Below are 57,671 nucleotides of genomic sequence, written 5' to 3'. Positions count from 1 at the left end.
CCCCGATTTCTCCGCGATGATCGGCAATGTGAACGGATCCCATTCAAAGAGCTTGTCGCCGCGCAGGATATCCTGCCCGTCTTTGACAAAGACTTTGGAACCATAGCCAACCTTGTGGTTCGCCAACTCGTTACCGTCAGAGCCTTCGATAGCGATGGTCATGTTCCGGCCCATCACGATCATCTCACCCGATGCGTTCTCCAAAAGGTTCGCATTGCTAAAGCTGATCTTGCCAGGCTGTGACGCTTCAAGGAACGACTGCTGACCACCCTGTGCAACACCGCCGATGTGGAACGTCCGCATCGTCAGCTGTGTACCGGGTTCACCGATGGATTGTGCAGCGATGATGCCCACAGCCTCACCAATGTTCACACGCGTACCACGTGCAAGATCACGGCCATAGCACATGGCACAGACGCCATCCTCGGACTCACAGGTCAGCGGCGAGCGGATGCGCATCTTGGCCAGGCCGGATGCGTCGATCATGTCCGCCTTGCGTTCATCGATCAGCTCACCCTTCTCGACGATCACCTCGTCAGTGCCAGGTTTCAGCACGTCCTCGGCAGCGACACGGCCCAGCACACGCTCGGCCAGTGACGCAACAACTTCACCGTCATTCACAGCCGCCTCAGCAGTGATCGCAGCCTCAGTCCCGCAATCAAGCTCACGCACGATGCAGTCCTGAGCCACATCAACCAGACGACGTGTCAGGTAACCGGAGTTCGCGGTCTTGAGTGCGGTATCCGACAGACCTTTCCGCGCGCCGTGGGTCGAGTTGAAGTATTCAAGAACGGTCAGACCCTCCTTGAAGTTCGAGATGATGGGCGTTTCGATGATTTCGCCATTCGGCTTGGCCATCAGGCCGCGCATGCCGCCCAGCTGCTTCATCTGCGTGACCGAGCCACGGGCACCGGAATGGGCCATCATGTAAACCGAGTTCGGCTCACCCTGCGATCCATCCGCCAGCGTTGGCGTGGTCCCGATTGTGTCCATCATCGCGTCGGTGACTTTGTCGTTGGCTTTTGACCAGGCATCGACGACCTTGTTGTACTTCTCACCCTGGGTGATCAGACCGTCCATATATTGCTGTTCAAAGTCCTTCACCTGATCGCGCGTCTCAGCCACCAGATCCCACTTGGTATCGGGCACAACCATGTCGTCCTTACCGAAGGAAATCCCGGCCTTGAACGCCTCCTGGAAGCCCATGGTCATGATCTGGTCGCAGAAGATGACCGACTCCTTCTGACCGCAATAGCGATAGACGGTGTCGATGACCTGCTGCACCTCTTTCTTGCGCAAGAGGCGGTTGACCAGCGCGAACGGCGCCTTGGCGTTCAGCGGCAAGAGCGCGCCCAGGCGCAGACGGCCCGGCGTGGTTTCAAACCGCGTCATGACCTCATTGCCTTCTTCGTCAATCTGCGGAATGCGCGCGGTGATCTTGGCGTGCAGATGCACTTCACCCGCCGTCAGTGCGTGTTCCACTTCCTCGATATCCGCAAAGGCGAGGCCTTCCCCCTTCATGCCTTCACGCATGATGGTGGTGTAGTAAAGGCCCAGGATCATGTCCTGCGACGGCACGATGATCGGCGCACCGTTCGATGGCGACAGCACGTTGTTTGTCGACATCATCAAGACACGCGCTTCGAGCTGCGCCTCAAGGCTCAAGGGCACGTGCACCGCCATCTGGTCGCCGTCGAAGTCGGCGTTAAAGGCCGAACAGACGAGCGGGTGCAGCTGAATGGCCTTGCCTTCGATCAGGACAGGTTCAAACGCCTGAATGCCGAGACGGTGCAGCGTTGGTGCCCGGTTCAGCATCACAGGGTGTTCGCGGATGACCTCATCAAGGATGTCCCAAACTTCGGGACGTTCTTTCTCCACCAGCTTCTTGGCCTGTTTGACCGTGCTGGACAGCCCTTTCGCCTCAAGCCGCGAGTAGATGAACGGCTTGAAGAGCTCCAGCGCCATCTTCTTGGGCAGACCACATTGATGCAGCTTAAGTTCCGGACCGGTCACAATGACCGAACGGCCCGAGAAGTCGACCCGCTTACCCAGAAGGTTCTGACGGAAACGACCCTGCTTACCTTTCAGCATATCGCTGAGCGATTTCAGCGGACGCTTGTTCGCACCGGTGATCACACGGCCACGACGGCCGTTGTCAAAGAGCGCATCCACAGATTCCTGCAGCATCCGCTTTTCGTTGCGAACGATGATGTCCGGCGCGCGCAGCTCAATCAGGCGCTTCAGGCGGTTGTTCCGGTTGATCACACGACGATAGAGGTCGTTCAGGTCCGACGTCGCAAAGCGGCCACCATCCAGCGGCACCAGCGGGCGCAGTTCCGGCGGGATCACGGGGATCACGGTCAGCACCATCCACTCAGGGCGGTTGCCGCTTTCGATGAAGTTCTCGACGATCTTCAGACGCTTGATGATCTTCTTGGGCTTCAGTTCCCCTGTCGCCTCTTTCAGATCGGCGCGCAACTGTTCCGCCTCAGATTCCAGATCGATCTGGCTCAACATCTCGCGGATCGCCTCAGCCCCGATATTGGCCTGGAACGCGTCCATGCCATAAAGGTCCTGTGCGTCGTTATACTCTTCCTCGGTCATCAACTGTCCATAGGTGAGGTCGGTCAGACCGGGTTCGATGACGACGTAGTTTTCGAAATAGAGGATCCGCTCCAGATCGCGCAGTGTCATGTCCAGCATCAAACCGATGCGGGAAGGCAGCGATTTCAGGAACCAGATATGCGCGACAGGTGCAGCCAGTTCGATATGGCCCATGCGTTCACGACGGACCTTTTGCAGCGTGACTTCCACACCGCATTTCTCGCAGACAACACCGCGATATTTCATACGCTTATATTTACCGCAAAGGCATTCGTAATCTTTGATCGGGCCAAAGATACGCGCGCAAAAGAGACCATCACGTTCGGGCTTGAACGTGCGGTAGTTGATCGTTTCCGGTTTCTTGATCTCGCCGAAAGACCACGACAGGATCCGTTCGGGCGAGGCCAGCGAGACCTTGATTTCGTCAAACGTTTTTGCCGGGGTGAGCGGGTTAAACGGGTTGTTTGTCAGTTCCTGGTTCATCTTCAATTCCTTGAATTGGGGTGCGTCGGGTGGGGTGGGAAAAGTCCTCGTGACGAGGACTTTTCAGTCCGTAAGAGTTTTCGTCACGAAAACTCTTACTCCTCATCCTCCGCATCCAGGAGTTCCATGTTGAGGCCGAGGCCCCGGACTTCTTTCACGAGCACGTTGAACGATTCCGGCACGCCAGCTTCGAAATTGTCTTCGCCCTTCACGATGGACTCGTACACTTTCGTCCGGCCCGCCACATCGTCCGATTTCACCGTCAGCATTTCCTGCAGGGTGTAGGCGGCACCGTAGGCTTCCAGTGCCCAGACCTCCATTTCCCCGAAACGCTGGCCGCCGAACTGGGCCTTACCACCGAGAGGCTGCTGCGTGACAAGGCTGTAGGGCCCGGTTGAGCGTGCGTGGATCTTGTCATCAACGAGGTGATGTAGCTTCAAGAGGTACTTCACACCAACGGTCACAGGACGGCTGAACTGCTCACCCGTGCGGCCATCGTAAAGCACCGACTGACCAGAGGTTGAGAACCCGGCGCGCACCAGCGCGTCGTTCACGTCAGCCTCTTTCGCACCGTCGAACACAGGCGTCGCAATCGGCACGCCGTGCGTGACGTTCCCCGCAGCCTCGATCAGCTGATCCTCGTCCATGCCCGCGATGCCTTCGTCATAGACGTTGTCGCCATAGACGATCTTCATCGCATCACGCACGGGCGTCAGATCACCGGAGCGGCGGTATTCATCCAGCGCCTCATCGATCTGCAAGCCAAGACCACGTGCGGCCCAACCCATATGCGTCTCAAGGATCTGACCAACGTTCATCCGCGACGGCACACCCAGCGGGTTCAGACAGAAGTCAACCGGCGTCCCATCAGCAAGGAACGGCATGTCTTCCATCGGCACAACCTTGGAAATCACACCCTTGTTCCCGTGACGACCGGCCATCTTGTCGCCCGGCTGTAGCTTGCGCTTCACCGCCACGAAGACCTTGACCATCTTCATCACGCCCGGGGGCAAGTCGTCACCGCGACGGACCTTTTCGACCTTATCCTCAAACCGTGCATCCATGGCGCGCTTCTGGATTTCGTACTGTTCGTTCAGCGCCTCGACGATCTTGGCATCATCTTCGTCTTCCATGGCAAGCTGCCACCACTGACCGCGGCTAAGCTCTGCAACGCTGTCCTCAGACACGATGGAACCGGATTTGAAGCCTTTCGGCCCCTTCGCGGCCTTCTTGCCGTTGATGATGTCCCACAGACGCGCATAGATGTTGCGATCCAGGATCGCGAGCTCGTCATCGCGGTCACGGGCGAGGCGTTCGACCTCTTCACGCTCGATCTGCAGGGCACGTTCGTCTTTTTCCACACCATGGCGGTTGAAAACGCGGACCTCGACGACCGTCCCGAAATCACCGGGCGGCAAGCGCAGGGACGTATCCCGCACGTCAGACGCTTTCTCACCAAAGATCGCGCGCAAAAGCTTCTCTTCCGGCGTCATCGGGCTTTCGCCCTTCGGTGTGATCTTACCAACGAGGATGTCCGCAGGCCCAACTTCAGCCCCGATATAGACGATGCCCGCCTCATCAAGGTTGCGCAGCGCCTCTTCGCCCACGTTTGGAATATCACGGGTGATTTCCTCGGGCCCCAGCTTCGTGTCACGGGCGGCAACTTCGAATTCCTCGATATGGATCGAGGTGAAGACGTCATCGCGCACGATCCGCTCCGAAATCAGGATCGAGTCCTCGTAGTTGTAACCGTTCCACGGCATAAACGCGACGACCACGTTCTTGCCCAGTGCCAACTCGCCAATATCCGTCGACGGACCATCGGCAATCACCTGACCCTTCTGCACCAGATCGCCCACCTTGATCAGCGGACGCTGGTTGATGCAGGTGTTCTGGTTCGAGCGCTGGAATTTGCGCATGCGGTAGATGTCAACGCCCGCATCGCCCAGCTCCAGATCCTCGGTCGCACGGATCACGATCCGCTGCGCATCCACCTGGTCGATGATCCCGGCACGTTTCGCCATGATCGCCGCACCTGAATCGCGCGCAACCACTTCTTCGATGCCCGTACCAACGAGCGGCGCCTCAGCCTGCAACAACGGCACGGCCTGACGTTGCATGTTCGAGCCCATAAGCGCGCGGTTCGCGTCGTCATTCTCAAGGAACGGGATCAGCGAGGCCGCAACTGACACCAGCTGCTTTGGAGAGACGTCGATCAGGTCCACGTTTTCGCGGGGGCTGAGCGTGTAGTCACCGTTCTTGCGGGTTGAGACCAGTTCGTTGTTGAACTCGCCTTGCGCGTTCATGTTCGCGTTGGCCTGTGCCACGGTGTGACGCATCTCTTCGGTCGCAGACATGTAGCTGACCTCATCAGTTACTTTGCCGCCAACGACCTTGCGGTATGGGGTCTCGATGAAACCGTATTTGTTCACGCGGGCGAACGTCGCCAACGAGTTGATCAGACCGATATTCGGCCCTTCCGGTGTTTCAATCGGGCACATCCGGCCATAGTGCGTCGGGTGCACGTCGCGCACCTCAAAGCCAGCACGCTCACGTGTCAGACCGCCGGGCCCAAGTGCAGACAGACGCCGCTTATGCGTCACTTCCGACAGCGGGTTGGTCTGGTCCATAAACTGCGACAGCTGCGAGGAGCCGAAGAATTCGCGCACCGCAGCAGCGGCAGGTTTCGCATTGATCAGGTCCTGCGGCATGACCGTATCGATCTCGACCGACGACATGCGCTCCTTGATCGCACGCTCCATCCGCAGAAGACCCACGCGATACTGGTTCTCCATCAACTCACCGACGGACCGCACACGACGGTTGCCGAGGTGGTCGATGTCGTCCACATCGCCATTGCCATCACGCAATTCGACAAGCGCCTTGATACAGGCAACGATGTCTTCCTTGCGCAAGGTGCGCATCGTGTCTTCGGCGTCGAGGTCGAGCCGCATGTTCATCTTCACGCGACCCACAGCGGACAGGTCGTAGCGCTCCGCATCAAAGAACAGCGTGTCGAACAAGGCCGACGCAGAATCAACGGTGGGTGGCTCACCCGGGCGCATGACGCGGTAGATATCCATGAGCGCGGTTTCACGGTTCATGTTCTTGTCCTGCGCCATCGTGTTGCGCATGTAGGCGCCAACGGTGACGTTATCGATGTCGAGCACGGGGATCGTCGTGATGCCCGCATCCAGCAGGTCTTTCAAGGTCCCGCCGATCACTTCACCATCTTTGTCCGTCTCAATTGTCAGCTCATCACCGGCTTCGACATAGATCGCGCCGTTTTCTTCGTTGATGATGTCCTGTGCGACAAACTTTCCGATGATGTTTTCGTAAGGCACCAAAAGATCGGTCACCTCACCAGCGTCGATCAGCTTCTTGACCGAGCGCGGCGTGACTTTCTCGCCCGCCTTCGCGATAACCTCACCGGTTTTCGCATCAACCAGGTCAAAAGCGGGGCGGGTGCCGCGCACACGTTCTGGGAAGAACTTGGTCGTCCAGGCTTTGCCTTTGCCATCGAGATGATAGTCAACCGTGTTGTAATAGGCATTCATGATGCCTTCCTGATCCATGCCCAGCGCATAAAGCAGTGTGGTCACGGGCAGCTTGCGGCGGCGGTCGATCCGGCAATAAACGAGATCCTTGGCGTCGAATTCGAAATCGAGCCAGGAGCCGCGGTAAGGAATGATCCGGCAGGCAAAGAGCAGTTTGCCCGACGAATGCGTCTTGCCCTTGTCGTGGTCAAAGAACACGCCGGGCGAACGGTGCATCTGGCTGACGATCACACGCTCGGTGCCGTTCACGACAAACGTGCCATTCGGTGTCATCAGGGGCATATCGCCCATGAACACGTCCTGTTCCTTGATATCCTTGACGGATTTCGCGCCGGTATCCTCGTCCACATCAAACACGATCAGGCGCAGAGTCACCTTCAGCGGCGCGCTGTAGGTCATGTCGCGCTGCTGACATTCCTCAACATCGTATTTCGGCTTTTCCAGCTCATACTTGACGAATTCAAGCACAGCTGTTTCGTTGAAATCCTTGATCGGGAACACCGACTGGAAAACGCCTTTGATGCCCTCACCATCAAGTGGCGTGTCGCTGTCGCCAGAGCGCAGGAACAGATCGTAAGAGGATTTCTGAACCTCGATGAGGTTCGGCATTTCAAGGACTTCGCGGATTTTACCGTAATATTTGCGTAGACGTTTCTGACCAAGGAACGTAGATGCCATAACAGCCGGGTCTCCAATAATGTCGTAAACGCACGCTCTGGTCGGGCCACCAGAACGCACGCCCGATGAAGGCAGGACCGTCTCAATGCCCGAGGTGCAACCCAAACACCTCTCCCGAAACGATCAACTTACCTGTCAAAACGCATGCCTAAGCGCTTTGAAAGATAAGTTTCAAAAGAACCTGTTTGTCGATTTTCCGATTGTTGAGCGGGTCTGAGTGGCACCAACTAAGAGAGATTCGGTCAAAGTTCAAGGGCGATGGGGAAAATCAATAGCTTTTTATGAATAGGCAGATCGGCGCTTCAGAACCCACCCCTGAGTGCCCCAAAGGCGCGTGGATGGCTCGACGGCACGTCTTGCGCACGGCAATTGATACGCCATGATGCACGGTGACGGAAGATGACACCGAGAAAGCGGTGCACATAGGACAGGACATATGCCATGCCGTTCAAACTGATCTCTTGCGATGGTGGCGGCATTCGGGGCTATCTGACCTGTCGTATGCTGCAGGCACTGCATCACGAAACGGGTTGTCTGGATAAGGCGGACGGCTTTGCAGGCACGTCAACAGGTGGTCTGATTGCCGTGGCTCTGGCCGATGGGCGGACCCGTGGGCAGGATATGGGCCGTCTGATGGATGAGCTGACCCATCACTATCGGTGTGACGCGGCGGTCTTTTTTCGCGAGAACGAAGAAGGGTTTCTGGACAAATCGATTGATCATCTTCTGGCAAAACTGAACCTTGCCGGTGGTCCCGGCATCCTGTCGGCGCAATATGATCCATCGGGTTTAACCGAGATCGGGCGTGGGCTTGTGGGCGACCGGACGCTTGCATCCATCTCTCCAGATCTGGTTTTGGCGGTCAATACGGTGTGCCTGCACCGCGACGACAAGGTGGGTTGGGCGCCCTTCACGCTCACCAATCAGGATCTCAGCGCCGTCGGATGGCTCGACACAACTGATGTGCGCCTGCTGGATGTGGCGCTGGCGAGTGCTGCAGCTCCATCCTATTTCCCACCGCACCAGATCGTCGCCGGCGATGTGGACTACGGGTACTTCGTGGACGGGGGGATGTTTGCAAACAACCCGGTCCTGAATGGCATCAATGTCGCCATGGCCGGGGGCCATGCCTATGATCTTGATCAGATCGAGGCGCTGTCGATTGGTACGGGCAAACAACCGACCGATATCTCGGAAAACATGATCAAGAACCCCGATGATTGGGGTCTTCTGAAATGGTTCGGGGTGACCTCACACGCACCGAAAGGCGCGTTGATCGAACTGATGCTGACCACCTCTGCTGAAAACCAGTACTGGATGGCGCGGCTAATGCTGCAGGACCGGCTGGTGCGGCTGAACCCACCGCTGCCGAAGATGGTTGGGCTGTCGACACATACTCCAGAAGCCTACATGCTGATGGATCATGCCATCGAGACGGGGAAGAAAAGCAAGGCATGGACCCATGCATTGGCGTTGTTGGAGGCATGGTAAACCCTTGCGGGCTTGTCATTAACCACGATCCATCTAAGGTGGCTCCGTCGGCATTCACAGTTGATTGGGTTTGAACAGATTTTATGAGCGATCAAGACCTTGCCGAAAAACTGGTTAGTGTTCTTCAGCGCCCTGATGGGAACACCAACCTGCGCCCCGTCCATTCCATTGGCATCAGCGCAACCGGCTTTTTCGAACCATCCCTGATCGCCCGGAATTTCTGTACAGCGGATCATTTCTGCAACGACAGATCAGATGTGATCGTCAGGTTTTCGAATGGGTCAGGTGCCGCGAGTGTACACGACGGGTGGTCCGACGTGCGCGGCCTTGCTGTGCGCTTTCATCTCTCGGATGGGACGGATACCGACCTGATCGCGATGACGCTGCCTGAATTCTTCGCACCAACGCCTGAAGGCTTTCTGGAATTTGCCGAGATGGCCGCGCCAAAGCCCTATCACGGGCAAACGCCATGGCAAAAGATCGCGGGGCTCTTGCAACTGATCCTGCCCAAGCGCGACCCCTATCCGGGCGAGACGATCAGCCCCGATGACGGGGCGATTGAATTTGCCGACCAGAACGCCTTTGCCCAATTGGGCGTGATGCAGGCCGCGCAAATCGGCGCGCCGGTCAGCTATGTGCGCGAGGCGTATCACGCCGTGCACACCTTTATAGTGACCGGCGAGGATGGCACCAAACGCTGGGTGCGGTTTTACTGGCAGCCTATTGCGGGTGTGCTGAAGACCAACCCTGCGGCCACGCCGGTGGATGACTACCTGCGTCAGGAACTCAAAGACAGGCTGGCCGATGAACCGGCGCGGTTCTCGCTGATGATGATGATTGGTGAGGTTGGCGACGATTTTAACGATTCCGCCCGCCCCTGGCCGCCGCATCGCAAGCGGATCATGATGGGCACGCTCACGCTGAATGCCGTGCCCAAAGATCAGGTCGCGCAATGCGAAAAGTTGAGCTTCAATCCCGGCCTACTAACGGACGGGATAGCGCTCTCAGACGATCCGGTCCTGCAGATCCGGATCAAGGCCTACGAAGTTTCAAGCGAATGGCGCGGCGCCACGCCCTGCCCTTTCTCCAAAGGCTAGGCGCATGCAGGACAATTGGTTCAACGCATATGTCAATTCCTTGCCGGATCGCGGCTGGTTCAAATTTCTGTCGCGCTATGTCGTTGTGCCCTACTGGATCTGGCGCGACCCGAAACCGAAACTGCCAGGTGGCCCCCGCCCCTCACCACAGCCCAGCGAAAACGTGCAGCGCATGATGAACCTGATCATGCCGCTCAAGGACCCGTCGCCCGCGGGCCGCGCCAAGGCCGCCATGGCCATCGCGCAGAATGTGGACGAGATTTTTGCGGGCCTCGACAATGTCGGTACCGTGCATTTCGCGCGGTTTCTCTTGATCGACAGGAATATCTGCATGATCTCGGTCTATGACGGCGATTTCAGCAATTACATCCGCGACTTCATCACCACGATCGGCAGCGTGTTTAACGAGGTGATTTCGCTCGTGGACGATGCAGAACATCTGATCCCGACCGAGCATAATGTCGAAGCGTTCATCGACTGGGTGCAGGAGCATGATCTGTTCCAGGCTCCTGATTTTGCCACGGACATGTTCGGGCTGCAGGATGTCGCCAAAGGTCTGCCGCCAAACCAACCGCCCCATGCGCTGGAGACATTGCCGCGTGAATTCATTCTGCAATTGCACGCCAATCGCAACATCTCGCTCGGTGGCGGTTATCGCGCCTATCCCGGCGTCTCAGCCGCGCAAGTGCGCCAGAAATTCGGACAGGGCTGGTGAAGGATACGTTCAATCTCGCCGATATTCAGGGGAACATCCTGCGCGGTTATCGCCGGGATTTCGTGCGCCATCTGATCCTTGAAGTGACTGACCGTGCGGCAGCACGGGCTTTTCTGGGCGCTGCCGTAGCCGGTGGCCGCGATGACGTGCCGGAGATAACACGCGACGTCACATGGACCGTCAGGCCAAGTTATTGCTTCAACATTGGTGTGACATATGAAGGTTTGCGCGCGCTTGGCACACCTTCAAAGCATCTTGCGACCTTCCCGACCGAATTCGTTGAAGGCATGACCAAGCGCGCGATGAAGGTCGGTGACTTTGGCGACAGCGCGCCTGCGCATTGGCCCGCACCGTTCGATCAACCGGATCGCGTGCATATCATCGCCTCCATTCACGCGGACGACGCGGCGCATCTGGATCAGGTCGCCGCCCGGGTTGGCAAGGCCTTCAACGTGCTCGGCGTGCGCAACGGGCGCAACCTGGCCGAAGGCCGCGTTTTCTTTGGCTATGTCGATGGCATCTCCCAGCCCCGTTTCAAACATGTGATCGATCCTGATCAGGTGGGCGTAGATGAACCGATGGACCCGCTGGGCACGATCCTTTTGGGCTATCCAACCCGGCAAGAAGGCGTGACTTACCGCGTGCCCAGCCCGCAGGAGCTTGGCTTTAACGGCACCTTCAACGCCTTTCGCGTGCTCGCACAGGATGTGATGGAGTTCGAGAAATACCTCGATGACGCTGCCGCCCTGCTCATGGACCACCCCAAACGCGATCTTCTGGCCGACCCCGCCCATCTGGACCGGATCGGGCCGGGCCTCGATATGCATGGGGCCCTGCGCGAAGTCGTGGCGGCCCAGTTCTGCGGACGCTGGCGTAATGGCGTGCCTTACGAATTGTCACCCGACGCGCAGTTTCCTGAAGAAGAGGTCTCGCTGACCAATTTTGACTACACGCACCGCTCGCGCTGCCCTGCTGGCGCGCATCTGCGGCGCGGCAATCCGCGCGGCGGCCCTATCGTGCAGCGCATCGCGAATTACAGCCGCAGGCTGGTGCGGCGCGGCATGTCCTACGGCCCCGATTTCGACCCGGCGAACCCCGATGATCAGGAACGCGGCCTCTTAGGCAGCTTCATCGGCGCCAATCTGGGCGCACAGTTTGAGGCGGTGATGTGCGACTGGATCAACCTTGGCCTGCAGGACCCCAATATCACCGGTGCAAATGACCCGCTTTTGGGCGCGAATACGCCAGAGACAAGCTGGTTTGACATGACCTTGCCGGATGGGGACAGCATACGGCTGCGTGGCATACCGCGCCTTATTCAGACGCGCGGCGGGGCCTATACTTTCCTGCCCAGCATCGCGGCTCTGACCTATCTCTCTGAATTGTGGGGCTGAGCGCGCTCAGGCAAGTTCCGCCAAGGCGTCATTGATCCGCGTCAGCATCGGCGAAGCACCCGATGTCTCAACAATCACCTGCGCCCTGGTGAGATGATCGCGCGCCAGATCGGGCTTTTTCTTGGCCTTGTAAAGCAGCCCCAAAATCATGTCGCAGCGTGCGACATAATGACCGGTATCGTCAAATTGCGGGTTTTGCCGGATTTGAGCGATCATGCGGATCAAGCGCTTTTCGCCAAACAGCCTGACCGCGATGATCGCGCGCAGGTTCCGAAAAAGAACCGAGAGTGACCCGTCCCCTTCGCCGGTCAGGATCGCAAGATAAAGCTCGCACAAGAAGAGCCGCGCCCAATCGGCGGCCACTTGCGTGCCTTCTTTACTGCGCTTTGAAATCGCCGCCTCGATCTGTTGCAGCCCGGCGGTGATCTCTCCTTTCAAGGCGAAAGCCACACCTAGCATCGTGGCGGGCCCCATGGTGAAAAGAGTCCAGCCTTTCGCCTCGCAAGCCGCGATATGTGCCTGAACCAATTCTGGCGCTTCAGGTTTTTGCAGCGGCACCAACGCAGCGACACGCGCGGCTTCGGCAATGGCCAGTTCAAACTCGACCTTTGAGGCATTGCGAGCCTTTTCGGCCATCTCAAGCGCCAGCGCGTGATTGTCCGTCACCATCGCCGTCAGTGCCTTCATCGCGGTGCCGTAGCCGAGCGAGCGGGGATCGTTGTTGGCGGTGCTTGCAACAATCATCCGCTCAGCCGCAGCATGGGCGCGCGCGACGCGTCCGCGGGTCAGTTCATTCCACCCCAAAGTGGCAAGAAAGAAGTTCTGGATATAGGCGTCATCGATGCGTTTGAGGTTTGCCTCGATCTCCTGCGTTTTCGCGGTAAAATCCGCGTTATCCATGGGCGCAAAATAGATCGACACCGATAGCTCACTAACCATTGCGTATGCCAGCGATGTCGGGTCGCCAAGTCGCTTGGCCATACCGGTCAGTTCTTGCTGAATCTGATGGGCCTTGTAGTACTTTCCGTTGCAGACAAGGCAGGCAATGTAGTGGTGCAGAAACAGCGCGTGATCAGGATTGTCTCCAATCCGTGCAAGGATCGGGCGCACCTCGCCCGCAAGGGCGATCATCTGGTGCACACGCAACGAGATATTGGCGCACAAAGCGAAACGGCTCAGGAAGGACGCAAACTCCGCATCCGTCGCACAGGTCGGATCGCTTTGATAAAGCGCAAGTGCTGCCGTGAAGTAGGCGTTCGCCTCATCAAGCGAATAGACGCCGAGGCTCTTTTCAGCAGCCATCGCGCTATAGCGAAACGCCTCATCATTGCGCGATGTCTGCGCGTAATGAAAGGCGAGCGTCTCTGCCGCCTCTTGCAGGCGGTTCGCGCTGCGGGCGGCCAGCGCGTCGGCAACTGCCAGATGCAATTGGCTACGGCGCGTCGCCACAAGGCTTTGATACACGCAATCGCGCAGCAAGGCGTGCTTGAAAATGTAGTCGGGCGAATGCGCCTCGCGATACAGCACATCCTGCGCCTGTAAACGGTCGAGCGCCACGTCGATGTCGTCAGGCCCATCAACCAGACCGGACAATACACCTGAACTGAACCTGCGCCCAATAACAGAGGCAGCTTGCAGCAATTCCTGATCCTTGGGCTGCAATTGCGCAACCCGCGCAGTCAAAAGGCTGCGCATTGTCAGCGGAAGGTCGCTTTCACCCTCAGCGGCGTCAAAATATGCCGCGCCGCCATCTATCCTCAACGCGCCCTGCTCCAGAAAGAAGCTCAGGATCTCTTCGCCAAACAGCGGGTTGCCGCCAGCCCGCTCACTCAATTGCCGGGCTAGCCCATCAGGAAGCGCATCAACACCAAGGCGGTGCTGGGCCAGATGCGCGATATCGTCCGGGCCCAGGGGCCGCAACGCGAGCGTTGTGACCACCTCTGCATCTAGCCAAGGTGGTGTGTATTCCGGGCGGCGGGTCTGGATGATCAGGAAGTTCCGCAGATCGGGCGCGTCAACGAGATCACGCAGCAACGCCTCGGAAGCGGTGTCGATCCAATGGCAATCCTCAATCAGCAGAACAACCTTTTCGCGCGCGCATCGCGCCCGTAGCAATTCCGGAAGCAAAGCCCGCGTCCGCAGCCCGATCAGAACACCGTCCAAACCATCCAGCACGCCCGCCGGTGGCTTCAGTCCCAACAGGTTCAACAAGAGCGCGTGGTTTTCGTGACTATAACAGTCCCACGCCTTCAGTCCCGCCGCGAGCTTCTCCGCGATGCGTTCGGGCTCGTCGGTGTCGCGGATCAGAAATCCGCTGCGGATGATTTCAAGAAGCGGCAGGAATGGCGTGTTCTGCCCATCCGCAAAACAATAGCCACGCAGCACGACCGCCTCTTCGGTGCCAATCCGGCGCAGGAACTCAAAAACAAGGCGGGTTTTTCCCAGGCCCGGCTCGGCTACCAGATCAATCACCTGTTTGGTGTCTTGCACTTGAGTGAGCGCGTGGGCCATCGCGTTCAACTCATCTTCTCGCCCGACATAATTGCTGAGCCCCTGCGCGATTGAGGCGTCAAACCGCGTCGCCCGGGCATGCACGGCGTCCAGCACCCAGATCTTCTGCGGATCGGTCAGACCTTTGATCTGTTCCTCCCCGAAGTAGGTCAGATCGGTGACCCAACTGACCAAGGCCTGGGTGGTGTCGCAGATCATGGTCCCGGCCGGGGAGGCCATCTGTTCAATGCGTGAGGCAAGGTTCACCGTGCTGCCTACCGCCGTTGCAGGGCCATCCGCGCTTCGTACGGAGGCCATGACCACGTCGCCGGAACTGATCCCAACACGCATCACGGGATGCACCCCAAACTGCGCCTCAAGATCGTCGGCAGCATCGGCAAAGGCGGCATGGATCGCCACCGCTGCGCGACACGCTCGCAATGCCGGATCCTCAAGCGCATCGGGGATCCCAAAAAGCGCCATGATACTGTCGCCCGCAAAGTCGCGGACGGTCCCGCCATGTTCGACAACGACACGGGTGAGCATGTCATAGACAATGCGCACGAAGGCCACGCTTTGCTCTTCGCCCAGCTTCGCGACGGTGGCGGTGTAACCCACCATATCGGCAAACAGCACCGATACTTGGCGCCGCTCGCCCAGATCGGTTGGTTGTTTGTCGAAATGGGTATTCATGTCCCTCATACCGGCCGGTCGTCTATATGACGTTATCCCGCGCTGCCATATCCATCTTGCGCTAAGTGGTGTAGGCCAGCTTCAGACCCGGGCGTGGCCATCTTGTTTTGTAAATCTTGCCGGTGCTTGATGCGGTGATCCAAAGATCCTGCATGTCAGCGCCGCCAAAGCACATATTGGTGGTGAAAAGATCGGGAATGGCCACATGTTCGGTGCTGCCATCGAGGCTGAACACGGTGATACCGCCGTTGAAGATCGTTCCCACACAAACCCGCCCATCCGCCTCGACCTTCAGGCTGTCGAGCCATTGGTATCCCGGCAAGGTTTGCACCACATTGCCTGGCATACCCGGTAGCGGCCCAGGCTTCACTTGACCCGGCCCCGTAATCTCAAGCGCCCAAAGGCGGCCAAAAACCGTGTCAGACACGTAAACGGTACCACCATCGGGTGACAGGCCCACCCCATTTGGCATCGGGATCGTTGCGGCCTTCACGAGCGTCTTGCCGTCAATCGTCGCGTAATAGAGGCCGCCGTAGCGAGTGCTTTCCGCGTCTTCGATACCGGTATCCGTGAACCAGAACCCGCCGGATGTGTCAAAAACGATGTCATCAGGCGCAATCAGGCGCTTGCCTTCATACGAGTCAAAGAGCTGCGTGACCGCGCCGCTTTGCAGATCAACGCGATGTACTGACCCGCCCTCGTAATTAGGGCGGATCGGGGCGGGCACCGTGATCTGAACGCCTTCATGCTCATAGGGCACAAAGCTGTAGACGCCGCCATTGTTGCAGACATACGCTGCGCCATCGGGGCCAATCGCCACACCATTCGGGCCGCCGGGTATTTTGGTGATGGTTGTTGTTTTGCCATCCGGCGTCAGCCGGACCAGCGTCTCTTGCTTGATGTCGACAAACAGCACCGCGCCGTCGTCCATCGCAACGGGTCCCTCTGGAAAGCCCAGACCGCTGCACACCTCTTCCAATGCGATTGTCATTTCTTCCCCACTTCCAACCCTTCATATGGTTATCAGGGCCTAAAAGGGAATGGCGACATTTTTTTGGCGTGGGGACATGACACACAGCTGAGCGGCGCCACGTCCCTTCCGTCGGGTCAGTTTTGGCCCTCGCAGACTCTTTGACAACCTGCTTCGCCACGCAAGTTGCCCCTAAAGCGGGCGAAATATAGTGCTCATTTTCAATAGGTTATGCGGACCGCAGCGCAACACAAGCGATACAGTGATGATCGAATCGGCAAATTGTGATATTTTTGTCAACAATTAGACGCTGATTTTCTCATACCGTTCGTTTTTTCTGAACGCCATTTTTAGCTTGGATTGACCAAGATGGATTTAGATAGATTTGCCGCTTTGCGGCAGCGATTAACCGTCGATATTACCCCCGACAATGCCCGCACCGCCCAGACGTTGCATCAGGTTGATGCCGCCCTCTCCGTCCTGTCGGACGCCAATGAGATTGTGGTCGACGCCGCACAGGACCTGCTGTTCGATCTGCCGGGTGTGGCACCCATCGAGACCCCTGATATCCCCGATGACGAACTGATCAAATCAGCGCTGGAAAGCCTGGGCGAGGATGTGGATGCGCTTTTGCGTCAGGACGGCGTGACGCTGATCCGCAGGCCGACGGGGACACGGATGTTCCTTGATACAGTCGATCAGAACGTGCTGCAGAATGTGGCACCGACATTCCTGTTTGAACCGCTCCGAGACAGGTTTGGCCGTGAGTTTGACATCGGCATCCTGACACCTGCCGTCCGGCTTGCGGTGCTGCCGTCGCCAGGTGCTGCACCGGTGATGCTCTTTACCTCGGCGCGCAAACCGCGCAGTGGCGCCCAGCGCATCACCATCACCGGCGGCACCATCTGGGTCGCGGCGTCTCTGCTGGATCCGAGCGCGGGCGCTGATGGTTATGTCGGTCTGCGAGTCACGGGTGGGAGACTGACGCTTCAAGACGGGGTAAGCGTCAGCGGCGATGACGTGATCCTTGGTGGGCCACTGGCCGGCGCGCTGACGTTTCAACCCGATCCGTCGCCCATTGCCACCGCGCGCGTGAACACGGCCGCGCCCGAAGACTTTCGCATCGTCTTTGCGTCCGGCAGTGCGACTGCGGCAGAGTTCTCGAACGGCGCGGCCAAGGCAGATGGTGTATCGCTCGAATTCCGGGCCATTGGCGATATGCGCCATGATGACGTCCACGATCAGATCATCTTTGACTGCGAGGTCGGCCCGGAACCCATCGACACCGCCGACTTTGCCTTTGAAACGGCCAAGATGACCGGCCAGACGGGACTTGGCAAAGGTGGTTTCGCCATACCTGTCACCCGTACCGCTGCGCCGCGCAGTTTGCCGGAAGCCGCAGGACAATATGCATGGGTCAGCCTCTTCACCGACAGCGTGAAGGTCACCTGGCGTGGTGGACCGGCATCAGAGGCGCGGCTTGATGATGCGCGGCTCGCGATTGGGCCTGACTGTTTCACGATTTCAACGGCAGAGGCACATCCCGGCGTTGCGGGCGATGCGCATGACTTCCGCCTGTGGCGTCTGCCGGGCAGTGCGCATCACGCCAAGATCAGCATTGGCCTGACGACCCCCTTCCCCGCCACCTTCGGATGCGGCGCAGATGGCGGTGATCTGATCCGGTTTACGGGGCTTTTTGACGATGTCTTTGACCGCCCCGTCGATGCCAGAGGCGGGCCGATCCCCATGGTTTCTGAGCCAGTGATTGTCCAGATCACTGGACCTGCTGACTATCAGAATGTCGGCATCACCCTTGCCGATCCGGCGCGTGATATCCCGCCACGGCGGAACATGATGACGATTGAAAACGCCTATCTTTCCGTCAACACAAACCGCCTTGCGCTGCTCTTGGGCAAGCTCGCCCAAGGCACAGATGTCTTTGACGCGGCGGTTGCGACCCTGGTGCCGGTCATGGGGTGGATCCCCACATTACCGGACCCTTATGTCGATAACCTCTCGGTTGGCGAGAACGACCTTTTACGCCGAGAAACTTTGACGACCTTGCTGGGCGTTTTCCGGTGGGAAACCGGCGCGGCGGAATTCGGGTTTCTGGGGCAATTGTCACGCGCCACAAGCGGCAAGGCACCTCCCAGCCGGGGCCGCCCAAGGCCTGCGCCGCAAAACGACCTGAACCCACCTTACCGCGGTCAGACCGAACAAGGTGCCGTGATCCCGCAACGTGGCCGCTTCGACTTTCCGCTGGCCTCGGCCGCGCTGCCGCCACAAACGCCAACCGGTGATCCAGCGGATGCCACGCAAGAGGCTATCGGCAACTTCAGCGCCGATCTCAAGCGGCTTGGCATCGACCGGGGCGGGTGCATGCTCCTGGACGTCTCGACCGCGCGCGACCAAATCGGCGTCCAGATCGAAGAGCGGCAAAGCAGTATCGCGGGTGGGGGCATGTTCGTCCTTGGCCTGCGTATGGGCGCGCCATTGGCCGCCCTGCGGGTCTTTGCGCTGCCCCAGATCCAGTGGGAGCCCGTGCGCACATTGCCCAAGGATCAGGACCCGATCACTTTGGGCATCTTCCCCACGCCCCTTGCTTCGGCCGATGATGGCGGCGCCACCGTACTTGCCAGCAATGCCGCCGTGCTTGCAGCCGCGATCCCCGAGATCACGCTTGATCATCAAATCGCCGAACTCAGCACCGGTGATCCGCTCAATGTCGTCTCCACCCTGCCGTTTGGCATGCGCATGCTGGTCAAACTGCGCCCGCCGGGGCCACTTGAGGATGCGGTGGAGATCATCAGGCCCGTCTTCCCGACCGAAAGACCGCTTGAGGGCGGCATTCAGGTCAGCATGCGGTCAGAGGTCAATGTCTCGCGCAATGTGGACAGTCAAAGTGCCGCCTTTGAGGGGCGCACGGTGCAATTCCCGAATGGCGTTGCACTCGATACGGGCGCACCGCTTAACATCAGTGTGCTGGGTGCGACCGTTGGCAATGAAGGATCGGTTGAGACCCTGTTCAACCAGGAATTCGGCGGCGCGAATGCGCGCGTGCCGCTCACCCGCTACGATATCAGCGGCTACGGCGCGTCCACCTTCAGCGACTGGAAGAACCCCAAAGGCAGCTTTGCCGAGACGACGCGGGCCAATTTCCAGGTCGTGGTGGGGCGCACGCTGCTTGAGATCGTGAAAGTAGCGAGCGTGCTCTACCCATGGGGTATCCGCGTCACCCGCTCTGTCACCATTGAGCGGCGTGGGGGCGGCGGTGTCGTTCGCCGCGACAGTGGCTGGCAGGCGCAATCCCCTGGCCTGTTCGATTTCACGACCGACACTGTCCCCGCGCAACCCTACGAAATTCATCCCGGCCTGATCCGGGGCATCCACGACATCGACCGCATCCGGCCCGCGGGTGAGGAACTGACGCTGCCCGGCACCGGGCGGGTGCTGCCCATGGCCTTTGACGCCAATGTCACAATCGACGGCGCGCCAGAGCGGACACGGGCCGAAGGGCTGATCGGCTTTCTGCACCTCGCGCATCAGACACCGCTGCCGCCTGGTCCGGGCCAGCCTTTGTCGCCGGCGGACCTTGCCGCCCTTGTGCTTTATCAAGGCGGCATCGGCGGGCCCGTTGATACTGAAATCAACGTCGGCGGATCGGGTTTTCGCGCCCGCGCTACGCGGATTGAGGTGGCTCTGGCCGAACGCGCGGGCCAACCGGTCTTCGTGGGCGCTGTCCGCACAATGCCGATCTTTGGCACCGCCGGTTCGTGGTCGGTCGTCTCCGGCCCCGGTCCATCGGTGGGTGGCGGAGGCGACATTGCGGCGGCCACCGATGGCGCGCCGATCCTGCGCGAGGGTATCGCACAGCCCGCATCAGGCAACACGGTCAACGCGCCAGGTGTCGGACGCTACCGCATCCGCGACGCGGCTGACCTGTTCCGCGGCGGCAATCCGGAGGTGGAATATGGCCTCCTGCAGGCCGATACCACGCACCGGTTCCTGTTCCAGCGACCCGAGATCGCGCCCGGGCAACCGCGCATCGTGTCGGACCTGCCACCCGCCTTCGTTGATTTCTACGCCGCTTCATCGTCAAAGGCGCTGTTTCCAACACTGGGCAACGCGATTGCGCTGATCGATGAAAACTACTGGCTGAACGTCGAAAGCGAGACCGGCTATCTGTCCCTTTCTCGTGACGTCGAGTTCCAGGCCCCACGCGGTGATCTGCTGTTGTCAGAGACGTCAGCCGATAGTCTGCGCATCAGCTACGATAACTCTGAACTAAGGTTTCAGCTTGGCACGGATAGCTGGAACATGGAGTTTCCGGGTCTCGAGCTTTGGACTGACACCGAAGACTTGCCAAATCTGAGCGGCAGCCGGGTTACTGTGCGCGGCGGAACCGGTCAGAGCGCAGAGCTCGATGAGATCGAGACGCTCATGAGTCCCATTGTTGAAAACCTTCTGTCGGCAATGCCCTTGCTCGATCAAAGGGAGAAGGTCGGACCAATCGACCTTGGGGTCAGCAATCTGAAGGTCACGCCAAAGATCTCTTATGGATTTGATACCTTCTTCCCCAAAGGTGCTCCGGTTGCGATCCGCCTCTTTGCGCTTGGCGAAATCGGCATCGAGAATGAGCTGGGCGTCTCGGACGAGGCGCTTTTCATCGGGTCCAAGGCTGGTTTTGAGGCGCGTATCAGTATCCCGCTGGGCGGTTTTCCCGTCGCCGTTCTGTTCGGGTTCGGCCTGTCGCTGGGGGGCAAAGCCCTTTTGACCGGGCCTGATGCCGGCAAAGCCAAAGGCATTATCGAAGCGCGGCTCTACATCGGACTGGCATTCGGCAAGAAACTGGCTGCCTTCGAGGCGGTGGTCGCATCTGGCATCGGTCTCCTGTTCCTGCGCGGTAGCGAAACGGGCATGGGCGGTTTCGTATTCCTCGAAATCAAAATCGATATCAAACCCATCGTTCAGGTGAAAGTATCAGGCGAGTTTGCCTGCCTCCAGGTTGAAAAATCCGGGGGCAAGAAAGTCCAACGCTGGACCGGAACTGTCGGGATCAACGTTTCGATCTTTATGCTGATTTCCATCAAATTCACCGCCGATGTCAGCGATGAAAAAGAGGTTGAATAGATAACGCCATGATTAATCCGCCACGCCTGACATTTTGCACATATCTCTCATCCTGGTCGCCCGAAGATACGCGGCTTGAGGCGAATGTCCTGATCATCCCCATCGGCGATCCCTCTGATCCGCTTACCAATGGTCTGGCCGTTCCAAATGGCCCGCCTTTTGCGGGGACAACCATCGAGGTCCAAGCACATATCGGCGACGATCCGACCATTCTGCCAACGCTGGCTGATGTGCCTGCCAGCACATCATCCCTCCTCAACCCGCCGCCCGAACAGGCCGCCATCTTTGATGAGTTCCGCGACACGCTCGATCTCAGCCTTCCGCCGGAACCTGCAATCCGCGCAGGCTCATCAAACCTCAAAAAGTACCTGCCGCTGTCGTACCGCAAAAGCTTCGGCTTTACGGCACCAAGTACACCGCTTGCCGTGATCGATGGCAGCTATCATTGCGCCAAACGATGCCCTCCATCGAAAATTCCTGAACCCACACCAAATGATGAGCGGCTCAGCTGGGGCGAGCTGTTTGCAATGCTGCTGCGCCAGCCGCAGGTTGCGCGGGCTGCAGGGTTGATCCACACGATCAGCCTTGATGTTGGGACAACTTACCAAAATGGCGGGTGGCTCTTTGTGACATCAGGGGCGGGTGGCGCCTATCATGATCAGGTCACGGCCGATCCGACATTTGCGCGCTGGTTTGCCACGCGTGTGCCAGCGCTTGACGAAACGCCGCGCCCGGTCTTTACATCCGTGCTTTTCCCCGTCGCCGCCGACGCGACTGCTGCAGCTGCTTTCGGTCCGCTTGATCAGGTTTACCCCGAGGCCATCGCATTCGATGACGGTTTTGCAAAGATCGTCCATGCAAGTCAGCCCCGCTCTACAGATGCAAATGATGAAGAGGATGAGGACGAGGAAGATCGGTTCCCGCCGCCGCTGATGGATGCGGGCCTTCGTTTGGGTTGGGACGACGAATCCATCGTGGAACGACTGGATCGCGGCCTCTCTGCGGCATCGCCCGATGGGCAGCCTTTGCCCGATGCGCCGTCCGGGGCGGCGGGTTACCGGATTGATGTACGGGCACCGGGGACAGCGAACTGGAATTCGCTCTGCCGCATTGCATCGCCGGGGATGAGCATCGGTACGGCGAACCTGCCAGCCTTTGAAACCGAACTGACGGTTGAGGTGCATCCCGCGCAGCTTGACAAGCAGTACTGGCTGCCGCCCAGCTATACCCAATGGCGCGGCGGATCGCTTGTTGCGGACACAGTCGCTCATCGCGATGTGCTGGGTGAGCCGCAGGATGCGCCGCTGCCTTATGATCCGGTCGGCGCGGACGCCCTGCCGCTGCGCTATGGGGAAACCTACGAGTTCCGCGTGCGCATGGTCGACGCGACCGGCGGCGGCCCGCAGGTTGATGAGGCGGCAGTCAACAGCGCCGAGGCCCCCATCGCCCGCCACATGTTCCGCCGCTATGTGCCGCTGGGTGAATTGGGCAATGACACAGCAGAGGACGCCGATATCGGTGAGTTCACGCTCTCGCGTCCGGGGATCGGCTGGCCGCAGGCCGCCTTTTCTGACGCGCCGAACGCCCTTGATCGTATGGCGGCGCAGGCGCAAGCCAACCAGCTCGCCGGAGTAGTACGCCCGCTGGCACTGCCCGACCCTGACGCGCAATTTGTAGAGTTTCGCGTGTTGGTGCTGCATCCCCGGCTCGACCCGCTCGCCGATGATCAGGGCTTTGTGGAGCTCTACCGGACCACGCGTGCCTTTCCGGACCTTGACCCTACAGGCGCGGAGACCGGGCCCCTGACCGTCACGTCCACCCTAGTTGATTGCGCGCGGCTCAGCGACATCACATGGCCCGACAGCGATGCACCACCGGGATCACTGACCGGCCCACTGATGCTCCCAACGGGGCGCAAGGTGCGAGTCGTTGCCCATGCTTTGGGACCTGAACGGTCCAATTATTGGGGCGTTCCAACGGTGCGGCGCGGTGCACCGCTGGTGCTCACACCAACACCGATCGAGGTCCTGCCATCCGCAGAGCCCCAGGTCTTTTTGCAGAATGAAGCTGCCGAACGCATCGCTTCAGTCTATCTGCGGCCCGACCCCTCGTCTGACAGCCTTTCGGAGGCGACAGTCACTCGCCGCCGCCCGTCGCGCACGCTGGCCACGCGGCTGGCTGGTGCCACCGGCCTTGTGGAGGATGAGGCGGTCCTTCTGCCCGAGGAAGGCAGGCGGACGATCTTCGCTTGTCACGGGCTCAAACATGCGATGGCGCCGGACAGGTCGAGTGTCCTACTCAGTTCACCTGATGAGCTGGGCGCACAATGGCTGAATGTTGTAAAGCTGACGCTTGAGCGAGACTGGACTTGGCTGGCCTATGCCGGTGCTACATTCAACGTCACAAGGCGGATCGAACTGATCGCCCCCGGCCCGGATGTCGGCACGTTTTGGGAGGAGGATCTGGGCACCATCGCGATCCAGAATACGATCAGCCCACGCGCCGCAAAAGGTGAGGTTAATCGGGACAGTTTCGACTTCTGCCTGATCGACGGTTTCAAACCGCCGGTCGCGGAGATGAGCCGGAAACCACATGAACTGTCTGTCACCTACACTGTAACGCTCAACCTCAAGGGCGGCGGCACCGAGACCGCAACCATCGCCAACAACCTCCCCGTCACCGCCCCGCCCCGGCAGATCCCCAAGATCGTCGCGACCGGCCATGCCTTTGGCGATTACAAGATCTTTGGCGATTATGAGGGTACCGGCGTGCGCGACCGGATGCTGTGGGTCGAGTTCGAAGAACCGCTGGACGATCCGCGCGATGCGTTCTTTGCGCGCGTCCTTGCCTCAACCACCGACCCGATGCTGATGCCCGATGCAGAGCCTTTGGCGGACCCGCCTGCTTACGATAAGGCGCCGCTTGACCCCGAATTCGTGCGGGTCATCCGACCAGATCAGGTGCAGGATTTGTCAGGTCTTGGCGTGGCGCAGCGCATGATCCCCTGCACGCCCGAAAATGGTGAACCGGTCCGGCACTATCTGTTGCCGATCCCGCCGACGCTAACCGCATCATCGCCCGAACTCTTCGGGTTCTTCACCTACGAGTTCACCGTGGGCCATGACGTTGTCGACCCGCAGGACCCCTGGTGGTCGACCGCACAGGCGCGTTTCGGCCCGCCGCTGATCCTTGAGGGCGTGCAGCACCCTGCCCCCGCCTTACCAATCGACGTGCATCGGAATGGCGTTATCGATGAATACGCCTTGTCATCGGCCTTTGCCCGCCCGGTCAAGGACGGCGTGAACTACATGCCGCTCCAGCCAGCGACCGAGATCTGGTTTGTCGTTTATGCCCGTATCGCCCGCGCTGACGGGGAAAGCTGGCAAAACGTCAAGCTGGGCATCCGCAAGAGCAGGCCCGCGCGGCGCAATCGCCGCAAGCAAGGCTCTAATATCGGCGGGGCGACGCGGGCCGAGGGCCGGTTCAAGGAAACGGAACTGACGGAGATGCTCGCCGATTACGGGCTGCCGCAGGATACCCCGCTCACCTTCCTTGCCGTGGAGTTGTTGCCGGAACCCAATGGGTTCTACGATGCACCGCTCAGCGGTGATCTGGGCGATGTACGGGTTCTGCGCACCTCGCGCCTTGTCTCAGCGGGGGATCGGTGTTGCATTTGATAGAGGGGCTTCGCCCTGTCATATAAAGGCAATGTCTGTCGCATAGGTGTTCGCACAGCTTTCGACCACGGCAACATCACGATGGATATCCGCACCGCAACACAAGACGATCACGACTGGATCATCAATTGTCTGCAAGACAATTGGGGTAGCGAGATCATCGTCATTGACCAAGAGCAGATCGACGCATCGCACGCGCCCTGCCTGATCGCTTCCCCACATCAGGGGCTTTTGATTTACCGCGACAATGGCGTGGACGAGGTTGAGGTGATCGCGATCAAGGCTTGTCAGCCGGGCCAAGGCACGGGGCGGCTTTTGCTGGATTGGCTTGTCGCCCAATGTCAGGCCTTGCAAAAACGCAGCATTATCGTGACGACCACAAACGATAATCTGCCAGCGCTCCGCTTCTATCAAAAATATAGGTTTGGGTTACTGGAAACGCGCATTGGCGCAGTGAACAGGGCCAGAGAAACGATCAAACCCGAAATCCCCTTACGCGGCCATGACAACATCCCGATCCGCGACGAAATCGTCCTGCGCCTTGCACTGGATCAAAAGCAGAATGACGGGACCGAAACGTGACGCCGCGTGACCGCACGCGGGCTTGAAATCATACCGCAGAGACCGTATGTCCCCGTTGTTTCCAAAAAGGACAAGCGACAATGGCCACCACCAATCCTCTCAAGTTCATCCAAGAGGTGCGCGCAGAAGTTTCCAAGGTTGTGTGGCCAACCCGGCGCGAGGTTTTGTTGACGACCGTGATGGTCTTTATCATGTCGGCACTGACGGCGGTGTTCTTCTTTTTGGTTGATCTTTTGATCCGCAATGGTCTGACCGGCGTTCTGTCCTATTTCGGCGGCGCATGACGCGGCTGAAATTGCCGATCCCCTCTTGAAAACAACGGGTGGCGGCGGTATCAGCCTGCAATCTTCCGAAAATGGCGTGCGGCGACAGGTGTTGCGCGCCGCTTTTGTTTTCGGGACTGGCGGATGACCTGCCAGGCACAAATGCAACTGGCCCGGCACGGGCGATGGACGACAAGGTACGCAAATCATGGCCAAACGCTGGTATTCGGTAAGCGTTCTCTCGAACTTCGAAAAGAAGATCGCAGAAGAAATCCGCACCAAGGCGGAAGAACGTGGGCTGGATGAACAGATCGACGAAGTGCTGGTGCCGACCGAAGAAGTCATCGAGATTCGCCGCAACAAGAAGGTGACCGCTGAGCGGCGCTTTATGCCCGGCTATGTGCTGGTGCATATGGAGATGTCCGATGAGGGCTATCACTTGATCAACTCCATCAACCGCGTCACCGGCTTCCTTGGCCCGCAAGGCAAGCCCATGCCAATGCGCGATGCCGAGGTCGAGGCGATCCTGGGTCGCGTCCAGGAAGGCGAAGAAGCGCCACGCACCCTGATCAACTTCGAGATCGGCGAGAAGGTGAAGGTCAACGACGGCCCGTTCGAGGATTTCGACGGCCTCGTCGAGGAAGTGGACGAAGAAAACCAGCGTCTGAAGGTGACAGTGTCGATCTTCGGCCGCGCCACACCGGTGGAGCTGGAATACACGCAGGTCACCAAGCAGTAGACTTTGTCAGTGCGAACTTGCGAAGGGGAGCGCTAACGTTCCCCTTTTTTGTTCGGGTGCAAGGACTTGAACGACCGCACTGAGCCCATAGTGTCCGATGTTGCGCATCGAACCAGTGTCCGCTCTCCTGCGATGCGAGTGAGTTTGCGCGCGCAACAGACCTGAGACCATTACCAGGACATGGCGCGAAAGCGAGGCAAGGCGCACTGGTTTCACTCAGCGTCCCGCCAACTGGGACCAGGATAAGCAAGATGTAACCCGGCATCGTCCGAGAACGCGTAAGGCGAATTGTATCCGCGGTTTGCCGAGTGGGTTGGTGGCACGCTGCTGTCGAGTAGACCTTTGGGACGTGGCAATCCACTGAGCTTAAGCGCCGCTTCGTACTTGGTCAGTATCTCTTTGGCTTCGCCGTCACTCATGTCACGGCCGATATGTTCTCCCGCCTGTAGGGAAAGGGCGACAAAGCGTCCGGAATTGTAGGCTTCGATGACGTTGGCGAAACTCTCCAACCGCTCATCGGGCCGTGAATAATCAGCGTATGCCTCGCTTAAACGAAAGCGGAGAAACCCCACGATAAAGTCGGATGCAGTGGCGCGGTCGCAAGCATCCTGTTGCAATATCCAAAAGGCGGCATCCAGACGGTCGCCAGCAAGCTCATGAAAGTCGGTTGCTACGCCATGCCACAAACGGATGTCCGGGCCAGGAAGGCTTTTGAGGAATGCAATCCAACCATCCTTCAAGAGGTGGCTCTGGTCCGGGTCGCCCACCTCGGCCAGCCATGCCTCAAACGCTTCTGCACGCGATGCGCGTTCGGCATACCATACGTCCACACGTTTTCGCAGGTTGAGAAAGACGTCTTTGCGTCTAACGTCGCGCAATTCGCTGGTTGGCGGGGAACTCCGATCCTCTTGGCCAAGCTCAAGAAAACGGAGCAGCTTCTTTTCTGATCGCAATTCATCGTCTGATCGATCTGGTCGCATGAGGCCCAGTTCATTGAGGTCGCGCATTTCTTTGTCAACGAGCGCGTATACGTCATTGGTCGCGCTCTTGTTCGACCTGCCGCCGATACTTTGCATACCCTGCACAAAAAGGGATGATTTGACCGCTAAAGCCCGCGCATCGGGTTTCATTGGCTTCCAATTCAGCTTCGGCTTCAGCAAACCAAGGCGCCCGAATTGCACCAGATATGCGTGGCGCACGGTATAGAGCGCACTTGCAAAGGCAAATGCTCCAAGGGCCAGCGCGGTGTCGTTAGTCGAAAAGCCGCTTGCTACAGCCCCGACCAGCGAAAGTAGAAAGAACGAGGCGGCCAAAAGAAATACTGTCGTCAGAAACGTTCGCATGTTGTGTTAGCTGCCGGAAGAATGCGGCTGAACTATGAAAGAGTTTCGCAAGGCGGAGGTCGTGGAGCGTGTGGCTAGCGACAGCTTTGCCCCGTAACGCTGACAATCCTCCTTTGAGGAAACCGAAACCATCTCGCGTGACGGGCTCAGGAAATCCTCTTGCAATGCGGACGATTCACGCCTAATTGCACCGCTTGTCGCGCCTTTTGGTCGCGGCAATCCATTGTGGGAGGTACGGGGCGCGCGCGTGTCCGGCCGGACCACACAACGAAAAGCCCTGCGGTCGCGACCGATGGGCGTTGGAAAAGGAGAAGGCCGATGGCCAAGAAAGTTGTGGGTACGCTCAAACTGCAGGTCCCTGCAGGGCAAGCCAACCCGTCCCCCCCCGTGGGTCCTGCGCTGGGTCAGCGCGGCATCAACATCATGGAATTCTGCAAGGCATTCAACGCCAAGACCGGCGATATGGAACCTGGCGCGCCATGCCCCACCATCATCACCTACTATCAGGACAAGTCGTTCTCGATGGAGATCAAGACGCCGCCTGCGTCTTACTACATCAAGAAGGCCGCCAAGCTGAAATCAGGCTCGCAGACGCCCGGTAAGGCCGTTGCAGGCTCGATCACCGGTAAGCAGGTGCGTGAAATCGCGGAAGCGAAGATGAAGGATCTGAACGCCAACGATATCGATGGCGCGATGCAGATCATCATGGGCTCTGCCCGCTCTATGGGCATCGAGGTGAAGTAATGGCAAAGTTTGGGAAACGTACAGCAGCCGCACGCGCTGCATTCGAAGGCAAGAACAACGTGACCGTCGCTGAAGCTGCAGCTTTGGTCAAAGACAATGCCAAAGCCAAGTTTGACGAGACGGTCGAAATCGCGATGACTTTGGGTGTCGACCCGCGTCACGCTGATCAGATGGTGCGTGGCACCGTTTCTTTGCCGCACGGCACAGGCAAGACCGTCCGCGTGGCTGTCTTTGCCCGTGGTGAAAAGGCCGATGAGGCGAAAGCGGCTGGTGCCGATATCGTTGGTGCCGAAGACCTGATGGAAACCATTCAAGGCGGCACGATCGATTTCGACCGCTGCATCGCGACACCTGACATGATGGCTATCGTTGGTCGTCTGGGTAAGGTTCTGGGCCCGCGCAACCTGATGCCAAACCCACGGGTTGGCACGGTGACGATGGACGTCAAGCAGGCCGTCGAAGACGCCAAGGGCGGTCAGGTCCAGTTCAAGGCCGAGAAGGCAGGCGTTGTGCATGCCGGGATCGGCAAAGCGTCGTTCAGCGCCAAGCAGATCGAGGAAAACATGCTGGCTTTCGTTGATGCGGTTGGCAAAGCCAAGCCTTCCGGCGCCAAAGGCACCTACATGAAAAAGATTGCGGTCAGTTCCACGATGGGTCCGGGCGTATCTGTTGACGTCGCATCGGCAACGGGCAACGCCTGATCAGATCGGCCAACGCGCCATCAGATGAATGACGAGAAGCCCCGCATCAAGCGGGGCTTTTCTTTTGTCGGCCCCATCGGTCATCAGACGTGTGGCGTCCAGCCGAGAGGCTTAGAACCACGCACCCGGCGACCGACTTGATCAGAATCTGTGGTGCGTGATTTATTCAACCCGATACACATCCCGATCACGGAATTCCCGCATGATAGAACACAGCTTTTGGGGTCGCGTTGAAGCGGACTGGGCCGGTTTTTCGGCGGAGAAACAATACTCCCCACCTGACTTTCCTGACGCCGAAATTGATGTTTTTCTGGGCGACGAGTTTGACGATGAGGGGAACGAAGTCGAAGATCCGCCGTCTGCCGAAGCGCTTGATCAGTTTCAGATAACTTTTGAAAACTTCGTTAAGGGAGAGCGGGAGGTCTTTGAGAACATCGTAGAAAAATGCTTTCAGAGATATCTAAAGCTGTACGCGCACCATTATGAGGACAGTGCGAAGTCTGGGAGTCCGCCTTTGGGAGTTGCGACAAGTCGCGCCCATTTCGGCTTCATCGAGGGAATTCTGGTCGTTCGGGTGCTGAGTGACGACACCATTATTATCCCGATGAGGTATGCGTTGGACGTTGAACACGGTCTGGAGGTGCGTATTCAGGCGAACAAAGTTGTCGATATTGGCGGCATCGCCGAGACGCATATATGAGCCCAGTATCGCGATGATCAGGTTTGAAGCGGTCTTTCTGAAGACGGTCTAGCTGTCGCCAACGCTTTCCATGAATGCAAGAGCATATGCCTCACGCAAGGCATTCTTTTGCACCTTGCCCATCGCGTTGCGTGGTAGTTCCGGCAACACAAACAATCGGCGCGGGCATTTGTATTTTGCGAGGTCGCTCGCGGCACTGGCAAGGATAGCGTCCAGATCAAGGGTCGCATCGTCGTGCGCTACCAGAACGCCCACGACACCCTCCCCGAAATCAGGATGTGGCACGCCAATCACCGCGCTTTCCAGAACGCCGGGCTGTGCGTCGAGCACCTGTTCGACCTCTTTGGGATACACGTTGTACCCGCCTGAGATGATCAGGTCCTTGCCACGTCCCACAATGTAGACATAGCCGTCGTCATCCACGCGGCCCAGATCGCCGGTGATAAAGAAGCCGTCCGGGCGGAGTTCCTGCGCTGTCTTTTCGGGCATTTGCCAATAGCCCTTGAACACGTTCGGCCCGCGCACTTCGATCATGCCCGTTTCGCCCTGCGGCAAAGGTGCGCCCGTTTCGGGGTCTGTAATCTTCATGTCCACATCCGGCAGCGGAAACCCGACCGAGCCGATGCGCCGCTCGCCCTCATAGGGGTTTGAGGTATTCATATTCGTCTCGGTCATCCCGTAGCGCTCAAGGATCGTGTGGTCGGTACGGTCGGCAAAGGCGTGATGTGTCTCGCTCAGCATGGGCGCGCTGCCGGATATGAAAAGGCGCATACGGGCGGTCAGGTCGCTGTTAAATCGCGCATCGGCCAGAAGACGCGTGTAGAATGTGGGTACGCCCATCACGCTGGTGGCACGGGGCATCAGGGCGATGACCTGATCGACATCGAAGCGGGGCAGAAACAGCATCCGCCCGCCGGTCAGCAGCATGATGTTGGTGCCGACAAAAAGACCATGGGTGTGAAAGATCGGCAGGGCGTGTAGCAGCACGTCATTGCTTGTGAAATGCCAGACGTCCTTAAGTGTTTGGGCGTTGGACAAAAGGTTCGTCTGCGTGAGCATTGCCCCCTTTGACCGCCCCGTCGTGCCGGATGTGTAGAGGAAGGCGGCCAGATCATCGGCGTCACGGGGGGTCGTTTCAAACTGTGTGGGATGCGTAAGCGACAGGTCGACAAATGACCCTGTGCCATTCCCGTTCAAAGTCTCAAGCCGCGCCCCGGTGGCTTGCGCGACCGGCGTCAATCCTTCGGCGAGGCTTTCATCGCAGAGCACGATTTTTGCGCCGCTATCCGTCACGAAATAGGCGACCTCGGTCGCGGTATAGGCCGTATTCAACGGTAAAAAGATGATCCCTGTCTGCACACATGCAGCATAGACGGCCAAGGCCTGTGGCGATTTTGCAATCTGCACGGCGACGCGATCGCCTGGCTCAAGTCCTGCCGCCTTCAGGGCATGCGCAAATTGCGCCGCCTGTCCGAGGAACGCGGCATAGGTGAATGCGCTGCCATCGGGCATTTCCAGAAACACTGACGGACTGCCCTCATGCGGGGCGAAAAGTGCGTCATAGAGCGGATTTGGCACCTGCAACCTCCGGCAAAGCTATTTGCCCATTGTTAGGCGGTTTACCGGCGATGAACCATCCGCCTTACAACAACCCGTCCGGCATCGCCTGCTCGGCTGCGGTGTTTGCGCGGCGGAAGACGAGCGTGACAAGGGTTGAGACGATAACGATGAAGAGCGAATAGAGCACCGGCACTGCCATATAGCTTTGCGCCTCGGTCCCCGAAAAGGTGAACGCGATGATCGCGACGGCAAGCGGGCCGTTCTGGATGCCTGTCTCAAGCGCAACGGTCCGGGCATTGCGCGGATGCAACCGCAGCCCCCGCGCAAAAAGATAGCCAATCGTGATCCCCACAAGACCCAGTCCAATCGCAGCAATGTAAGTGGCCGAGGTTGTGGTCATCAAAAACTGCCAGTTGCGCGGCACCCAGCTGACCATCAGGAAGACGATGAAAAAGAGCGCAAGGAGCGAGCCGAAGAACTCGGTCACCGCGCCCACGTTTGCATTCAACCGCCGCATCACCATCCCGATGGCCACAGGCACAAGCAGCAGAACAAGCGTAGCGATGATGTTTTCCCGCGGGATCTCAAGATCAAGTGCTGCCGAATAGAACACCAGAATGATCGGGATCAGGATCACGCCAAAGACCGTCGAGGTGACCGTCATCAACACCGAAAGTGCCAGGTTCCCTTTTGAGAAATAGGTAAAGATATTCGACGTCGTCCCGCCCGGCATACAGGCCATGATCAGCACGCCAATGGCGATGGCTTCGGCGAGCGGCAATAGCGTGATCAGGAGGAAACCGATAAACGGCATGAACCCGTATTGCGAGATCACGCCAATCGCGAGGCCATAAGGGCGGCGCAGCGCCAGATAAAAGTCACGCGGTGTCAGCGATGCGCCCATGCCCAGCATAATGACAAAGATCATCAGGGCCAGCAGGGCCTGTTCAAATGCTCCAACCATATCAGGCCTGCTCTTTCACTTTTGTCTTAGCGCCTTCTTCGGCGCGCAAATCCTTGCGGAGGATCTTACCCACGTTGGATTTGGGCAATTCATCCCTGAATTCGACCTGCTTGGGCACCTTGTAGGCGGTCAGATGCTCTTTGCAGTAGCTGCGAACCGCCTCGACGGACAGTGTGTCATCCTGCTTGACGATAAAGGCCTTCACCGCCTCGCCCGAGGCGCCATCGGGCACGCCGATCACCGCAACCTCGTTCACGCCGGGATGGGCGGCCAGCATGTCTTCAATCTCATTCGGATAGACGTTGAAGCCCGACACAAGGATCATGTCCTTCTTGCGGTCAACGATACGGAAATAGCCGTCAGGCTCCATCACCGCGATGTCCCCGGTCAAGAGCCAACCATTCTGGATGGTCTTTTCAGTCTCTTCGGGCTTTTTCCAATAGCCCTTCATAATCTGCGGCCCTTTGGCGATCAACTCGCCCACCTCACCGACAGGCACGTCCGCACCGTCTTCGTCGACGCAGCGTACGTCTGTAGATGGAACCGGGACGCCAATGGAGTTGGCCCGCGATTTGCCCAGCGGGTTGAAGGTGAGAACGGGGGAGGATTCCGTCAGCCCATAGCCTTCAACCACGGGCTTGCCCGTCACCTCTTCCCAGCGGGCGGCGACGGCACCTTGCAGGGCCATGCCGCCTGCAGACGCGAATTTGAGATGTTTCGGCGGTGTGTCGAGAAACCAGACCTCATTGCAGAGCCCGTTGAACAGCGTGTTCACCCCGCTCAGCCAGGTGATCTTATAGTTCTCGAACGCGCGTTTCATGCTGGTCAGCGGGCGCGGATTGGGGATGAGGATGTTGCGCGCACCGATGGAATAGAAGCCGAGGAAATTCACGGTAAACGCAAAGACGTGATAAAGGGGGAGTGCTGTCAAAGCGACTTCCTTCCCACGCTCCAACGATTTGATGAGTTCCATGGTCTGCTCCATGTTCATCAACAAGTTGCTGTGGGTGAGCATCGCGCCCTTTGAGACACCCGTTGTGCCGCCCGTATACTGAAGACACGCCACGTCATCGGGGGCGACATCGCGGCGATAGGCCTCGACCGTGTTGTGCAATTCGGCATGCTTGGTGCGCCCCGCTACAATTGCATCGGGCAGACGAATATGAGGCAATGTGATAGGTTTGACGCTTTTGTCCCAGTATTTCTGAACAAGCCCCACAATCCATTTGGGCAAGGTGGGCATGAACTCGGCCACGCGCGTGACGATCACATTAGGGATCGGGTGACCATGCATCGCCTCAACCAGTTTGTCGGCGAACATATCGACGATCAAAATCGCAGAAGGCTCCGCATCGGCAAATTGCTTGGCCATCTCCTCTGGCGTGTAAAGTGGGTTGACGTTGACCAGCACGCAGCCGGCCTTGAAGATCGCCATGGCCATGACCGGATAGGCAAGGCAGTTGGGCACCTGAATGGCAACGCGGTCCCCGGTGCTCAGCCCCGCCACCTCGCGCAGGTAAACGGCCAGCGCATCTGACATCTCATCGGCTTGGGCAAAGGTCAGCGTGCCGTTCATCCCGTTGGGCAAGCACGTGGTAAAGGCGGGCAGATCACCGAAAGTGTCTGCGGTCGCGCTAATGAAATCGCCGATTGTCCGGAATTGCGGCCCGTCGATCTCGGCCCGCACGTCCGCTTCATAAAGCGCAGTCCAGGGTTTGTCTGTCCTGTCCATCCGTTCCTCCCAAAACTTTAGAGGACACTAAAGCGAAAGGTGCATTTGTGAAGACAGCAAAAACGTGACGTAAGGACATAAACCTCTGAGGAGCGTCATTTATTCCGCCGCGGCAAGCGACGGCCCGGTTTCGAACCGCTTGACTCGCCGTTCTGCCAGCATCAGCATGGCAGGCGTGACAAGCAGCGTCAGGATCGTGGCAAAGACCAGACCACCAGCAATCGCCGCCGATAATTCAGTCCACCACTGGGTTGACGGCGCGCCATAGATGATTTCGCGCGTGAAGAAGTTGATATTGAGCCCGATGACCATCGGCATCAGCCCCAGCGCCGTGGTGATCGATGTCAGCACGACGGGCCGTAAACGCTGCGCGCCCGTACGCAAGGCGGCCTCAAGCGATGACAACCCTTGGGACTTGAGCTGATTGAAGGTGTCGATCAGCACGATGTTGTTGTTCACCACGATGCCCGCCAAAGCGATCACACCAATCCCGCCCATCACCACGCCAAAGGGGCGACCGGTGATCAGAAGACCCAAGAGAACGCCCGCGATGGAGAATACAATCGCCGACATCACGATGAAGGCCTGCCAGAAGCTGTTGAACTGCGTCAGCAGGATCAGAAACATCAACCCGATGGCCGAAAAGAATGCGCCGATAAGGAACGTCATCGCCTCTTCCTGATCTTCGGCCTCTCCGGCAAAGTTGATCTCGACGCTGCCGGGCAGATCCAAGCGATCAAAGGCGCCTTGCAGGGCGATGATCTGGTCATTGGCCAATACGCCCGGTGCGACATCGGCAGCGATTGTGATCACACGTTCCTGATCGATGCGGGTGATCACCCCGCTTTGTGGTGAAGGACGGAAGGAGACGAAATTCGAAATCGGCACGAGGCCTGCATTGGTAGGCACGCGCAGCGCCTCCAATTCGGCGAGTGTCCGGTCAATTGCCGGAAACCGGACCACGATGTCGACCTCATCATCGCTGCCTTCGGGGCGATAATCGGCGACAGTGATACCACGGGTCAGCAATTGCACCGCCTGACCTAAAAGGGCGACATCCGCACCGCTACGCGCAGCCTCTGACCGGTCCACTTCGATCTGCCATTCGACACCTGGATTGGGCCTGCTGTCGACCACGTCGATAAAGCCGCCCAGACGCTCCATCTCGGCCAGGATCATCTCAACCGCAATTTCCTGATTGGCGGCGATGCGGCCCAGAACCTCCAGATTGATAGGCTTGCCGCCGCCGGGACCGCCCGCATCCGTCTCTACCAGAACCTCGATCCCCGGGATTTCGGCCATATCGGCCCGGATATCCTCAGCGATCAAGGCAACGGGACGCCGCGTGTCCCATTCCGCCAGCTCCAGCTGGATTGCGCCGATAGTGTCGCTGCCCTGTCCACTGCCACCTGAGCGCGCGTAAACGCTGGCGATTTCGTCGTAATCGGCCAATCGCGCCTCAACATCACGGACAAGCGCGTCTTGTTCATAGACAGAGAAGTTATCCTTGGCCCGCACGCTGACCTGCGCATATTCCGGCTCCACCTCTGGGAAAAAGGTCAGGCCGCTGCCCAAAGAGCCGTAAAGGGCAAACGCGCCCACAAGTGAGATCACCGCGAGGCTGAGTGTCGTCCAGGGTCGCAAGATCGACCATTCCAGAACGCGGATATAGCCACCCATAAAGCCGGTCATCTGGCGCGGATCGCCGTACTCAGCTGCATAAAGCTGCGCCTTGGCTTTTGCGGATTGCGCGCGCCGTTTACCGATCAAGCCACCCATGACAGGGATAAAAACAAGCGCCATGAAAAGTGACGCGGCAAGCGTGCAGATCACCGTTATGGGAAGAAACTTCATGAACTCGCCCACAACGCCCGTCCAGAACAGAAGCGGAAAGAACACGCAAAGCGTCGTTGCCGTAGAGGCGATGATCGGCCACGCCATCCGCTTGGCGGCACGGGCATAGGCCACTTTGGGATTGTCGCCTTCATGCAGATAGCGGTCGGCAAGTTCGACCGTCACAATCGCCCCGTCCACCAGCATCCCCACAACAAGGATCAGCGAAAAGAGCACCACGATATTCATCGTGTAACCCATGAAATAGAGCACGGCCACGCCAGTCAGGAACGCCCCCGGAATGGCGAGCCCCACCAAAAGCGATGAACGCAGACCAAGCGCGTAAACGATGACGATCATCACCAGAATGATCGCCGCAATGACATTCGCCTCAAGATCCGACAGCATATCCTGCACGGTCTGGCTTTCGTCCAGCGTATAGCGGACCTGCACGGTTTCGGGCCAATCGGCCTGTGCGGCATCGATGACATCGCGCACCTCGCCCACGGTCTGGATGATATTGGCCCCGACGCGCTTTTTCACTTCCAGCGCCAGCGCCGGTTGGCCGTCGATCCGGGCAAAGCCTGTCGGGTCTTCAAAGGTCTGTCGGATCGTAGCGACATCGGCAAAGGTCACAACCGTTTGCCCGCGCACGAGGATCGGCAGTTCCAGCACATCCTCATAATCCTCGATCAGGCCGGGGACTTTCAGCACGAGCCGCCCGGCCTCGTTCTCGATGGCGCCCGCAGCGATGAGCTGGTTGTTGCGCGTGATCGAGCTGATCAGCTCATCAAACGAGATGTTGTAGGTCTCAAAGACGGTTGGATCGATCAGCACCTCAAGCAATTCGGTACGCTTGCCCGCCACATCCACCTCAAGCACGCCGCCCAAGGATTCGATATCGTCCCGCAGATCCTCGGCCAGAGTGTTCAACGTGCGTTCGGGAACCGGCCCCGACAGAACGACGGTCAGGATGGGAAACAGCGCCGTGTTGATCTCTGTCACCGTCAGGTTGGCGTCCTGCGGCAGCTCATCTTCGGCCTTGTCCGCCGCCTCGCGCACCTGATCCAGCGCCTCATCAGCATCAAATCCCGGCTCGAATTCCAGTTGGACGCTGCCATACCCCTCGCTGGCCGTCCCGGTCATGCTCTTGAGACCGGTCAGCGATGCAAACTCCGCTTCCATCGGTCCCAGCAGCACATCCTCGGAATCTTCGGGCGAGATGCCGTCGACACTTGCCGAGACATAGACGACCGGAATCGGAACCTCTGGATTGCTCTCCTTGGGGATCGCGATGTAGGCGATCGTTCCAATGGCCAAGAGGAAGACCAGCAGCAGTTGGACAACCTTGCTGCGATTGAAGGCCGCATCAATCAGCGCGTTCATTGGCTGGCCTCTGCTGTCGCTTTTGGCGTTTGTGGGCGCGGATCAACCACATCGCCTGCATTCACAAAGCCCTGACCCACGGTGATGATATCGGCCTTCTCAGCCAGCCCCGTCACCCAGATACCGTCGGTTTGGGCGCGCACGATCTCAACCGGCTGAAACGCCACCGTCGCATCATCTTCGACCGTCTTGATCCCCAGATCACCCTCGGGCCCCAAGGACAGAATAGCGGGCGAGATGAAATGCCCCCGTGCCTGACCCGTGGGAATGGTCACGCGCGCGCTCAGGCCCGCAGGCATCTGGCTATCGGGGTTGTCGACCATCACTTCGACACGGAACGTTCGGGTCTGTTGATCTGCATTGCTACCGATAAAGCCGACCGTGCCCGTCAACGTCTCACCAGTGATGAAATCAACCTCGGCCTGCTGACCTTCTTCGATCCGCGACAGCGCGATCTGTGGTACCTGGATCACCACGGTCAGCGGGTCATTGTCCACAATCTCGGCCACCACATCGCCCATGCTGACAAACTCACCCTCATCCAGCGTCAGATCGTTCAGACGCCCCGAAAAAGGCGCACGGATGATCGTATCATCCAATTGTGCGCGGGCGGCGACCAGCGATGCCTGCGCTGCTGCCTGAGCAGCGCGGGCCTGAGTCACGCGATCTTCAGTAGCGATGCCCCGAACCTGCAACGCGAGAGCATTGTCGAAATCGCGGTTTGCCTGCTCCAGCGCCGTCTCGGCCTGACGTAGCTGTGCCTCGGTCGTGGCCGCATCAATGCGGCCAATCTCCTGCCCAGCAGTCACAAGATCACCCCGTGACACGCGGACATCAGTCACCTGCCCCATTGCCTCGGCTCGGATGCCCGTCGCGCGGTCCGGGATGGACTGACCTTCGGCCGCCAGCACGAGCATCACCTCCTGCGCCGTTGATGGCATCACAGCCACGCTGACCGGGCGAATACCCCCCTCATCTGCGTCTAGCTGCGGTTGCTGCGTGGGAAAGATGAAACCGCTTCCCATCCACAGGAGGAGGGCCAAGGCAAGGCCAATCGCGATCCATTTTGACCGACCGGAGCCCGCGTCACTGTCAAATCTCAATTGACCCACCAAATCGGGCCTACGATCGTCTTTCATGAATACGTCCTCAAATGCATCCGGGCCTACTTGGCCGAGGCCCTTACGTGGACGTTAGGTAAGGGCAGGATGTCGCAGTTACTAGAACCCCTTCTGCCAAGTGGCAGAATTCGACGCATTCTCGCCAAAACTCAAAGGGTGAGGATCAAAGCATATGCATCCGGTTTTGGCGCAAGAGGTTGATCAAAACCTCCTTTGCCGCCGTCCGGTGGGCGTAATGGACGTCATGCGCCCTTTTAGCATCACCAGCGCGGATCGCGTCAACGACACTGCGGTGATCCTTGTTCGATTGCGTCGGCAGCGGGCGCATGTAAAGCGTCACCGCCTTGGCCCGGCGCACTTGATCGCCCATCAGACCCGCAATGGTCATCACGCGCGAGTTGCCACCAAGCCGGACCAGTTCGGTGTGAAATGCATCATCGGCTGCAGCCCAGGCCTCGCGGTTTCCGGCGGCAAGCGCGGCTTCCATATCGTTGATCGTGGTCTCAAGGACCATCAGATCATCCGCCTGGTATTGCTTTGCGGCGGCTTTGGCTGCCGACATGCTCTCAAGCTCGGTCAGAACGTCGTAAATCTCGATCATGTCATCAATAGAGATGGGCAGGATCCTTACACCTTTGCGGGCGCGCACCTGCAACAGGCCCTGCCCTTCTAACAAAAGTGCCGCCTCGCGCACCGGTGTACGTGACATGCCCAGACGGGCCGCCAATTCGCTTTCGAGATGATCCGACCCAGCCGGAAGCGCGCCAGAAAAAATCAGATTTCGCAACTCCTCAACAGCAATGGCCGAGTTGCTTTTTGATTTCTGCGCTTGCGACGGCATTGACTTAGACTTTCACTTTCTGACCGGTCTCAGCCGACCGATAAACCGCCTCCTCTATGCGAATGACCTGCAGGTAATCTGCCGCCAAATTTTCAAGCGGTTGCCCTGACATTAGTCCTGAAACGACGTGTAATTGCAATGCATGCGTGCAATCGCCGCCAAAACCCTCATGCTTATCGGGCGGCAAGATGACGGTTTCGCTCTGAGCCCCACGCTTGCGCAGACCAAGCGATCCGTCGCCGCGCAGGGTCAGCACACCTGCGCTGCCTTCGAATACAGCTTCGCCCATCGTACGCCGCGGATTGTCGGCAGCGTGATCAACGCTGCGGTTGCCGTCGAATACCGCTCGAACGCCGCCTGCGTGGTCGAAGACAACGAGCCCCGCATCCTCGCCCGCGATGACAGGGTTCACCCGTCGCAAATCAGCATAAACGGCATGGGGTGGCCCTAGAAGATAGCGAAACGTATCGATCCAGTGCATTCCGGTTTCATGGATCAAGAAACGCTTCATCTTCTGAAAATAAGGTTGACGAGCCAGATAGGCATCGGCCCCCTGCCCGTCTCCGGGGCGCAGGCGAAAAGTCACCTGATAGAGATCGCCCAGATCACCCCGATCCAGCACCTCTTTGACTTTGCGGTACCAGGGCTGAAAACGAAAATTTTCGTGCACGATTAGGGGTACGCCCACCTTTTCGGCGTGGGCCACCATCGCTTCGGCCTCTGCCAGGTTCTCGCAAAAGGGTTTTTGGCAGATGATCGCCTTGAGGCCTCCATGCGCGATGGCCGCCCCTATCGCTTCTGCATGACGGACCGGTGGCAGGATCACGTCAACGACATCCGGCCGCACCGCGTCGAGCATTCTTGCGAGTTTTGTGAAGGCCGGTGCGCCCGTCGCCTCTGCCTTTTCGCGCACCTGATCGCAGACACCCACCAGTTCGACCTGCGGTATCCGGCGCCAACTTTCGATGTGGAACTGGCTGAAGTAACCCGCGCCAACACATGCGACGCGCAAGGTCATGCGTAAAGTGCCGCCAACACCGCCTGCTCAATACCAGCCGTCGTATTGCCGCCACCCAGATCCGGCGTAAGTTGGTCGGACTGCAACAGTACGGTCTCGACCGCATCACGCAAACGCTGCCCGTCTTCGATCATCGCCGGAACGTCATGGCGCGTGCCGAGCCATTCTAGCATCATGGCGGCAGACAGGATCATGGCGATGGGATTGGCCTTGCCCTCGCCCGCAATATCGGGTGCCGAGCCATGGCAGGGCTGAAACACGGCCTGGTTCAGCCCGATATCCGCTGATGGGGCCAGGCCAAGCCCCCCCATCAAACCCGCGCCAAGATCAGACAGGATGTCGCCAAACATGTTCTCGGTCACAAGAACATCAAAATCCCACGGCTTCTGAACCATCCAGAGCGCGGTCGCATCTACATAGGCGTGATCGGCGTTCAATCCCGGATGCTTCGCTGCCTCTACATCAAAAAGTCCCCGGAAATAGGCGAATGCGCGAAAGACATTGGCCTTGTCAACGCATGTCACGCGGCCTTGCCCCACGCCACGGTTCTTACGGTCTTGCGCAAGCTGAAAGGCAAACTGGAACAGTTTCTCCGACACCTTACGCGTAATCAGCAAGGTCTCGCGCGCCTCATCCGCACTGACCTCGCCGCGACCCTGCGTGTGAAACAGACCTTCTGTGCTTTCCCGGATTAGCACAAAATCAATCGCGCGGCCTTCGGGAATTTTGAGCGGCGTCGGATGCCCCGGCCCCACGCGCACCGGGCGGACCCCGGCGAACAGGTTGAATGCCTTGCGCAGATCGATCTGCGGGGAAATCTCGGTCCCATCTTCGTAGCGCACATCCGGCAGGCCCATGGCTGAAAGCAAGATCGCATCCGCAGCGCCCGCCGCTTCCAAAGACGTGGCTGGCAGACTTTCCCCGGTCTTCGAATAATGCGCCGCACCGGCCGGGTGCGTTACGAAATCAAGCGAATAGTCGGCACGAGCCGTCGATAATTGTGTGAGGATGTGAAGAGTTGGCGTCATGATTTCGGGACCGATGCCATCCCCCTCAAAGACGGCAATCTGAAAAGCACGCGCCATAATGCCTGTTCCTATTCATTAACTCTCACTTGAATGTATACATTAAACCATGCACAAATACTTGCAATATCGAACACGTGTCCGCCATGATGAAGAGACCAAAATCTCTGGACGCGTAAGCGCGGGCACGCGGTTTTGGTCTGTTGCGAAGGAAGAGGTAACATGTACGCTGTTTGTGTGACGCTGACCCTGAAGCCCGGCAAGGCTGATGAATTCATGCCATTGATGCTTGAAAATGCACGCATCTCGCTACGCGATGAACCGGATTGTCACCAGTTTAGTGTCGCGACCAACAGCCAGGAACCCGAAGCAGTCTTTCTTTACGAACTCTACTCCGACAGCGCCGCCTTTGACGCTCATCTGACGAGCGCGCATTTTCGGGCGTTTGACACCGCCACCAATGATCTTGTCGCGGAAAGGACGGTGCACACGTGGGACCGTGTCCTAAAATGAGCGATTGGGAAGTCCATGCCATCAAATATGCCGACCGCAACGCGCGGACGCGGGCCGACAGCTTTATCTTCGATGACAATCACGACGCGCCGCATGCGATGGATTACTTTATTTGGCTCTTGCAACGCGGAGACGAGGTTATCCTCGTCGATACCGGCTATGACGATGCAGAAGCCGCCGCGCGTGACCGTCCAATACGCCTCAATCCCGGCAAAGCACTGGCCCCCTTTGGCTTGAAGCCCGAAGACATCACCACCATCATCGTCACGCATCTGCACTATGACCATGCGGGCGGGCTGCACCTTTTCCCAAATGCGACCCTGCATATGCAGGCCGCGGAAATGGCCTTTGCCACGGGGCCCTGCATGTGCCACGACACCTTGCGCATGCCTTTCACTGCGGCGCATGTGTGTGAGGCGATCAAGCGGCTCTATACCGGACGGCTGATCTTTCACGATGGCGACGGGGCCGTGGCCGATGGCGTGACGGTGCATTGTATCGGCGGGCATTCGCGGGGCTTGCAATGCGTGCGTGTGCGGACGTCAGCAGGCTGGCTGGTGCTCGCCTCGGATGCAGCGCACTATTATGAGAATTTCGAGGCGCGCAAACCGTTCCCGATTGTTGTCGATCTGCAAAACATGCTCGACGGTTTCGACACGCTGCACAGGCTCGCCTCCAGACCTTCGCTAATCATTCCGGGCCATGATCCACTGGTCCGCGAGAACTTCCCGCAAGGGAAGGCCGAGCACATCACCCGCCTCGATCAAGGCCCGAACTCGTGAAGATCGGCGTCATTGCCGATGATTTTACCGGCGCCTCCGACATAGCACTCACGCTCGCCGAGGGCGGCATGCGGACGGCACAATTCGTGGGCATCCCCGATGCCGAGACAGATGTTGAGGCGGGCGTGGTCGCACTGAAATCCCGCACGATCCCCGCTGAGGAGGCGATTGACCAGTGTCTCGCTGCCTGCAACTGGCTCCTCAGCCAAGGCGCCGAACAGATCATTTTCAAGATTTGCTCCACCTTCGACAGCACCGATGCCGGCAATATAGGTCAGGTGGCCGAGGCATTGGGCACGCATCTTGAGGCCAAACACATCCTGACTTGCCCTGCCTTTCCTGCAAACGGACGCAGTGTCTATATGGGCCATCTTTTTGTGGGAGACGTGCTGCTGAATGAAAGCGGTATGCAGGATCATCCATTGACGCCGATGAAGGACGCTGATCTGCGACGCGTTCTTGGCCGGCAGACCACATGGCCTGTGGCACACCTACCGCAAGCCGTTGTGTCGCAGGGACCTGCAGCGATGGCCCGCGCGCTTCCTTCCGAACGGGCCATGATCATTGTCGATGCCATTTCCGATGCGGACCTTTGCACAATTGGCAGAGCCGCAAGGGGGCAAAAGCTTCTCACAGGCGGCTCAGGCATTGCCCTCGGCCTGCCAGCCAATTTCGGTGCTACTCCTGCGACTCCGCCATGGGCTGGTATTTTTGGGCCGGGTGTTGTCCTCTCAGGCTCATGCAGCCGTGCAACACGCGGACAGGTCGCCCATTACAAGACCAGCGCTCCGTCCGTTGAGATCAAAGCCGATGACGTGATGTCAGGCAGTGTGCAGCTAGATGAGATCGTCGCTTGGACCCTGGACCAACCCATCGCGCCGCTTGTGTATTCATCGGCCGATCCACATGTCGTGGCCAAGGCGCAAGCCACATATGGGCGAGAAGCAATTGCGGATAAGATCGAGACGCTTTTCGCAGACCTTGCCGCCGTCCTCGCCGAAAAGGGCGTGAAACGGATCGTAGTGGCTGGCGGCGAAACCTCCGGCGCGGTGGTCACGGGGCTGAAGGCGCAAACGCTGCATATCGGACCGAAACTCGCCCCCGGTGTCCCCGCCCTTCGACACGGCGATATTGCACTTGCACTCAAATCCGGGAACTTTGGGGCCGAGGACTTTTTCACCACAGCTTTGCGCGACATGGAAACCACGAGATGAGCGAAGAGGCGAAAGCGCGCGAGGATCTCACCCGTCTTGCCAAATCCATATTTGACCGCGGGCTGACCTGTGGCTCGTCCGGGAATATCTCGGTCCGGATGTCTGACGGGACCATCCTGATCACCCCCACCGGCAGTTCGATGGGCTTTCTTGATCCCGCGCAGATCAGCCTTATTTCGCCCGAAGGCGTTCATCTGGCCGGTGATAAACCGACCAAGGAGATCCCTCTGCACACGGCATTTTATGACACCCGCCCGTCAGCGGGCGCTGTAGTTCACCTTCACTGCACCTATGCTGTTGCGTTGTCGATGCTGCCCGATATCGACCGCGACAATGTCCTGCCGACATTGACACCCTACGCGATCATGCGCCTGGGCAAGGTCAAATGGCTGTCCTTCTTTGTGCCCGGCGACCCGGCAATGGGCGCAGCTATTCGTGCCATCGCACCGACTTGCAGTGCCGTGTTGCTGGCGAACCATGGGCCCGTCGTGGCTGGAGAGGACCTTGCCGCAACGGTCTACGCCATGGAAGAGTTCGAAGAAAACGCAAAGCTCGCCATCCTCACGCGCGGCCTTAACCCTATCGGCATGACCGAGGCGCAGGTCGCTCAGGTCGTCAAACAATTCAACGTCGATTACGACTAGGCGGGGCCTGTCGTTGCGCCTAAGAACACGCCATGAGCGCTGAACCGGAATTGTGCCCGCTTGGAGTGGACGGCATCCTTGTCCGCTTTTCGCGTGTCCTGACCGACGAAGCCAATGCGCAGGCGCTGAGCTTTCGGGATCAATTTGCCGCAGCGGATGTTGACGGCATTACCGAGGTGGCGTCCTCCCTCACCTCAGTGCGCGTCGGTTTTGACCCCGCGCAGACGACGCGAGACGAGGTGAGCAAAGCAATCCGCGCGCTTGTCACCGAAGACATCCAGCCCGACACAGAACCCAAAAGGCTCTGGCACATTCCGGCCTGTTTTAGCCCCGAACACGCCCCGCAATTGGCTGAAGCGGCAGACTTGGCCGGAGTGACCGTTGATCAGGCGATTGCCGAAATCACGGGGCAAAGAACCCGCGTGATCGCCATCGGTTTTGCGCCCGGACAACCCTATCTAGGCATGCTACCAGATCATTGGGACATCCCGCGACAAAGCGCTTTGACCGACAGCCTGCCGCGTGGGGCGCTGATCACGGCGGTGCGTCAGTTGATCATCTGGGCCGCGGATGCGCCAACCGGCTGGCGCCATATTGGCCAGACGGGATTCCGCGTCTATCTGCCGGAAACATCTACGCCCTTTGCCTTCCAACCCGGCGATGGCGTTCAGTCTCACGCGGTCTCTGCAAGTGCATTTGCGGATATCAAGGCCGACCCCGCCACCAATGGTGGCGCGCGGTGCGAGGTCTTGCGGTGATGCCGCAATTGACAATTCATCATGCGGGCCCCGGTCTGACCGTGCAGGATCTTGGTCGCCCCGGCTGGAAGGCGCAGGGCCTCTCAGCGGGCGGCGCTGTTGACCGGCGCGCCCTTTTCGAGGCTGCCGCATTGCTAGGAGCGTCACCACAACAGGCCGTCATCGAAATGATGGGCTTTGGCGGCGCGTTCAGTACCGACAGCGATACGCGCATCTCGCTGACAGGCGCGCAGATGCAGGCCGATATCGATGGCGAGCTCATCGCTGCGAACCGGACTTACTACTTGCAAGCAGGGCAGAAACTGACGATCGGCGGGGCCGTTACCGGCGTCTTTGGCTATCTGGCTTTGGCAGGTGGGATCGCGACAACGCCTGTGATGGACAGCCGCGCGGCCCATCTGACCGCAGGCATCGGCTCCCTGCTCTCAGCGGGTGACCAACTGCCTTTTGAACCCGACCCTGCACCGCTGACCTCTCCCCTCGCATTGTCGGTGGAGGACCGGTTCACCGGCGGCACAATCCGCATCATGCCGGGGCCACAGACAAACTTCTTCAGTCAAGAAACGTTGCAGCACTTTACCGCGACGCCCTTTACCCGCAGCCCCCGGGGCAACAGACAGGGTGTGCGTCTTGACCATGATGGGGCGGGTTTCTCTGTCGATGGAGGGCGCAGCATCGTCTCCGACCTGATTGTGCCCGGCGACATCCAGATGACAGGGGACGGCATTCCGTTTGTCCTTCTTGCCGAATGTCAAACCATTGGTGGTTATCCCCGGATTGGCACTGTGGTCCCCGCTGATTTGCCAAAAGTCGCGCAGGCGGCACCCGGCACACCATTGCGCTTTACGTTTCTGAGCGTCGAGGAGGCGGATGCCACCGCCAAGTCAGACGCCGCTCTCCTGAGGGAACTCACCAGCACATGTCGCCCCATCATCCGCGATCCGCATGACATTCCTGATCTGCTCGGCTACCAATTGATCAGCGGGGCGACACCCGGTGACGATCTTGAAAGGCCCTGAATGACACGCAAAGTCGATCTGAATTCCGATATGGGCGAAGGTTTTGGGCCCTGGCAGATGGGCGATGATGCCGCACTCTTGGACATCGTGACCTCGGCCAATGTCGCATGCGGATTTCACGCAGGCGACCCGGATGTCATGGACAGGACCATGCGCATCGCTGTTGAAAAAGGCGTCGGTATCGGCGCGCATCCCGGCTTTGCCGACCTTAAGGGGTTCGGGCGGCGCAACCTGCCGATCCCGCATGACGAATTGGCGAATGCCGTCGCCTATCAGCTTGGCGCAGCACAAGCGATGGCCAAGCGGGCCTGCGGCAAAGTGCGGCATCTGAAGCTGCACGGGGCGCTCGCCAATATGGCGTCGGTGGATCACGCGCTTGCGCGTGTGTGCTATCAGGCCGCGCTCGATGTCGAACCGGATATCGTGATCATGGTGCTGGCCGCCACCGCACAAGAGGAAACGGCGCGCGAACTGGGATGCAATTGGGCCGGTGAGATCTTTTCCGACCGCGCCTATAACGACGACGCCACGCTTGTTGATCGTAACCTGCCAGGTGCGGTCCTGCATGACGCCGCCATTGCCGCGCCGCGCATTCTGGAGATGCTAGAGACTGGGGCGATCATCGCCGAGTCCGGCAAACACATCCCCTGTCAGATCGACACGATCTGCCTGCACGGGGATACGCCGCGTGCTGTAGCGATGGCACGCGGTATCCGGCAACATCTGACGAATGCTGGCATCACGCTGGCACCGCTTTAGGGGCTTACGATGAAACTCAATGCCGATTTCAGCCAACGTGTCCTGATCCAGACGCATGACATGCCATGGATCGCCTCACCCATGCCCGGCGTTGACCGGCGCATGCTCGACCGCATGGGCGACGAGGTGGCGCGCGCGACCTCGATCGTGCGTTATGCGCCGGCCAGCAAGTTTTCTGCACATACCCACACGGGCGGCGAAGAATTCATTGTTCTTGAAGGCACCTTTCAGGACGAGCACGGCGATTATCCGGCGGGCACCTATGTGCGCAATCCGCCGACCACCTCGCACACACCCGGCGCGGCTGAGGGCTGCACGATTTTCGTCAAGCTCTGGCAATTCGACCGGGATGACCGGACCCAGTTCCGTATGGACATGGAAGAGGGCCTGACGGGTGATCAGGTGAGCAGCAAAATCCTGCATCAGGACAGCCGCGAAACGGTCCGGTTCATTGCGATGGAACCGGGTGCGATGCTTGACGAAACGCCCGATGGCGGGGCCGAGATATTGATGATCGCGGGGGCCGCGACAGAAGCCGGGGATCAATTGCAAAAAGGGGCGTGGCTCCGACTGCCGGAGGGTGCACCCCTGCGCTTGATCGCCGGTGAGGCAGGTGCAAAGCTCTGGATCAAGACGGGGCATCTGCCTTATGCCACGGCACCCAAGGTCTGACGTTTCAAAGAGCGGCACTATAATGACAAAACCAACCTATTACACGCCCAAAGGCGGGCTGCCGCCGCAAACGCAGCTTTTGACGGACCGGGCGGTGTTCACCGATGCGTACGCCGTAATCCCCAAGGGCGTGATGACCGATATCGTCACCAGCAACCTGCCCTTTTGGGACAAGACCCGCGCTTGGGTGCTCGCCCGCCCGCTCTCTGGCTTTGCGGAGACTTTTAGCCAGTACATTGTTGAGGTCAGCGCAGGCGGCGGCAGCCAAAAGCCGGAAACCGACCCCGTCGCAGAGGCCGTGCTGTTCGTAACCGAAGGCGCGTTCACCCTGACCATCGCGGGCGAGACCCACGCAATGAAACCCGGCAGCTATGCCTATGTCCCGCCGCAGACGGATTGGGCGCTGCAGACGAACCAAGGCGCGACCTTCCACTGGATCCGCAAGGCCTATCAGACGGTTGACGGGATCGCCAATCCGACCGCCTTTGTCACGCATGAAGACAATGCCGAAACCACGGCAATGCCGGACACAAATGGCTCATGGAAAACGACGCGCTTTGTCGACCCCGCAGACATGCGCCACGACATGCATGTCAATATCGTCACCTTTCAACCCGGCGCCGTGATCCCCTTTGCCGAAACCCATGTGATGGAGCACGGGCTTTATGTGCTGGAAGGCAAAGCGGTCTATCGGCTCAATCAGGATTGGGTGGAAGTTGAGGCCGGTGATTTCATGTGGCTGCGCGCCTTTTGCCCACAGGCCTGTTATGCGGGTGGACCGGGTCCGTTCCGTTACTTGCTTTATAAAGACGTGAACCGCCACATGCCGCTAAGTGTGTAGGCGACGAGGACCCCTCGCCGCCTAGGCGCAGGTTACATATTTCCAACCTTCTTGTGGTTTGCGACAAGCTGGTGCAGCCCGCGCACAAAATCCCAGACGGCCACAATCCCGCCCATCAAAAGCGTCAGAACTGCGCGAAACGAAAACGGCGGCACGGCTTTCAATTCGCGCGATTGCACAGGCTCGCCACGGGCAATTGCCCCAAGAATGGCATCCATCTCGTTGGCGTTGTTCCAGATGCTGCGGAACAGGATCTTGCCGTCAGGCGCGATGACGAAGATGGAGTTTGGCATTGTGCCGTAGAACCGATGCGCTGAACCGTTCACGTCGTCCACCAGAATGGTCCGCCCATCACGATACCGGCGCTTGGTCTTTTGCGCGGCGGTGATCTTGTCAGCTTCGGTCCGGTGCTGCGGCTGCAGCTCGCCCGGATGCGCCTCACGCACGTAAAGCAGGACATGATCAAGACCGGGATATTTCTCGATCGGTTGCATCATTGGCGGTACGCTTTGCGCATACATCGGGCAGGTCATGCTGCCGGTTTCAAGGACAAGCGGTTTGTCCCGCAGATAATCGGAAAGCTGTACGGTCGCGCCATCAAGTGTCTGCAAGGTCGCGTCCTTGTAGATGTCGCCAGCCTTCAGGCCCTCATCCACGGTGAAGTCATATTCTTCGGGGGTAAAGCGGCGATAGCCATAGGTCTTGGTGGTCATGGTCGGTCTCCAATTTGCGATTGTTTATGAAAATGCGAGGGCGGTTAGCAGAGCAATCAAAGTGCTCAGCGTCATCAACAGCCCCCGATGATGCAGCAGTGCCAGTGCCCCCAGCCCATCACGCACGGCCGTCAACTCACCATCTGACGGGACGGCTTCGACCCCGCGAATATCTTTGAAGAGCCGTGCGACGATCAGGACCAGCTGGACGAAGAAAAGCCCTGCGACCGTCATCGCCACCGCAGAGAAGCCCGCCTGCCAAAGCAGCACGCACATCAGGACCGAAACAGTGCCCATCGTTGTCATCATGGTGGGTGGTAGCAGGTGAATGACGCGTTTCAGGATCGCATGCACCTTTCGCGCGTCCTCATCGCTGACCTGTGCAGATTGCGGCGCCCACATCAGGCGCCAGACGGGTTTTTCGATCAGCGACAAAACCAGGAAAATCCCCGTCCCAAGGCCAAGAAGCCCGGCGAGGAGTGTGGGCACAATATCTGTCATAGTGTTCCTTTCTGTCTTTGGTGCCGTCAGAACGGGCGCATTGACATCACGACAAGCGCCACTCATGTTGTCACCGCCTACATAGGTTACGATGTAGTCAGTGACAACATGAGTCGGGAAAATAAATGAACGCACCCTATCATCACGGAAATCTGCGCCAGGCCCTGCTGGACCGCGCCATTGAAACGCTGAGCGAAAAGGGCGTGGAACATCTGAGCCTTCGGGCCCTTGCAAGGGACCTTGGGGTGAGCCACGCCGCACCACTGCGGCATTTCGCAACAAAGGCCGATCTTCTGAATGCCATCGCGATTGAAGGCGTGGGTAGCCTTGTCGCGGCGACAGATCAGGCGGCTGAGGCAGCCTCGGGTGTCAAGCGATTGCGTGCCATGGCGCTTGCCTATGTGGACTGGGCGATGGCCAATGCAGCACTCCACCAGATCCTGCGCAACCCCGACGTGATGCGGCATGCCTCGGACGACCTCACCAAGATGCTGACCACATTCGCGGAAGCGCAAAGGCGCGAGATTGCAACCGCACAAAGCCAGGGTTGGCGGCCGGATGAGCACCCGGACGTCTTGTTCTTGCACCTTGTGTCACTGACCGCAGGCACCGCGGTCGTGATGACGGGCGATGTCTATCGTGATCCTGTCATGACAAGCTTGGCGAAAGATCGCGTGGCTGCGTCGCTGGATCTGTTTTTTGGCTGAATGCGACGAGCCAGCCGAGCCGCAGTTGTCTGAGACGGCGAACATCCGGCTTGCCACAGTGATGGTATCAACGCCACCAGATTCCGAAGCACCTCCAGGTTAAGGAGCTGAGACGACCCTCTGCATGCAATCACAACTGCCAGCTTCACACCGGCGAAGCACCCGGCGCGTGGGTGCGTCCAGTTTATCGGGAAAGACTCATCCCGAAGCTAATTGAGACAGGGGTCTTGCGTGCGCATTTCCACCATCCGGCATTCTCTATTTAAACGATCGGCATTGCAGTGCTCGCAGTTTCCAGTTCCCACATCGCTTACAGACTGGCGGCACGCCATGCGCTTTGTTGTGCGTCGAGAAACGACGCCAAATCAGCCTCGCACAACGGGCGCGCCAAGGCGTAGCCCTGGAAAATGTTGCACCCCAACGCTCTGATCGCCTCGATATCCGCGTGTGTTTCCACGCCCTCGGCCACCGCTTCGATGCCAAGGCCACGGGTCATATCAAGTATCGCCGAGACGATACTGCGTTTCACCGGCTCATTGACTGCAGCTTGGATCAGGCTGCGATCCACCTTTAGCCGATCCGGCCAGATCTTGAGCAAACCAGTGATTGAGGCACGCCCGCTGCCAAAATCATCGGTCTCAATACGCACCCCCATCTCGCGCAGTTGCGCAAGATTATCCTCAAACTGCGGCGTTTCGCGGCTTTCGTCGAAATAGATCGTTTCAAGTAACTCGACCGCGAGACGGCAACTGCGATCAACCCAGATCTCATCAATGTCCTTTGGCAGTTCAGGATCGACTAGGCGGGCGGCACTGATATTGACCGAAACCGAGGGCAGTATCAGTCCCTGTTGTTTCAACCGCGCAGCAGTCTCCAGCGCCTGCCGGAGCATGTGGCGATCAATCTCGGCCAATAGCCCAAGCTCTGCAGCAGAGTCGAGAAATGTACCGGGCAGCAAAAGCCCCAGTTCCGGGTGCTGCCAGCGTACCAGCGCCTCCGCCCCAACGATGGCGCCGGTTCCCACATTCACTTGCGGCTGAAAGTAAGCAACGAACTCCTGACGTTCGATGGCAACAGGTATGTCCGCGGCCAGACGTCGGTCTGCCCTGATCTGCGCCTCCATCTCGGACGTCGTTTCGCAAACCATATTGCGTCCGCCGCGTTTCGCCGCGTAAAGGGCAACATCGGCATTCGCAAGCAGACGGCTGGGCGACATCCGCCCATCTTTGGCGATGGCAAAACCAACGCTAGCGCCTACGGTGGCGCGTTGGTTGCCATGGCAAATCGGGGCGGCCATCGCCTCAACAATTGCGTCCCCCACCCATTGGGCAAGATCAGATGTGACACCGTCCTGCATGATGATCAGAAATTCGTCACCACCAACGCGATATACCGCGCCTTTGTCACCAACCACGATTGAAATGCGCCGTGCCGCCTCGGAGAGCACAGTGTCGCCCGCCGGATGGCCAAGCGTATCGTTCACCCATTTGAACCGGTCCAGATCGACATGCAGAAGTCCGACTGATCCGCATGCATTGTCTAGCACACACTGCAAATCTCGCTCAAAGGACCGGCGATTGAGCAACCCGGTCAACGCGTCGACATAGGCGGCCCGTTCAAGCGCATTGCGCGCCTCATCCAATTCACGATTACGTTCGGCCAGTTGGGTGTTGGTTTCGACCAGGCGCTGCATCGCCTCTTTTTCATGCGTGATGTCGTGGCCGGTGCCACGATAGCCAATAAACGTCCCGTCATCGGCAAAAAGCGGTTGGCCAGCGACGCGCATCCACAACACCGATCCATCGGTGCGTCTATTGATCGAATACTCAAAATCCTTGAAAGGACGGCAGGCGTTCAGATCAGCAATATGGTCGTTCCACTTGGCCAAGTCGGCACGATCACTGGCCACGATATCGCGTCTGCGGCCAAGAATCTCGGACTTGGGGATCTTGGTCACTTCTTCCATGCGGCCCGAGAAATAGGTAAAGCGATGCTCGGCATCGGTCTCCCAAAACCAATCCGACGCAATGCCCGCAAAGTCCTCTAGGTCGCGGATCTTGGTGTCTTTTTCCTCAGCCATCACGCCTTCATAGCCGCAAGGCATTGAGCAAGTGTTAGCGTCAGCAATCTGGCGGAGTGATGGAATAGGGCTTGGCAACACAGCTTGGGGCCAGTAATCACTCCGCATGGCCCTGTCGTGCGATTCGTCGGGGCTTTGTTCGTCCGAGACGGTGGGTTGGCCTTATGCCATTAATTCCTGCCTGAGACGGGATAGACCGGAATGATCTGAGGCTCTCCTCGGCTCCAACGGCTCAACCCCCGTATCCATTGGACATCGACTGTTGTGCGGTTCGCCGCGCGGCAAAATTGAGCCGGGAAGCAATTCCCAAACTTGGAGTGAAACTGTGGATAGAGCACAAAAAGAACAGCTGGTCGAAGATCTCGGCCAGATCTTTGAAAGCTCTGGCGTCGTCGTGGTTGCCCACTACGAAGGCATGACAGTTGCCGAAATGCAGGACCTGCGCGCAAACATGCGTGAAGCGGGCGGGGCCGTGCGCGTTGCCAAGAACAAGCTCGCCAAGATTGCTTTGGACGGAAAGCCATGCGCCAGCATCGCTGAATACCTGTCCGGCATGACTGTGCTTGCCTATTCCGAAGACCCAGTGGCTGCGGCCAAGGTCATGGATAACTACGCCAAAGAGAATGACAAGCTCGTCATTCTCGGTGGTGCTATGGGCGATCAAGCACTTGACCCAGCTGGTGTGACATCGGTTGCCAAAATGCCAAGCCGCGAGGAGCTTATCGCTTCGATCGTGGGTTGCATCGGGGCACCTGCATCCAACATCGCCGGGGCCATTGGCGCGCCTGCAAGCAACATCGCGAGCATTCTTTCGACCATCGAAGAGAAGGCTGCATAAGGCACTGAATTGACTTGAGGTTTACCCTCACGTTGGAACACACAAAACGGAAACGGAAAGCATAAAATGGCTGATCTGAAAAAACTGGCTGAAGAGATCGTTGGTCTGACCCTTCTCGAAGCACAAGAACTGAAAACAATCCTGAAAGACGAGTACGGCATTGAGCCTGCTGCTGGTGGCGCTGTTGTCGCAATGGCACCTGGTGCAGACGGTGGCGGTGCTGCTGCTGAAGAAAAGTCTGAATTCGACGTCGTTCTGAAGAACGCCGGCGCGCAGAAAATCAACGTCATCAAAGAAGTCCGCGGCATCACCGGTCTTGGCCTGAAAGAAGCCAAAGACCTGGTCGAAGCTGGCGGCAAGATCAAAGAAGGCGTTGCCAAGGACGAAGCCGAAGAGATCAAAGGCAAGCTGGAAGCAGCTGGCGCCGAGGTCGAACTGGCCTAAGTCGGATCAATTTGATCAAAAAGAAACCGGGTCGCATCAGCGGCCCGGTTTTTTGTTGCGCGAATGGTAGAGCCCCGTCGCCTTATGACGGTGCGTAGGGCAGTGATGAGTGATGCAGGTTGATCCGCAACTGGCCCTCATCGTCCATCACATAACCGAATGAGTATTCAACCTTCGTCTCGCTGCCATCAGGGCCGGTGAAATAGTAGTTGCCCATGGCAATCGCCGCGTCGTCAGTTGTGAAGATGCCGTTGTTTTCCCAACGAACATTGGTCCAGCCCTTGATGGCAAAGCCGGTATCCTCAGTTCCCTCGGTACCGACGAAATAGCTGAGCGCTTCGGCAAAGTCTTCGCGGAATTGGTCATCAGCCGCCAAGGTCGGTTTGAACATGACATCCGTCATCCCGTAGGCGTAAAGGTCGTTGATATGTGTGGCCGCGCGTGCGGCATAGTCACCGCCAGTCGCATGGGTTTCAGAGATGGCCACAATGCCCTCGCCCCAGGCGGTTTGCGCGTCGATGACGCTCTGTTCCGAAATCGTGTCGGCGGTCGCAACGCCAGCTGAAAATACCACACCAAGCGTTACAAGAAACCGGTTCTTCATGGTCATAAGTTCATCTCATTTCGGGAACGTTTTGATCATCAAAGCCTTCTGACGCCCCATTCCAGAAAACTTCGGCACACGGGGTTCATCCCCATGCGCAAACTGCCGGTGTTGGGTTGCACCGAAGCCGATGCGGTGAGTGGATCATCCATTCTCACCGTCATCACCGAACTTACGCGCCGCATGCCTGATTTATTCTGTCAGGTAATGAAAAACTACACGCGGAAGTGGCTGAGTCAAAGTCGGCCTACGTCACGCGTAGGTTGTACCTTCCAAATGCAGCGGCTTTCAGTTGCCGCTGTTACTCTGGCTGATCAGGGTCCAGAAACGTCACCCCAGACAGCTCACGGATCCCCGCAATTTGGTGAGCGTAAGCCGCATCACCCGCAGCATGGTCGTCCGGTCCAAATCCATCAAACCGTGGGTGATCGGGGCCGACTGGCATCGTCTTACGCATGGCAAAACCCAGTTTTTCGGTCTGGTCCTTCGCATGGCGCGCCAGTGTCTCAGAAACAGCTTCGGCGGATAGACCTTCGTGAATCCTTCTGTCCAAGGGACGCACCAACGAGGCAGCACGCGCGCCAACCAGCGCGCTGCAGATCCGGGGAAAGAGTGTCGCGTAATCCTCGTAACGCCAAACCGTCACTTGGCCCACTCCTTCTGCCGCACGCAAACGTGCGACCAGATCAAGCCAATCCACGCTCTTGACTGGATTGATCTGATGATATCGTGCGAAGGGCACAACCCGACCGCCCATCAATTGCTGGCAATAGGCAGAGTTCAGAAAGGCCGTCGGATGACGGATGCCCAACAGCACGTCAATCGGGCGCTCCATAGCTGCGGCGAGGCGGCTGATCCGCGTCGCGGCATGCGGATAGCGCTGTTTCACAGGCAATCGGCGTGGTGAGTTCAGAACGCCGATAAAGTTTTCTTCGCTGAAGACAATGCGCGCGGCGTCCTTGCGCATCAGCGCCAATTGCGCCTGTGGTGACCGGCGCGGCCCCACTGGCGAAGCATCCTTCAGGCCAAAAAGCGCGAAAATTGACCGGCCCGGCAAACGAAAATCCTGCGGCCCATAATACCGCACACCTGCCGCCGCCATCCCTTCGACCGACTTCATTAGCGAGCGCTGCAAATGGGTTGTCGCCGTCTTATGCGCGCCGATATGAAAGGCGATTGTCAAATCATCGGCGGACATGTGGGAGAAGGAGCCTCCAACAGGCGGCAATCGGGTCTGGCAGGGGCAGCAGGACTTGAACCCGCGACCTACGGTTTTGGAGACCGCCGCTCTACCAACTGAGCTATACCCCTATGACCGGATGCTGGACTAGTCTGAATTGCAAAGAGGATCAAGGGTGGACTTGGTCTGCCGCGTGGAAATATGAAGCGGGAGAAACACAATCCCACGCAGCTGGTCGGGCATGAAATTTCGCAGAAGGTTAAAGAAATCTGAAACGCTCGCCATCATCTTGGGATTTGTGGCGCGTCTGATTTTTGGAATCTGTTACCGGACCACGCGCTGGCAAGGCGAAGGCCGTGCAGAGCTTGAGGCCGCGTTGGCCGAGGGGCCCGTCATCCTCGTCGTTTGGCACAGCCGGTTACTGTTGGGGCCTGCACATTGGCCGCTGGAGCATGGACAACTCTCCAGCATCCATACGCGCTCTCCCATCGGTCGGGTTGTGGGGGCCATGCAGCGCCAGCAGGGGCTTCATCCCTTTGAGATGAAAGAGAATCGCTCGAACCGCGCCACCTCGCGCCAGATCATGAAACTCGTGCAGCAGGGCACAAGCATCGGGATCACAGCTGATGGGCCAGAGGGGCCGGCACTGCAGCTGAAAGACCCGCCTATCGACTGGGCACGCGCGACCGGTCTGCCTGTCTTTTGCTATGCTTATGCCACGAAACGGCAGTGGCGCGCCAAAAGCTGGGATCAGATGCTGATCCCGCTGCCCTTCACGCGTGGTGCCTATGTCTATGCCCGGTTCGAAGAAACCATCCCGCGCAAGATGGATGCCGCAAAAATGGACGCGCTGCGCACGCATCTGCAGGATTTCATGGTCGAGACCACGGCACGGGCTGACGAAATGCTTGGCCTGCCGCGCGGCCCCTGATCAGCCGTCAGCCGCCTTGCGTAAGGCCGCTAGGTCGGCCCCCGTGATCGCCGTTTCGAAGGCGAGGATCTTCTCAATCGGCCAGTCCCACCAGGCAATTTCATTGAGCGCGGCAATCGTCTCGGCATCAAAACGCATCCGCAACACCTCCGCCCGGTTGCCCGCAACAATGGCGTAATCCGGCACGGGACGGCTCACAACAGCCCCCGCACCAATGATCACCCCGTTGCCGATCTGCGCACCCGCGAGAATACGGGCGCCGGTGCCAATCCAGACATCATGGCCGACATTAATGTCGCGCCCAGGCCGCAGCGTCTCTGCATAGCCCCCAAAGCGTTCGGGCTGATGAATCGCAAAAGGAAATGTCGAAAACCCGTCGCGCGCGTGATTGGCACCATCCGTGATGAACTGCACGCCATGGGCGATCTGCCCGAATTTCCCAATGATGATCCGGTCGTTGGCCCAGGGAAAGAGATAGGGCGCCAACCGCCCGGCCCAAAGCGATGGTTCTTCCGGCGGATCAAAGTCGTTGGCATAGGTATAGTCGCCGATCTCCCAATTGGGATGGGTGATTGCGGCTTTCAGAAAGACATTGCCCTTATGAAGTGTGCCATCGGGCAATGTCACGGGGTGGAGCGTGTCAGGCGATGGGAAAGACATATCTGATCCTCGCAGTTGCACGCGTCAGCGCGTACCCGGTTTCCGGTGAAGCAGAAAGGCCAAACTTAGTCGCGCCACATACATTCAGTAAGAATTGACTGTTTGGTGCGACAATCTGTCAATCCGCTCTATGTGGATATGAAGAAGCAGTTTCGCGGAGTAGATTTATGGATGGTCTGATTGTCGTCTTCTTGGTGTTTGACTTTGTCTTGGCACTGGCTTTGGTGGTGGTGACGATGGCGCAGATGGACATGCGCTATGCTAGACAGGTACGCGAGCA

The 57,671-nt window shown here is 58.6% G+C and carries 45 protein-coding genes and 1 tRNA gene (2 of these 46 only partly in view); 26 read left to right on the top strand and 20 right to left on the bottom strand.

The window, feature by feature from the left end; translation table 11 throughout:
* Window positions 1–3,087 carry the 5' portion of a DNA-directed RNA polymerase subunit beta' gene (gene rpoC, locus SLH47_RS17415; RefSeq protein ID WP_320241191.1) on the bottom strand. It extends 1,170 nt beyond the left edge of the window, so only the first 3,087 of its 4,257 coding nucleotides appear in the window; it begins with the start codon at window positions 3,085–3,087; its stop codon lies beyond the left edge, outside the window.
* A 95-nt stretch (window positions 3,088–3,182) separates the two neighbouring features.
* Window positions 3,183–7,322, bottom strand: a complete 4,140-nt coding sequence (gene rpoB, locus SLH47_RS17410) for a DNA-directed RNA polymerase subunit beta (RefSeq protein ID WP_320241188.1) — start codon at window positions 7,320–7,322, stop codon at window positions 3,183–3,185.
* A 441-nt stretch (window positions 7,323–7,763) separates the two neighbouring features.
* Between rpoB and SLH47_RS17405 the strand changes: the two genes are divergently transcribed.
* The 4 genes from SLH47_RS17405 to SLH47_RS17390 all read left to right on the top strand — a co-directional run bounded on the left by SLH47_RS17405 (window position 7,764) and on the right by SLH47_RS17390 (window position 12,019).
* On the top strand, window positions 7,764–8,813 hold the full coding sequence (locus tag SLH47_RS17405) for a patatin-like phospholipase family protein (protein ID WP_320241186.1): 1,050 nt from the start codon (window positions 7,764–7,766) through the stop codon (window positions 8,811–8,813).
* 83 nt (window positions 8,814–8,896) lie between these two features.
* Window positions 8,897–9,910 carry a catalase gene (locus SLH47_RS17400; protein WP_320241184.1) on the top strand — a complete coding sequence of 338 codons (1,014 nt, stop codon included), beginning with the start codon at window positions 8,897–8,899 and terminating at the stop codon, window positions 9,908–9,910.
* 4 nt (window positions 9,911–9,914) lie between these two features.
* Window positions 9,915–10,625, top strand: coding sequence for a hypothetical protein (locus tag SLH47_RS17395; protein ID WP_320241182.1), 711 nt, complete (start codon window positions 9,915–9,917; stop codon window positions 10,623–10,625).
* The gene (locus SLH47_RS17390) at window positions 10,622–12,019 is read left to right on the top strand and encodes a hypothetical protein (RefSeq protein WP_320241180.1); all 1,398 of its coding nucleotides are present in this window, start codon (window positions 10,622–10,624) and stop codon (window positions 12,017–12,019) included. Before SLH47_RS17395 ends, SLH47_RS17390 begins: the two co-directional genes overlap by 4 nt.
* Before the next feature lie 6 nt (window positions 12,020–12,025).
* Here SLH47_RS17390 and SLH47_RS17385 read toward each other — a convergent pair whose 3' ends face one another.
* Together SLH47_RS17385 and SLH47_RS17380 are read right to left on the bottom strand one after the other, a co-directional pair.
* Window positions 12,026–15,202 carry an ATP-binding protein gene (locus SLH47_RS17385; protein ID WP_320241178.1) on the bottom strand — a complete coding sequence of 1,059 codons (3,177 nt, stop codon included), beginning with the start codon at window positions 15,200–15,202 and terminating at the stop codon, window positions 12,026–12,028.
* Window positions 15,203–15,263: 61 nt separating this feature from the next.
* Window positions 15,264–16,193, bottom strand: coding sequence for an SMP-30/gluconolactonase/LRE family protein (locus SLH47_RS17380; RefSeq protein ID WP_320241177.1), 930 nt, complete (start codon window positions 16,191–16,193; stop codon window positions 15,264–15,266).
* 348 nt (window positions 16,194–16,541) lie between these two features.
* Between SLH47_RS17380 and SLH47_RS17375 the strand changes: the two genes are divergently transcribed.
* From SLH47_RS17375 to nusG, 5 genes are all read left to right on the top strand, one after another.
* Window positions 16,542–21,302 (top strand): hypothetical protein, encoded by a 4,761-nt coding sequence (locus tag SLH47_RS17375; RefSeq protein ID WP_320241175.1) that lies wholly within the window; start codon window positions 16,542–16,544, stop codon window positions 21,300–21,302.
* Between the two features lie 8 nt (window positions 21,303–21,310).
* Window positions 21,311–24,979, top strand: a complete 3,669-nt coding sequence (locus SLH47_RS17370) for a hypothetical protein (protein ID WP_320241173.1) — start codon at window positions 21,311–21,313, stop codon at window positions 24,977–24,979.
* An 81-nt stretch (window positions 24,980–25,060) separates the two neighbouring features.
* Window positions 25,061–25,561, top strand: a complete 501-nt coding sequence (locus SLH47_RS17365) for a GNAT family N-acetyltransferase (RefSeq protein ID WP_320241172.1) — start codon at window positions 25,061–25,063, stop codon at window positions 25,559–25,561.
* Between the two features lie 80 nt (window positions 25,562–25,641).
* Entirely contained in the window at window positions 25,642–25,845 is a 204-nt protein-coding gene (secE, locus tag SLH47_RS17360) for a preprotein translocase subunit SecE (protein WP_320241171.1), read from the top strand.
* A 187-nt stretch (window positions 25,846–26,032) separates the two neighbouring features.
* On the top strand, window positions 26,033–26,563 hold the full coding sequence (gene nusG, locus SLH47_RS17355; RefSeq protein ID WP_320241169.1) for a transcription termination/antitermination protein NusG: 531 nt from the start codon (window positions 26,033–26,035) through the stop codon (window positions 26,561–26,563).
* A 212-nt stretch (window positions 26,564–26,775) separates the two neighbouring features.
* On the opposite strand, the gene SLH47_RS17350 is transcribed toward nusG, so the two are convergent.
* A complete protein-coding gene (locus SLH47_RS17350; RefSeq protein ID WP_320241168.1) occupies window positions 26,776–27,906 on the bottom strand; it encodes a hypothetical protein in 1,131 nt (376 codons plus the stop codon).
* 318 nt (window positions 27,907–28,224) lie between these two features.
* Between SLH47_RS17350 and rplK the strand changes: the two genes are divergently transcribed.
* The 3 genes from rplK (at window position 28,225) to SLH47_RS17335 (ending at window position 30,051) form a co-directional block, all read left to right on the top strand.
* Window positions 28,225–28,650, top strand: coding sequence for a 50S ribosomal protein L11 (gene rplK / locus SLH47_RS17345; protein WP_320241166.1), 426 nt, complete (start codon window positions 28,225–28,227; stop codon window positions 28,648–28,650).
* Complete coding sequence (gene rplA, locus SLH47_RS17340) at window positions 28,650–29,351, top strand: 50S ribosomal protein L1 (protein ID WP_320241164.1); 702 nt, start codon at window positions 28,650–28,652, stop codon at window positions 29,349–29,351. The genes rplK and rplA overlap by 1 nt, the downstream gene beginning before the upstream one ends.
* A 202-nt stretch (window positions 29,352–29,553) precedes the next feature.
* Window positions 29,554–30,051, top strand: coding sequence for a DUF6985 domain-containing protein (locus tag SLH47_RS17335; RefSeq protein WP_320241162.1), 498 nt, complete (start codon window positions 29,554–29,556; stop codon window positions 30,049–30,051).
* 48 nt (window positions 30,052–30,099) lie between these two features.
* Here the strand turns inward: SLH47_RS17335 and SLH47_RS17330 are convergent, their stop codons facing one another.
* The 8 genes from SLH47_RS17330 to SLH47_RS17295 form a co-directional block, all read right to left on the bottom strand.
* Entirely contained in the window at window positions 30,100–31,629 is a 1,530-nt protein-coding gene (locus tag SLH47_RS17330) for a malonyl-CoA synthase (protein WP_320241160.1), read from the bottom strand.
* A 64-nt stretch (window positions 31,630–31,693) separates the two neighbouring features.
* On the bottom strand, window positions 31,694–32,575 hold the full coding sequence (locus SLH47_RS17325) for a bile acid:sodium symporter family protein (protein WP_320241158.1): 882 nt from the start codon (window positions 32,573–32,575) through the stop codon (window positions 31,694–31,696).
* Between the two features lies 1 nt (window position 32,576).
* Window positions 32,577–34,307 carry an AMP-binding protein gene (locus SLH47_RS17320; protein WP_320241156.1) on the bottom strand — a complete coding sequence of 577 codons (1,731 nt, stop codon included), beginning with the start codon at window positions 34,305–34,307 and terminating at the stop codon, window positions 32,577–32,579.
* Between the two features lie 99 nt (window positions 34,308–34,406).
* A complete protein-coding gene (locus SLH47_RS17315) occupies window positions 34,407–37,526 on the bottom strand; it encodes an efflux RND transporter permease subunit (protein ID WP_320241155.1) in 3,120 nt (1,039 codons plus the stop codon).
* Complete coding sequence (locus SLH47_RS17310; RefSeq protein ID WP_320241152.1) at window positions 37,523–38,665, bottom strand: efflux RND transporter periplasmic adaptor subunit; 1,143 nt, start codon at window positions 38,663–38,665, stop codon at window positions 37,523–37,525. The genes SLH47_RS17315 and SLH47_RS17310 overlap by 4 nt, the downstream gene beginning before the upstream one ends.
* 145 nt (window positions 38,666–38,810) lie before the next feature.
* The gene (locus tag SLH47_RS17305) at window positions 38,811–39,434 is read right to left on the bottom strand and encodes a GntR family transcriptional regulator (protein WP_320241150.1); all 624 of its coding nucleotides are present in this window, start codon (window positions 39,432–39,434) and stop codon (window positions 38,811–38,813) included.
* A 58-nt stretch (window positions 39,435–39,492) separates the two neighbouring features.
* Window positions 39,493–40,506, bottom strand: coding sequence for a Gfo/Idh/MocA family oxidoreductase (locus SLH47_RS17300; protein ID WP_320241148.1), 1,014 nt, complete (start codon window positions 40,504–40,506; stop codon window positions 39,493–39,495).
* A complete protein-coding gene (locus SLH47_RS17295) occupies window positions 40,503–41,591 on the bottom strand; it encodes an isocitrate/isopropylmalate dehydrogenase family protein (protein WP_320241146.1) in 1,089 nt (362 codons plus the stop codon). Before SLH47_RS17295 ends, SLH47_RS17300 begins: the two co-directional genes overlap by 4 nt.
* A 162-nt stretch (window positions 41,592–41,753) precedes the next feature.
* Here SLH47_RS17295 and SLH47_RS17290 point away from each other — a divergent pair, with 162 nt between their 5' ends.
* Genes SLH47_RS17290 through SLH47_RS17250 form a run of 9 tightly spaced genes read left to right on the top strand, consistent with a single transcriptional unit; the run spans window position 41,754 to window position 48,733 of the window.
* Window positions 41,754–42,044 (top strand): putative quinol monooxygenase, encoded by a 291-nt coding sequence (locus SLH47_RS17290; RefSeq protein WP_320241143.1) that lies wholly within the window; start codon window positions 41,754–41,756, stop codon window positions 42,042–42,044.
* On the top strand, window positions 42,041–42,826 hold the full coding sequence (locus SLH47_RS17285) for an N-acyl homoserine lactonase family protein (protein ID WP_320241141.1): 786 nt from the start codon (window positions 42,041–42,043) through the stop codon (window positions 42,824–42,826). Before SLH47_RS17290 ends, SLH47_RS17285 begins: the two co-directional genes overlap by 4 nt.
* Complete coding sequence (otnK, locus tag SLH47_RS17280; protein WP_320241140.1) at window positions 42,823–44,040, top strand: 3-oxo-tetronate kinase; 1,218 nt, start codon at window positions 42,823–42,825, stop codon at window positions 44,038–44,040. Before SLH47_RS17285 ends, otnK begins: the two co-directional genes overlap by 4 nt.
* Entirely contained in the window at window positions 44,037–44,684 is a 648-nt protein-coding gene (locus tag SLH47_RS17275) for an aldolase (protein ID WP_320241138.1), read from the top strand. Before otnK ends, SLH47_RS17275 begins: the two co-directional genes overlap by 4 nt.
* Before the next feature lie 32 nt (window positions 44,685–44,716).
* Entirely contained in the window at window positions 44,717–45,442 is a 726-nt protein-coding gene (locus SLH47_RS17270; RefSeq protein WP_320241137.1) for a 5-oxoprolinase subunit B family protein, read from the top strand.
* Entirely contained in the window at window positions 45,442–46,461 is a 1,020-nt protein-coding gene (locus SLH47_RS17265) for a biotin-dependent carboxyltransferase family protein (protein WP_320241135.1), read from the top strand. The genes SLH47_RS17270 and SLH47_RS17265 overlap by 1 nt, the downstream gene beginning before the upstream one ends.
* Window positions 46,462–47,220 (top strand): 5-oxoprolinase subunit PxpA, encoded by a 759-nt coding sequence (locus tag SLH47_RS17260; RefSeq protein ID WP_320241134.1) that lies wholly within the window; start codon window positions 46,462–46,464, stop codon window positions 47,218–47,220.
* Between the two features lie 9 nt (window positions 47,221–47,229).
* Entirely contained in the window at window positions 47,230–47,892 is a 663-nt protein-coding gene (locus SLH47_RS17255; RefSeq protein ID WP_320241132.1) for a cupin domain-containing protein, read from the top strand.
* Window positions 47,893–47,914: 22 nt separating this feature from the next.
* Entirely contained in the window at window positions 47,915–48,733 is an 819-nt protein-coding gene (locus SLH47_RS17250; protein WP_320241130.1) for a bifunctional allantoicase/(S)-ureidoglycine aminohydrolase, read from the top strand.
* A 32-nt stretch (window positions 48,734–48,765) separates the two neighbouring features.
* Here the strand turns inward: SLH47_RS17250 and SLH47_RS17245 are convergent, their stop codons facing one another.
* Both SLH47_RS17245 and SLH47_RS17240 read right to left on the bottom strand, forming a co-directional pair.
* Window positions 48,766–49,446, bottom strand: coding sequence for a deiodinase-like protein (locus tag SLH47_RS17245; RefSeq protein WP_320241127.1), 681 nt, complete (start codon window positions 49,444–49,446; stop codon window positions 48,766–48,768).
* A gap of 24 nt (window positions 49,447–49,470) precedes the next feature.
* Window positions 49,471–49,947 (bottom strand): hypothetical protein, encoded by a 477-nt coding sequence (locus SLH47_RS17240; protein WP_320241125.1) that lies wholly within the window; start codon window positions 49,945–49,947, stop codon window positions 49,471–49,473.
* A gap of 125 nt (window positions 49,948–50,072) precedes the next feature.
* Between SLH47_RS17240 and SLH47_RS17235 the strand changes: the two genes are divergently transcribed.
* A complete protein-coding gene (locus SLH47_RS17235) occupies window positions 50,073–50,654 on the top strand; it encodes a TetR/AcrR family transcriptional regulator (protein WP_320241122.1) in 582 nt (193 codons plus the stop codon).
* Between the two features lie 310 nt (window positions 50,655–50,964).
* Here the strand turns inward: SLH47_RS17235 and SLH47_RS17230 are convergent, their stop codons facing one another.
* On the bottom strand, window positions 50,965–52,734 hold the full coding sequence (locus SLH47_RS17230) for an EAL domain-containing protein (RefSeq protein ID WP_320241120.1): 1,770 nt from the start codon (window positions 52,732–52,734) through the stop codon (window positions 50,965–50,967).
* Window positions 52,735–53,059: 325 nt separating this feature from the next.
* Here SLH47_RS17230 and rplJ point away from each other — a divergent pair, with 325 nt between their 5' ends.
* The gene (gene rplJ / locus SLH47_RS17225) at window positions 53,060–53,572 is read left to right on the top strand and encodes a 50S ribosomal protein L10 (RefSeq protein WP_320241117.1); all 513 of its coding nucleotides are present in this window, start codon (window positions 53,060–53,062) and stop codon (window positions 53,570–53,572) included.
* Window positions 53,573–53,638: 66 nt separating this feature from the next.
* On the top strand, window positions 53,639–54,016 hold the full coding sequence (gene rplL, locus SLH47_RS17220; RefSeq protein WP_320241115.1) for a 50S ribosomal protein L7/L12: 378 nt from the start codon (window positions 53,639–53,641) through the stop codon (window positions 54,014–54,016).
* Window positions 54,017–54,098: 82 nt separating this feature from the next.
* Here rplL and SLH47_RS17215 read toward each other — a convergent pair whose 3' ends face one another.
* From SLH47_RS17215 to SLH47_RS17205, 3 genes are all read right to left on the bottom strand, one after another.
* On the bottom strand, window positions 54,099–54,626 hold the full coding sequence (locus tag SLH47_RS17215) for a phosphoribosyl-AMP cyclohydrolase (protein ID WP_320241113.1): 528 nt from the start codon (window positions 54,624–54,626) through the stop codon (window positions 54,099–54,101).
* A gap of 295 nt (window positions 54,627–54,921) precedes the next feature.
* Entirely contained in the window at window positions 54,922–55,818 is an 897-nt protein-coding gene (locus SLH47_RS17210) for a hypothetical protein (protein WP_320241111.1), read from the bottom strand.
* A gap of 37 nt (window positions 55,819–55,855) precedes the next feature.
* Window positions 55,856–55,931 (bottom strand) — tRNA-Trp (locus tag SLH47_RS17205).
* Between the two features lie 110 nt (window positions 55,932–56,041).
* On the opposite strand from SLH47_RS17205, the gene SLH47_RS17200 reads away from it, so the two are divergent.
* Window positions 56,042–56,731, top strand: a complete 690-nt coding sequence (locus tag SLH47_RS17200; RefSeq protein WP_320241110.1) for a lysophospholipid acyltransferase family protein — start codon at window positions 56,042–56,044, stop codon at window positions 56,729–56,731.
* Here SLH47_RS17200 and SLH47_RS17195 read toward each other — a convergent pair whose 3' ends face one another.
* On the bottom strand, window positions 56,732–57,391 hold the full coding sequence (locus SLH47_RS17195; RefSeq protein ID WP_320241109.1) for a CatB-related O-acetyltransferase: 660 nt from the start codon (window positions 57,389–57,391) through the stop codon (window positions 56,732–56,734).
* A gap of 167 nt (window positions 57,392–57,558) precedes the next feature.
* On the opposite strand from SLH47_RS17195, the gene SLH47_RS17190 reads away from it, so the two are divergent.
* Window positions 57,559–57,671, top strand: partial view of a hypothetical protein gene (locus SLH47_RS17190; protein WP_320241107.1) — the 5' portion only. 49 nt of this gene lie beyond the right edge of the window; the window shows 113 of its 162 coding nt (coding positions 1–113); the start codon lies at window positions 57,559–57,561; its stop codon lies beyond the right edge, outside the window.

It is taken from the genome of Cognatiyoonia sp. IB215182 (assembly GCF_033963905.1).
Taxonomy (GTDB): domain Bacteria; phylum Pseudomonadota; class Alphaproteobacteria; order Rhodobacterales; family Rhodobacteraceae; genus Yoonia.
The sequence above is the reverse complement of the archived record's forward strand: the minus strand, read 5'-3'. Positions and strand labels throughout refer to the sequence as shown.

Bases quoted from the DNA above. Each gene is read 5' to 3' on its own strand.
- rpoB (WP_320241188.1), bottom strand. From the start codon at position 7,322: ATGGCATCTACGTTCCTTGGTCAGAAACGTCTACGCAAATATTACGGT.
- SLH47_RS17405 (WP_320241186.1), top strand. From the start codon at position 7,764: ATGCCGTTCAAACTGATCTCTTGCGATGGTGGCGGCATTCGGGGCTAT.
- SLH47_RS17400 (WP_320241184.1), top strand. From the start codon at position 8,897: ATGAGCGATCAAGACCTTGCCGAAAAACTGGTTAGTGTTCTTCAGCGC.
- SLH47_RS17395 (WP_320241182.1), top strand. From the start codon at position 9,915: ATGCAGGACAATTGGTTCAACGCATATGTCAATTCCTTGCCGGATCGC.
- SLH47_RS17385 (WP_320241178.1), bottom strand. From the start codon at position 15,202: ATGAATACCCATTTCGACAAACAACCAACCGATCTGGGCGAGCGGCGC.
- SLH47_RS17380 (WP_320241177.1), bottom strand. From the start codon at position 16,193: ATGACAATCGCATTGGAAGAGGTGTGCAGCGGTCTGGGCTTTCCAGAG.
- SLH47_RS17375 (WP_320241175.1), top strand. From the start codon at position 16,542: ATGGATTTAGATAGATTTGCCGCTTTGCGGCAGCGATTAACCGTCGAT.
- SLH47_RS17370 (WP_320241173.1), top strand. From the start codon at position 21,311: ATGATTAATCCGCCACGCCTGACATTTTGCACATATCTCTCATCCTGG.
- SLH47_RS17365 (WP_320241172.1), top strand. From the start codon at position 25,061: ATGGATATCCGCACCGCAACACAAGACGATCACGACTGGATCATCAAT.
- secE (WP_320241171.1), top strand. From the start codon at position 25,642: ATGGCCACCACCAATCCTCTCAAGTTCATCCAAGAGGTGCGCGCAGAA.
- nusG (WP_320241169.1), top strand. From the start codon at position 26,033: ATGGCCAAACGCTGGTATTCGGTAAGCGTTCTCTCGAACTTCGAAAAG.
- SLH47_RS17350 (WP_320241168.1), bottom strand. From the start codon at position 27,906: ATGCGAACGTTTCTGACGACAGTATTTCTTTTGGCCGCCTCGTTCTTT.
- rplK (WP_320241166.1), top strand. From the start codon at position 28,225: ATGGCCAAGAAAGTTGTGGGTACGCTCAAACTGCAGGTCCCTGCAGGG.
- rplA (WP_320241164.1), top strand. From the start codon at position 28,650: ATGGCAAAGTTTGGGAAACGTACAGCAGCCGCACGCGCTGCATTCGAA.
- SLH47_RS17335 (WP_320241162.1), top strand. From the start codon at position 29,554: ATGATAGAACACAGCTTTTGGGGTCGCGTTGAAGCGGACTGGGCCGGT.
- SLH47_RS17325 (WP_320241158.1), bottom strand. From the start codon at position 32,575: ATGGTTGGAGCATTTGAACAGGCCCTGCTGGCCCTGATGATCTTTGTC.
- SLH47_RS17320 (WP_320241156.1), bottom strand. From the start codon at position 34,307: ATGGACAGGACAGACAAACCCTGGACTGCGCTTTATGAAGCGGACGTG.
- SLH47_RS17315 (WP_320241155.1), bottom strand. From the start codon at position 37,526: ATGAACGCGCTGATTGATGCGGCCTTCAATCGCAGCAAGGTTGTCCAA.
- SLH47_RS17310 (WP_320241152.1), bottom strand. From the start codon at position 38,665: ATGAAAGACGATCGTAGGCCCGATTTGGTGGGTCAATTGAGATTTGAC.
- SLH47_RS17300 (WP_320241148.1), bottom strand. From the start codon at position 40,506: ATGACCTTGCGCGTCGCATGTGTTGGCGCGGGTTACTTCAGCCAGTTC.
- SLH47_RS17295 (WP_320241146.1), bottom strand. From the start codon at position 41,591: ATGGCGCGTGCTTTTCAGATTGCCGTCTTTGAGGGGGATGGCATCGGT.
- SLH47_RS17290 (WP_320241143.1), top strand. From the start codon at position 41,754: ATGTACGCTGTTTGTGTGACGCTGACCCTGAAGCCCGGCAAGGCTGAT.
- SLH47_RS17285 (WP_320241141.1), top strand. From the start codon at position 42,041: ATGAGCGATTGGGAAGTCCATGCCATCAAATATGCCGACCGCAACGCG.
- SLH47_RS17275 (WP_320241138.1), top strand. From the start codon at position 44,037: ATGAGCGAAGAGGCGAAAGCGCGCGAGGATCTCACCCGTCTTGCCAAA.
- SLH47_RS17270 (WP_320241137.1), top strand. From the start codon at position 44,717: ATGAGCGCTGAACCGGAATTGTGCCCGCTTGGAGTGGACGGCATCCTT.
- SLH47_RS17265 (WP_320241135.1), top strand. From the start codon at position 45,442: ATGCCGCAATTGACAATTCATCATGCGGGCCCCGGTCTGACCGTGCAG.
- SLH47_RS17260 (WP_320241134.1), top strand. From the start codon at position 46,462: ATGACACGCAAAGTCGATCTGAATTCCGATATGGGCGAAGGTTTTGGG.
- SLH47_RS17255 (WP_320241132.1), top strand. From the start codon at position 47,230: ATGAAACTCAATGCCGATTTCAGCCAACGTGTCCTGATCCAGACGCAT.
- SLH47_RS17250 (WP_320241130.1), top strand. From the start codon at position 47,915: ATGACAAAACCAACCTATTACACGCCCAAAGGCGGGCTGCCGCCGCAA.
- SLH47_RS17245 (WP_320241127.1), bottom strand. From the start codon at position 49,446: ATGACCACCAAGACCTATGGCTATCGCCGCTTTACCCCCGAAGAATAT.
- SLH47_RS17240 (WP_320241125.1), bottom strand. From the start codon at position 49,947: ATGACAGATATTGTGCCCACACTCCTCGCCGGGCTTCTTGGCCTTGGG.
- SLH47_RS17235 (WP_320241122.1), top strand. From the start codon at position 50,073: ATGAACGCACCCTATCATCACGGAAATCTGCGCCAGGCCCTGCTGGAC.
- SLH47_RS17230 (WP_320241120.1), bottom strand. From the start codon at position 52,734: ATGGCTGAGGAAAAAGACACCAAGATCCGCGACCTAGAGGACTTTGCG.
- rplL (WP_320241115.1), top strand. From the start codon at position 53,639: ATGGCTGATCTGAAAAAACTGGCTGAAGAGATCGTTGGTCTGACCCTT.
- SLH47_RS17215 (WP_320241113.1), bottom strand. From the start codon at position 54,626: ATGACCATGAAGAACCGGTTTCTTGTAACGCTTGGTGTGGTATTTTCA.
- SLH47_RS17210 (WP_320241111.1), bottom strand. From the start codon at position 55,818: ATGTCCGCCGATGATTTGACAATCGCCTTTCATATCGGCGCGCATAAG.
- SLH47_RS17200 (WP_320241110.1), top strand. From the start codon at position 56,042: ATGAAATTTCGCAGAAGGTTAAAGAAATCTGAAACGCTCGCCATCATC.
- SLH47_RS17195 (WP_320241109.1), bottom strand. From the start codon at position 57,391: ATGTCTTTCCCATCGCCTGACACGCTCCACCCCGTGACATTGCCCGAT.